The 57,671-nt window shown below is 34.4% G+C and carries 50 protein-coding genes, 1 tRNA gene and 1 pseudogene (2 of these 52 cut by a window edge); 35 read left to right on the top strand and 17 right to left on the bottom strand.

Annotated elements, in window-relative coordinates:
* The 4 genes from BKM63_RS21500 to BKM63_RS21480 all read left to right on the top strand — a co-directional run.
* Window positions 1-862, top strand: the final stretch of a protein-coding gene (locus BKM63_RS21500; protein WP_242661210.1) for a collagen-like triple helix repeat-containing protein. Its footprint begins 989 nt before the window's first position; 862 of the gene's 1,851 nt are visible here — the last part of the coding sequence; its start codon lies beyond the left edge, outside the window; the stop codon is at window positions 860-862.
* A gap of 541 nt (window positions 863-1,403) precedes the next feature.
* Window positions 1,404-2,660, top strand: coding sequence for a gliding motility-associated C-terminal domain-containing protein (locus BKM63_RS21490; protein ID WP_071638640.1), 1,257 nt, complete (start codon window positions 1,404-1,406; stop codon window positions 2,658-2,660).
* Window positions 2,661-2,780: 120 nt separating this feature from the next.
* A complete protein-coding gene (locus tag BKM63_RS21485) occupies window positions 2,781-3,698 on the top strand; it encodes a PorP/SprF family type IX secretion system membrane protein (protein ID WP_071638639.1) in 918 nt (305 codons plus the stop codon).
* A gap of 13 nt (window positions 3,699-3,711) precedes the next feature.
* Window positions 3,712-5,652, top strand: coding sequence for an OmpA family protein (locus BKM63_RS21480; protein ID WP_071638638.1), 1,941 nt, complete (start codon window positions 3,712-3,714; stop codon window positions 5,650-5,652).
* A gap of 384 nt (window positions 5,653-6,036) precedes the next feature.
* On the opposite strand, the gene BKM63_RS21475 is transcribed toward BKM63_RS21480, so the two are convergent.
* Window positions 6,037-6,816, bottom strand: coding sequence for a DUF4239 domain-containing protein (locus tag BKM63_RS21475; protein WP_071638637.1), 780 nt, complete (start codon window positions 6,814-6,816; stop codon window positions 6,037-6,039).
* Window positions 6,817-7,469: 653 nt separating this feature from the next.
* Here BKM63_RS21475 and BKM63_RS21470 point away from each other — a divergent pair.
* A complete protein-coding gene (locus BKM63_RS21470) occupies window positions 7,470-8,831 on the top strand; it encodes a DUF1214 domain-containing protein (RefSeq protein WP_071638636.1) in 1,362 nt (453 codons plus the stop codon).
* Window positions 8,832-8,956: 125 nt separating this feature from the next.
* Here the strand turns inward: BKM63_RS21470 and BKM63_RS21465 are convergent, their stop codons facing one another.
* Window positions 8,957-9,349, bottom strand: coding sequence for a hypothetical protein (locus BKM63_RS21465; RefSeq protein ID WP_071638635.1), 393 nt, complete (start codon window positions 9,347-9,349; stop codon window positions 8,957-8,959).
* 215 nt (window positions 9,350-9,564) lie between these two features.
* On the opposite strand from BKM63_RS21465, the gene BKM63_RS21460 reads away from it, so the two are divergent.
* The 5 genes from BKM63_RS21460 to BKM63_RS21440 are packed head-to-tail and all read left to right on the top strand — an operon-like array spanning window position 9,565 to window position 15,363.
* On the top strand, window positions 9,565-10,905 hold the full coding sequence (locus tag BKM63_RS21460; protein WP_071638634.1) for a TolC family protein: 1,341 nt from the start codon (window positions 9,565-9,567) through the stop codon (window positions 10,903-10,905).
* A gap of 11 nt (window positions 10,906-10,916) precedes the next feature.
* Window positions 10,917-11,978 carry an HlyD family secretion protein gene (locus BKM63_RS21455; RefSeq protein ID WP_071638633.1) on the top strand — a complete coding sequence of 354 codons (1,062 nt, stop codon included), beginning with the start codon at window positions 10,917-10,919 and terminating at the stop codon, window positions 11,976-11,978.
* Window positions 11,979-11,981: 3 nt separating this feature from the next.
* Window positions 11,982-13,550 (top strand): MFS transporter, encoded by a 1,569-nt coding sequence (locus BKM63_RS21450; RefSeq protein WP_071638632.1) that lies wholly within the window; start codon window positions 11,982-11,984, stop codon window positions 13,548-13,550.
* 14 nt (window positions 13,551-13,564) lie between these two features.
* Complete coding sequence (locus tag BKM63_RS21445; RefSeq protein ID WP_071638631.1) at window positions 13,565-14,257, top strand: potassium channel family protein; 693 nt, start codon at window positions 13,565-13,567, stop codon at window positions 14,255-14,257.
* 35 nt (window positions 14,258-14,292) lie between these two features.
* On the top strand, window positions 14,293-15,363 hold the full coding sequence (locus BKM63_RS21440; RefSeq protein WP_071638630.1) for an AI-2E family transporter: 1,071 nt from the start codon (window positions 14,293-14,295) through the stop codon (window positions 15,361-15,363).
* Between the two features lie 757 nt (window positions 15,364-16,120).
* Here BKM63_RS21440 and BKM63_RS21435 read toward each other — a convergent pair.
* A complete protein-coding gene (locus BKM63_RS21435) occupies window positions 16,121-16,597 on the bottom strand; it encodes a hypothetical protein (protein ID WP_071638629.1) in 477 nt (158 codons plus the stop codon).
* A gap of 209 nt (window positions 16,598-16,806) precedes the next feature.
* Window positions 16,807-17,400, bottom strand: a complete 594-nt coding sequence (locus BKM63_RS21430) for a hypothetical protein (RefSeq protein ID WP_071638628.1) — start codon at window positions 17,398-17,400, stop codon at window positions 16,807-16,809.
* Window positions 17,401-17,780: 380 nt separating this feature from the next.
* On the opposite strand from BKM63_RS21430, the gene BKM63_RS21425 reads away from it, so the two are divergent.
* The 6 genes from BKM63_RS21425 to BKM63_RS21400 all read left to right on the top strand — a co-directional run bounded on the left by BKM63_RS21425 (window position 17,781) and on the right by BKM63_RS21400 (window position 24,215).
* A complete protein-coding gene (locus tag BKM63_RS21425; protein WP_071638627.1) occupies window positions 17,781-19,769 on the top strand; it encodes an ATP-binding protein in 1,989 nt (662 codons plus the stop codon).
* 80 nt (window positions 19,770-19,849) lie between these two features.
* Complete coding sequence (locus tag BKM63_RS21420) at window positions 19,850-20,218, top strand: response regulator transcription factor (RefSeq protein WP_071638626.1); 369 nt, start codon at window positions 19,850-19,852, stop codon at window positions 20,216-20,218.
* Entirely contained in the window at window positions 20,215-21,429 is a 1,215-nt protein-coding gene (locus tag BKM63_RS21415; protein ID WP_071638625.1) for a YaiO family outer membrane beta-barrel protein, read from the top strand. Before BKM63_RS21420 ends, BKM63_RS21415 begins: the two co-directional genes overlap by 4 nt.
* 1 nt (window position 21,430) lies before the next feature.
* A complete protein-coding gene (locus BKM63_RS21410; protein ID WP_071638714.1) occupies window positions 21,431-22,252 on the top strand; it encodes a hypothetical protein in 822 nt (273 codons plus the stop codon).
* 4 nt (window positions 22,253-22,256) lie between these two features.
* Complete coding sequence (locus BKM63_RS21405) at window positions 22,257-23,687, top strand: glycosyltransferase family 2 protein (RefSeq protein ID WP_071638624.1); 1,431 nt, start codon at window positions 22,257-22,259, stop codon at window positions 23,685-23,687.
* A 147-nt stretch (window positions 23,688-23,834) separates the two neighbouring features.
* The gene (locus tag BKM63_RS21400) at window positions 23,835-24,215 is read left to right on the top strand and encodes a type IX secretion system membrane protein PorP/SprF (protein ID WP_083572306.1); all 381 of its coding nucleotides are present in this window, start codon (window positions 23,835-23,837) and stop codon (window positions 24,213-24,215) included.
* 1,414 nt (window positions 24,216-25,629) lie between these two features.
* On the opposite strand, the gene BKM63_RS21395 is transcribed toward BKM63_RS21400, so the two are convergent.
* From BKM63_RS21395 to BKM63_RS21380, 4 genes are all read right to left on the bottom strand, one after another.
* Complete coding sequence (locus BKM63_RS21395) at window positions 25,630-26,547, bottom strand: hypothetical protein (RefSeq protein WP_071638623.1); 918 nt, start codon at window positions 26,545-26,547, stop codon at window positions 25,630-25,632.
* Window positions 26,548-26,569: 22 nt separating this feature from the next.
* A complete protein-coding gene (locus BKM63_RS21390; protein WP_071638622.1) occupies window positions 26,570-27,442 on the bottom strand; it encodes a helix-turn-helix domain-containing protein in 873 nt (290 codons plus the stop codon).
* A gap of 104 nt (window positions 27,443-27,546) precedes the next feature.
* Window positions 27,547-28,455 carry an alpha/beta fold hydrolase gene (locus tag BKM63_RS21385; protein WP_071638621.1) on the bottom strand — a complete coding sequence of 303 codons (909 nt, stop codon included), beginning with the start codon at window positions 28,453-28,455 and terminating at the stop codon, window positions 27,547-27,549.
* Between the two features lie 335 nt (window positions 28,456-28,790).
* The gene (locus BKM63_RS21380) at window positions 28,791-29,894 is read right to left on the bottom strand and encodes a Gfo/Idh/MocA family protein (protein ID WP_071638620.1); all 1,104 of its coding nucleotides are present in this window, start codon (window positions 29,892-29,894) and stop codon (window positions 28,791-28,793) included.
* Window positions 29,895-30,070: 176 nt separating this feature from the next.
* On the opposite strand from BKM63_RS21380, the gene BKM63_RS21375 reads away from it, so the two are divergent.
* Window positions 30,071-30,367 (top strand): winged helix-turn-helix transcriptional regulator, encoded by a 297-nt coding sequence (locus tag BKM63_RS21375; protein ID WP_347512187.1) that lies wholly within the window; start codon window positions 30,071-30,073, stop codon window positions 30,365-30,367.
* Between the two features lie 180 nt (window positions 30,368-30,547).
* Here BKM63_RS21375 and BKM63_RS21370 read toward each other — a convergent pair whose 3' ends face one another.
* Both BKM63_RS21370 and BKM63_RS21365 read right to left on the bottom strand, forming a co-directional pair.
* A complete protein-coding gene (locus tag BKM63_RS21370; protein ID WP_071638618.1) occupies window positions 30,548-30,868 on the bottom strand; it encodes a hypothetical protein in 321 nt (106 codons plus the stop codon).
* A gap of 105 nt (window positions 30,869-30,973) precedes the next feature.
* Window positions 30,974-31,768 carry an SDR family oxidoreductase gene (locus BKM63_RS21365; protein ID WP_071638617.1) on the bottom strand — a complete coding sequence of 265 codons (795 nt, stop codon included), beginning with the start codon at window positions 31,766-31,768 and terminating at the stop codon, window positions 30,974-30,976.
* A 123-nt stretch (window positions 31,769-31,891) separates the two neighbouring features.
* Between BKM63_RS21365 and BKM63_RS21360 the strand changes: the two genes are divergently transcribed.
* Together BKM63_RS21360 and BKM63_RS21355 are read left to right on the top strand one after the other, a co-directional pair.
* Window positions 31,892-32,266, top strand: a complete 375-nt coding sequence (locus tag BKM63_RS21360) for a winged helix-turn-helix transcriptional regulator (RefSeq protein ID WP_071638616.1) — start codon at window positions 31,892-31,894, stop codon at window positions 32,264-32,266.
* 451 nt (window positions 32,267-32,717) lie between these two features.
* Complete coding sequence (locus BKM63_RS21355; RefSeq protein WP_071638615.1) at window positions 32,718-33,932, top strand: condensation domain-containing protein; 1,215 nt, start codon at window positions 32,718-32,720, stop codon at window positions 33,930-33,932.
* A gap of 509 nt (window positions 33,933-34,441) precedes the next feature.
* Here BKM63_RS21355 and BKM63_RS21350 read toward each other — a convergent pair.
* The gene (locus tag BKM63_RS21350) at window positions 34,442-35,416 is read right to left on the bottom strand and encodes an NAD(P)H-quinone oxidoreductase (RefSeq protein WP_071638614.1); all 975 of its coding nucleotides are present in this window, start codon (window positions 35,414-35,416) and stop codon (window positions 34,442-34,444) included.
* Between the two features lie 435 nt (window positions 35,417-35,851).
* A tRNA-Tyr gene (locus BKM63_RS21345) sits at window positions 35,852-35,932 on the bottom strand.
* A 278-nt stretch (window positions 35,933-36,210) separates the two neighbouring features.
* On the opposite strand from BKM63_RS21345, the gene BKM63_RS21340 reads away from it, so the two are divergent.
* The gene (locus tag BKM63_RS21340) at window positions 36,211-36,405 is read left to right on the top strand and encodes a hypothetical protein (RefSeq protein ID WP_071638613.1); all 195 of its coding nucleotides are present in this window, start codon (window positions 36,211-36,213) and stop codon (window positions 36,403-36,405) included.
* A 77-nt stretch (window positions 36,406-36,482) separates the two neighbouring features.
* Here the strand turns inward: BKM63_RS21340 and BKM63_RS23740 are convergent.
* The 4 genes and pseudogenes from BKM63_RS23740 to BKM63_RS21315 form a co-directional block, all read right to left on the bottom strand.
* Window positions 36,483-36,869: pseudogene (locus tag BKM63_RS23740) on the bottom strand (peroxiredoxin family protein); the annotation flags it as partial.
* A gap of 18 nt (window positions 36,870-36,887) precedes the next feature.
* Window positions 36,888-37,649 (bottom strand): DUF4369 domain-containing protein, encoded by a 762-nt coding sequence (locus tag BKM63_RS21330; protein ID WP_071638611.1) that lies wholly within the window; start codon window positions 37,647-37,649, stop codon window positions 36,888-36,890.
* A gap of 259 nt (window positions 37,650-37,908) precedes the next feature.
* Window positions 37,909-38,349 carry a KTSC domain-containing protein gene (locus BKM63_RS21320; RefSeq protein ID WP_071638609.1) on the bottom strand — a complete coding sequence of 147 codons (441 nt, stop codon included), beginning with the start codon at window positions 38,347-38,349 and terminating at the stop codon, window positions 37,909-37,911.
* Window positions 38,350-38,699: 350 nt separating this feature from the next.
* A complete protein-coding gene (locus BKM63_RS21315) occupies window positions 38,700-38,951 on the bottom strand; it encodes a hypothetical protein (RefSeq protein ID WP_071638608.1) in 252 nt (83 codons plus the stop codon).
* Window positions 38,952-39,037: 86 nt separating this feature from the next.
* On the opposite strand from BKM63_RS21315, the gene BKM63_RS21310 reads away from it, so the two are divergent.
* The 10 genes from BKM63_RS21310 to BKM63_RS21265 all read left to right on the top strand — a co-directional run bounded on the left by BKM63_RS21310 (window position 39,038) and on the right by BKM63_RS21265 (window position 48,067).
* Window positions 39,038-39,580, top strand: a complete 543-nt coding sequence (locus tag BKM63_RS21310; RefSeq protein ID WP_071638607.1) for a hypothetical protein — start codon at window positions 39,038-39,040, stop codon at window positions 39,578-39,580.
* A complete protein-coding gene (locus BKM63_RS23735) occupies window positions 39,580-39,720 on the top strand; it encodes a hypothetical protein (RefSeq protein ID WP_165608798.1) in 141 nt (46 codons plus the stop codon). The genes BKM63_RS21310 and BKM63_RS23735 overlap by 1 nt, the downstream gene beginning before the upstream one ends.
* 109 nt (window positions 39,721-39,829) lie before the next feature.
* Window positions 39,830-40,066, top strand: coding sequence for a hypothetical protein (locus BKM63_RS21305; RefSeq protein WP_071638606.1), 237 nt, complete (start codon window positions 39,830-39,832; stop codon window positions 40,064-40,066).
* Window positions 40,053-40,433: a YchJ family protein gene (locus BKM63_RS21300; RefSeq protein ID WP_071638605.1), complete on the top strand. Its 381-nt coding sequence runs from the start codon at window positions 40,053-40,055 to the stop codon at window positions 40,431-40,433. Before BKM63_RS21305 ends, BKM63_RS21300 begins: the two co-directional genes overlap by 14 nt.
* Before the next feature lie 106 nt (window positions 40,434-40,539).
* Window positions 40,540-41,658: a vWA domain-containing protein gene (locus BKM63_RS21295; protein ID WP_071638604.1), complete on the top strand. Its 1,119-nt coding sequence runs from the start codon at window positions 40,540-40,542 to the stop codon at window positions 41,656-41,658.
* A 119-nt stretch (window positions 41,659-41,777) separates the two neighbouring features.
* Window positions 41,778-43,241, top strand: a complete 1,464-nt coding sequence (locus tag BKM63_RS21290; protein WP_071638603.1) for an AAA family ATPase — start codon at window positions 41,778-41,780, stop codon at window positions 43,239-43,241.
* Window positions 43,242-43,491: 250 nt separating this feature from the next.
* On the top strand, window positions 43,492-44,085 hold the full coding sequence (locus BKM63_RS21285) for a 2OG-Fe(II) oxygenase (RefSeq protein WP_071638602.1): 594 nt from the start codon (window positions 43,492-43,494) through the stop codon (window positions 44,083-44,085).
* Between the two features lie 58 nt (window positions 44,086-44,143).
* Entirely contained in the window at window positions 44,144-44,998 is an 855-nt protein-coding gene (locus BKM63_RS21280; RefSeq protein WP_071638601.1) for a DMT family transporter, read from the top strand.
* Between the two features lie 444 nt (window positions 44,999-45,442).
* Window positions 45,443-46,729, top strand: a complete 1,287-nt coding sequence (locus BKM63_RS21270; protein ID WP_242661209.1) for a Glu/Leu/Phe/Val family dehydrogenase — start codon at window positions 45,443-45,445, stop codon at window positions 46,727-46,729.
* Between the two features lie 114 nt (window positions 46,730-46,843).
* Window positions 46,844-48,067: a sterol desaturase family protein gene (locus BKM63_RS21265; RefSeq protein WP_071638599.1), complete on the top strand. Its 1,224-nt coding sequence runs from the start codon at window positions 46,844-46,846 to the stop codon at window positions 48,065-48,067.
* A gap of 207 nt (window positions 48,068-48,274) precedes the next feature.
* On the opposite strand, the gene BKM63_RS21260 is transcribed toward BKM63_RS21265, so the two are convergent.
* Window positions 48,275-49,873, bottom strand: a complete 1,599-nt coding sequence (locus tag BKM63_RS21260) for a DUF6377 domain-containing protein (protein ID WP_071638598.1) — start codon at window positions 49,871-49,873, stop codon at window positions 48,275-48,277.
* A 474-nt stretch (window positions 49,874-50,347) separates the two neighbouring features.
* Between BKM63_RS21260 and BKM63_RS21255 the strand changes: the two genes are divergently transcribed.
* From BKM63_RS21255 to BKM63_RS21235, 5 genes are all read left to right on the top strand, one after another.
* Window positions 50,348-50,869, top strand: a complete 522-nt coding sequence (locus BKM63_RS21255) for a DUF5004 domain-containing protein (RefSeq protein ID WP_071638712.1) — start codon at window positions 50,348-50,350, stop codon at window positions 50,867-50,869.
* 8 nt (window positions 50,870-50,877) lie between these two features.
* Entirely contained in the window at window positions 50,878-51,960 is a 1,083-nt protein-coding gene (locus tag BKM63_RS21250) for a hypothetical protein (protein WP_071638597.1), read from the top strand.
* A gap of 28 nt (window positions 51,961-51,988) precedes the next feature.
* Window positions 51,989-55,006 carry a SusC/RagA family TonB-linked outer membrane protein gene (locus BKM63_RS21245; RefSeq protein WP_083572305.1) on the top strand — a complete coding sequence of 1,006 codons (3,018 nt, stop codon included), beginning with the start codon at window positions 51,989-51,991 and terminating at the stop codon, window positions 55,004-55,006.
* A gap of 24 nt (window positions 55,007-55,030) precedes the next feature.
* Window positions 55,031-56,545, top strand: coding sequence for a RagB/SusD family nutrient uptake outer membrane protein (locus BKM63_RS21240; RefSeq protein WP_071638595.1), 1,515 nt, complete (start codon window positions 55,031-55,033; stop codon window positions 56,543-56,545).
* Window positions 56,546-56,619: 74 nt separating this feature from the next.
* Window positions 56,620-57,671: the 5' portion of a glycoside hydrolase family 71/99-like protein gene (locus tag BKM63_RS21235; protein WP_071638594.1), read on the top strand. 193 nt of this gene lie beyond the right edge of the window; the window shows 1,052 of its 1,245 coding nt (coding positions 1-1,052); its start codon is at window positions 56,620-56,622; its stop codon lies beyond the right edge, outside the window.

Below are 57,671 nucleotides of genomic sequence, written 5' to 3'. Positions count from 1 at the left end.
TGGAACAACATCAGCCTGGGCTCCCAAACCTGCTCAAAATATCTACACTGCAAATGGTTCACTTAATTCAGCTCGAACCCTAACGCACAACTCATATCCGCTTACTTTTGAAGGAAGTCTTGAAAGAACTATATTTTCTTCTGGCGGAACATTATCTCATGAAGGTATAACAGGAGCCGCAAATTTTAGCTTGATTAGTGCAGATTTAGATACGAACGGCGCAAAGTCGCGATTGATAATTCAGGCCTTCTCCGAAAATGTTGTCAACGTTACAGCTTATGGTGACACAAGAGGGTTAAATTTTATTACCAATAATAACACAACGTCCGCACCTATTAAGTTTATGACCACCCCCGGAGGAAGTGCTAATAATGCAGAAGACAGGATGATTATTACAGGGGAAGGAAATATAGGAATTGGCACAGACGCCCCTTTAGAAAAATTAGATATTCATGATGGGAATGTAAGTATACGTACAATAAATTTAAATGCAGGTTCGGCAGCAGATAAGATAGTAGTTGCAGATGCAGATGGCGTTTTAAAAACAGTGAATGCAGTAATGCCGAAGTTTTTCTATATGCCATCCATTGTTTTTAACGTTTCTACTATCACAGCTGGTTTGACTAAAGATTTACATCAAGAATATGTAAACCAATTTGGAACACCGCAAGTAAGTAGCAGCGGAGCAAGCGGATCTATCCCTACTTTGGATGCAACGGCACTGGAATATTATATTACTTATTACGACACAGCATTATTTGAAAATGTAAGTATTGATGCTAATGGGGTACTAACTTATGATGTGAAAAGCACCAATACGACGGGTTATTCTTTTATGAATATTGTATTTTCCATTAAGTAAAATTAGAACTTTTAAAGGCTTTAATTTCGGAAAATTTAAGAACTAAAGATAAAATATTGGTTTTGAATTAGCCATGCCAATTCAAAACCTCTACGCTAAGTGCTATGCAAAAGATGTCAAAATTAATTATTTAAATAATGGTGAGACTTCTCCTGTTTTATTATGTTGTTTGTTACCTATGATTTTGGTCAATCTCCCGGTGATGTTATTTCAGGCTTATCACTTTGGCATAAAGGTTTTACTATCGATGCGAGCAAATTTGTAACACAATGGGTATCCTCTCCGCTAATAATACTTACGCCAAGTGGAGCAGCAATATGCCTTATAACGATCAGACAATCTGTACACGTACTTAATTTTAATTCAGTAATTACTTGTTAAGTACATAGATAGCAATGCCCTAGGTGTATTGTTGATGGGAAATCCCAGAGTTGCCAATCAGGTTTAATAGTTACTTTTTATAAAATGTTTAAATAGCAGCATAAAACATATGCAATTGAAAGGCAATAGAATTATAAGTTTTATCTAAAAATAGTAAATCATGAAATTAGAAATCAAAAATATATGTTTTATACCTGCTTTGTTATTTAGCGGTGTCTTGCCTGCACAAACAGTCAATACGGGGGATTTGTACATTGCTAATGGGACAATTATGTCTACAATAGGAGCCATGGATAATAAAAGTAGCGGTAATTTGTTTAATGACGGGGATTTTTTTCTGTACAGTCATTATAATAATGATGGTCTGGTGACTTTTTCTACCGGTGCGACAACAGGTACAACGCATATGCGAGGACTTTTTGGCTCTCAGGATATATCGGGAAAGATGCCGATGGATTGGTACGATGCAGAATTTTTCAATGTCAAGGCACAACCGGCTTTTCATCTCTCAAATGAAGTGAGTATATCGGGAACTTCAGATTTTCAGCAGGGAATTTTAGATGATGACAATTTCGGAGGATTGTTGATATTTGAGAATGGAGCCAAGCCTATCAATGTTAATGATCAGAGCCATGTAGATGGTAAGGTACAAAAAAATGGAGATGAATCCTTTATTTACCCGATAGGAGATAAGAACAAATATCGATTTTCGGGTATCTCGGCTCCAGAAGCAGTGTTAAGCAGCTTTACAGGTAAGTTTTTTTATGAAAACTCAAATTCCTTGTATCCACATACTAAGAAATCAAAAGAGATCAGTATTATCAACAATCAAGAATATTGGACCTTAGATAAAACCTCGAGCAATTCAGATGTTATGCTTACCTTGAGCTGGGATGAGTCTTCAAGCACACCTGTGTACATATTGGCAGCTCCACAAAGTGATATACACATTGTACGCTGGGATGCCAGTAAAAACCTATGGGTTGACGAAGGTGGAGTTGTTGACAGCGTAAATAAAACAGTCACTACGCCGGTAAATGTTTCAGGATATAATGTTTTTACCACAGCCAGAGTTGATGAATCCTTAATAGTATTGCCTTGTAATACCATTACTGTTTATAATGCCGTATCGCCAAACGGAGATGATAAAAACGAATATTTTAAAATTGACGGATTATCAGACTGTTCAGCAGGTAATACCGTTGAAATCTATAATCGCTGGGGAGTAAAAGTTTTTGAGACGACTAACTACGGTTCTAATGGCAATGTATTTAGAGGTTATTCAGAAGGAAGAACCACTGTTTCAAAAGGGGAATTACTTCCTGCAGGCACCTATTTCTATATTTTAAATTTCAAAAATAAAACAGCAGGTTATCCAATGATTAAAAAGTCGGGGTATTTATACCTAACAAATTAATCAATTTAAGAAACTAAGCAACAATTTAGAATCCTGATTATTGTATAAGTTTTACTAGGGGTTTAGTTGTATTTGTCTAATGAGTGGATACTTATAGTGTCATGAGTTAAATTTAATAAAATGAGAACAAAAGTAATAGTATTGGTTTTAATGTTAACTGGTTTGGTGGGATTCTCCCAGCAAGATGCTCAGTTTACACAATATATGTATAATACGATTAATATAAATCCAGCTTATGCAGGTTCAAGAGGAGCAATGAGTGTTTTTGGACTTTATCGTACCCAATGGATCGGCCTGGATGGTGCACCACAAACCAGCAGTTTTTCATTAAATACACCTCTAAATAATAGTAATCTAGGGTTGGGAATTTCATTTGTAAACGATAAAATTGGACCAACCAATGAGAGTGTCTTTTCGACTGATTTATCCTATACAATACCCACTTCTGAGACCTTTAAGCTATCGTTTGGAATCAAAGCTACAGCTGGTTTTTTCAATCTAGATATTAATAAGCTGAATGCTGAACAACAAGGGGATCCGCAATTTCAAGACCTAAAGAGCAAATTTTCACCCAATATTGGAGCAGGAGTTTATTTGCATTCTAACACAGCTTATATCGGTTTATCAGTGCCCAGTTTAATTGAAAGCAGCCATTATGGTGATAATGATGTAGCGATCTATAAAGAAAAGATCAGTTATTATTTAATAGCTGGTTACGTATTTGATTTAGATCATTCTCAATATGTAAAATTCAAACCAGCGCTGCTTACTAAAATAGTAGAGGGAGCGCCATTGCAGGTTGATGTCTCCGCCAATTTCATGTTTAATGACAAGTTTGTTGTAGGGATGGCTTATAGATGGAGCGCGGCACTGACTGCTATGGCAGGATTTCAGGTAACAGAAGGAATGTATATAGGCTATGCATATGATCATGAAACAACCCGTTTAAATAAGTATAACTCTGGATCTCATGAAATTTTTCTGCGTTATGAATTCTTTAATAATTATAGTGGTATAACCTCACCAAGATTCTTCTAAATCCTAATTAAAGATGAAAATTAAATATATAATTTCTACTATTTTTTTAGTACTTACAGCAGTAAAAGGAAACGCGCAAAAAGTAAGTGAGGCCAAAGGAGATATATATTATCTTCAGTACGCTTATGTAGATGCTATTGCAACCTATGAAAAGGTAGCCGTAAAGGGGTATAAAGACCAAAAAATGTTTCAAAGGCTTGGCAATGCTTATTATTTTAACGGCGAATTAATTAAGGCTGTAAAATGGTTTGATGCTCTTTTCGAAATGAATACCGAACAAGAATTGGAATATTATTACCGCTATTCTCAATGCTTAAAAGCAATAGGGGATTACACTAAGGCGGATAAAATTCTTGAAAGCTTCAATAAAAAAATAAGTACCGATCGAAGAGGAATGTTATTTGCAGATAATAAAAATTATCTTGAGCAAATAAAAGCTAATTCAGGGCGGTTTGAAATAGCTGATGCCGGAATCAATTCAAAGCAAGCAGACTATGGAAGTGCTTTTTTAAATAATAAACTTGTATTTGCCTCAGCAAGAGATACTGGAGGTATTGCCAGAAAAACATTCAAATGGACCAATAAGCCCTTTAGCAATTTATACGCAGCAGAATTACAAGCTGATGGAACAGTTGGAAAACCAGAAAGATTTGAAAAGAAAATCAATTCAAAATTTAATGAATCGACCCCCGTTTTTACAAAAGATGGTAAAACAATGTATTTTACTCGTAATAACTTTCTAGATGGTAAGAGAGGTAAAGATGACCAGAAAATTACTTTATTAAAACTATATAAAGCAGAACTTGTTAGAGATAAATGGATTAATGTAAGGGAGTTGCCTTTCAATAGCAATCAGTACAGTACTGCGCATCCAATGTTAAGTATAGATGAGAAAAAACTATATTTTGCTTCAGATATGCCCGGAACGCTGGGACAATCAGATTTATATAGCGTATCTATTAATAGCGATGGCAGCTATGGTAAACCACAAAACTTAGGACCATCAATCAATACAGAAGGCAGAGAGACTTTTCCATTTATATCGAAAGAGAACGAATTGTTTTTCGCCAGTGATGGACGACCAGGATTAGGAGGACTAGATATATTTGTTTGCGGAATAAATAACGATGGAACATTCACCGTAGTGCAAAACGTGGGTGAGCCAATAAACAGCAAACTGGATGATTTTGGTTTAATTATCAATAGCGAGAATAAAACTGGATTTTTCTCTTCCAATAGGGAAGGCGGTGAAGGAGATGATGATATATACCGATTTGCGAAAACAAAAAAACTCCTTTGCGGGCAAGTATTAAAAGTCACTGTTATTGATTTAGAAACCGGAAAAATACTGGACAATGCAAAAGTAACTTTGCTAGATGATGAGTTTAAAATAATAAGTGAGGCCATAACAGGAACTGATGGTGCTTATAAATTTAATGTTGATTGTGGTAAAACCTATTATGTAAAAGCAGCTAAAGAAAATTATGAAACCGAAGAAATCTCAGTTTTAATAAAAACCATAACAGGGGTGACAAGTCTTGAAATTCCACTAGAAAAACGAATCAAACAAATAACTATTGGGACAGATTTGGCTAAAACGCTTGATATTCCGATTATTTATTTTGATTTGGATAAATTCTTCATCCGCAAAGAATCTGCCATTGAGCTAGAAAAAATCTTAACGGTAATGCAGCAGTATCCAAAGATGAAAATCGATGTTCGTTCTCATACAGATAGTCGTCAAACAGCAAAATACAATATGGCACTATCAGATAGAAGAGCTAAATCTACAATACAATGGTTGATTAAAAATGGTATTGCATCCAATAGATTGAAAGGAAAAGGATATGGCGAGAGTCAGTTATTGAATCATTGTTCTGATAGTGTCTCTTGTGATGAGGCAGAACATCAACTAAACAGAAGAAGCGAATTTATTATCGTTTCGATTGAATAATTTGGTGTTCATAGTTCTTATAGTAAACATAAAATTGGAAGATTATGTTTATGGACATGCCCTCTTGACTGCAGTGACGTGATTAATCATTATGGTCGGAGGGCTTGATTTATTAAATGCAGGTATGCTTACAGTCAAGACAGCAGTACATTTTTTATTATCGTTTCGATTGAATAATTTGGCAGCCATAGTTCTTATAGTAAACATAAAATTGGAAGATTATGTTTATGGACATGCCCTCTTGACTGCAGTGACGTGATTAATCATTATGGTCGGAGGGCTTGATTTATTAAATGCAGGACTATCCCGATGATAGGGTTTATGCTTACAGTTGAGAAAGCAGTAAAAAGAATGATCAATATTTTTTGGATATTGAAATAAAAATCACTTAAAATTCTTTTTAAGATCTATTATGGTTTGATTTGGTCCATCTAAATTTACAAAACCTCTTCGAGGTCTGTCTAGGTCTAATGTAAATAGAATAACCAGGGATACCAAAAGACAGAATCCAATTTGGACCAACCAATCAATTCTGCCTTTGAGACCTTCAGAATAACCATTGTAAAATGCGCTTATCATTGCCAAAAAAAATAACATAACTAAGATGCTTTGTGGAACTTTAGCTTTCTCTCCAGAAAGACGTGAGGTGGTTACATCAATCATTGTGTTTAAAGCAGGAATCATCTGCTGGGTTGCTGCCAGATTGGAAGGGTCTTTAGACAGATCAGTTGCGCGTTTCCATAATTTCGCAGAAATTGCCTGAGATAAACTGTCAGCTTTTAAAATTCCTTTTACATCTGCACCTATTTTATAATACGATATTCTTGTTTCTACATATTTTTCGAAATCTTTACGGAATAAATTCCTTGTTGAATCAGGGTATAAATCACTTCGTAATATCGCAGTACCAATATCATTTGCTTCTTCAACAACAATTTTTCTTCTCGAATCGTAGCGATCACTACTCATGCCAAATGTAAATGCCAGTAAGAAAAAAAGCAATGCAGTGAGTGTTGAAGTTTCAGTTAATTTTTCTTCTGAATGTTTTTTAGTTCGAATATAATTTCCCAGGAGTTTTCCAGCAAAACTTGAAATAAGCATTAATGCAAAAAGCATCAGAGCAATTATCCAAGCTTCAGTCTGATTTAGTGTATTTGTTTCCATATTGTTTGGTTTTAGATTGCCTTTTTGAAAATATTATACCAATTTAGACAAAAAAGAAGAATTACGTCTTTGTAATTTAGTATCTTAATTTTTTTAAGACTCTTGATATGGAGTGTAGTGGAAGTAAATAAAATTGTTGTCAGTAAAAATAAAAAAAGAAAAATTGAAGGTTCATAATTCTTAAGGGGTTACTATTTATTTTTCCATTTTAATTTATTTGAGTTTTTGTCATTAATCAATTTCTTTTTCTGTTTTATTTAATTGCAATAAAAAGAATACGTTTCATTTTATAGTTTGAAACATGAACTAAAATTTTGCAGTATTATTTTTTGTAACTTAGTTGAGCAAGTAATTAATTAATTATGTATGCCCTGTGAGTTATATAGTTCAAAATTTGCCGATATATTGAATCGATTAAAATATTGTATTGCTTGATGATCGATTTAAAATGATGTGCGGCCGATATATTAGCAGTAAGGTAATTACTGAAATTTATTGGGAAAAGTTTGAAAAAGACTTTAGTCATAAAATGAAATATGAAAATTTATCATAGGAATTAGAAGAAATACTGTTTATACTTTAAGAGACAGGTAGTATCTATTCAGAGGATTGCATTATTATTAAATAATTTATCGTTTTTAAATCTTTACAATATGACATCTAATAATCAGGTAGATTTTCCTTATGAAATTTCCGAAAAAATAATTTACAGTAGGGCTTTACAAAGTGTGGTTTGGGGAATCCCTGCTGTGAATTATGATAGAATTTATCAGGCATTTTTAAGCGTTGGCGGATCTAATAATCAAATTGCCTATTCGACCAAACCCGGGAATTGGAAAAATCAGCTTCTAACTCCAAATGCTGATGCTGTCTTTGCTCTTGTATTTTTTGATACAATGATCTCTGGTCCCCTAGTATTGGAAATTCCACAGGCAGCAGAATTTACTATATTAGGAACAATAATGACTTGTTGGCAGCTTCCTTTGGAAGATGTCGGGACAGATGGTGCTGATCAGGGTAATGGTTCCCATTATCTAATTCTGCCTCCCAATTATAAAGATACTGTTCCTACAGGGTACACGGTTTTATCTTCACCAAATTCTCAGGGTTATGCGTTATTAAGATGTATGCCCAAATCTGATAAAGACATAGATCTTGCAAGAGCAATAATTTACATGGAGCAAATTAAGCTATACCCCTTGGCTAATTTAGAAGTTGGGAATTCAACTAGTTATATTGATATAACGGATAAAAATTTTGATGCTGTAATTAAGTATGATATTTCATTTTTTGAATCACTGCACAGAATTGTGCAAGAAGAACCGTGGCTGGAAAGGGACATGCTGATGGTGGATATTCTTAAAGAAATTGGAATTGAGAAAGATAAACCTTTTACGCCTGATGTAAAGAAGAGGAAAATATTACTTGAGGCTGTCTCTGATGCGAAAGAATATCTGGACAAGCGGTATGAAGGCTATAAAGCTTTTTATAAAAGCAGTAAATGGTTTTTCCCTGCCGATCCATCATTGTTGAATTCTTGGTTTTCGGGTTTTAAAGAAAATGATATTTATCCTATTGATGCCAGGGCAGCAGCCTATTATTGGGGTTTTGGAAGTTTAAAACGAACTAAAAGTACCATATCCCAGTTTTATCTTTTTTTGATTTGTGATCGTTACGGCAATAAATTAGATGGCAGCCAGAGATATAAATTAACTCTTCCGGCGGATGTTCCAGTAAATAAATATTGGTCCGTAACAGCTTATAACAGAAGTACGCATAGTTATATAAAAGGGGTCGCATATTCAAGCAGGTCTTCATTAAGTCAAGATTTAAGAATCAATAAGAACGACGGCACTATAACAATATTTTTTGGACCAGAACCCCCCGATGAGCTGCATTCAAATTGGATACCAGTCAGGGCAAATGAAAACTTTGAACTTGTTTTTCGTTTTTATGGAGTGGAAAAGCCGATATTAGAAAAGAAATGGATTTTGCCTGATGTAGAAAGTCTTTAATGATAAGATTTAAGTTCTTTTTTCTTTGGAAAAAAGAGCTTAAATTTCAATGAAGTAAAAAAAGCCTTTTTGCTTTAATAATATTTCAGTAAGATGCAAAATGTCTAAAACGGGTCTTTTCTGTTTTAAAATCCCGCTTCCTTTTTGGCTTTTTTCAGTGCTTTTTTTTCCGCTTGTTTCTTCTCGAATTCTTCGTGTGCAGCTATAATTGTTCTTCCTGCTTCTAGAACAAAAATTAAATAAACACCTACTCCAATAAAGATGTATATGATATTGAAAACAACCCCTATCGTTGAAAAGTTAATTTCATGATCATATGGACTATTCATGGAGAGCGTTCCCACAGAATAAGCGAGTGATTTTAGAAAAGGCAGACCTTCCACCAGCCAAAAGAACATAGTTCCCACCAAAATAAGTACAAAAAGAAGAAAGCCCAAGGTTCGAAATGTTTTATCATTTTTTAATCTTTTGGCAATATCCACAATAAATTTTCCTGTTAAAGCAAGTTCTATTAGCATAGTGTCTTTTTTTTATAATTTGCTCAATATTAGTGATTTATTTTTATAAAAAGAAATGTTTTTTAATGTTTGTTTTAGAGAAATTTAACATAATTTTATAGAGATAATTTATACTTATAAAGCCTCTATTGTTTAATGCGTTTAATATCTGAGTGGTTTGTTGATAAATATTTAATTTTAATAGTTGCTGTTTCGCTATTGTATAAAAATAAAAAATGAGAAATCAATTCTTACATAAAATATTGCAGTTTCACTATTTATTTTTGGTGTTTGCTGGTTTTAGTTATTCCGTAAGTTCTGCACAAGAAAGTATTAGTAATATAAAAAATGTAAAACTTGAAGAATTACTGTTATTAGGGACTCAAAATAATAGACAAATTAAAATAGCCGATGCCGATATTGCCATAGCCAAAGAAAATATTGCTCAGGCAAAAATCGCTAAAATTCCCCGAGTGAGCCTTGGTGGCGGATACACCTATATTGGTGACCCTAAGTTATATGAAGGTTTTTATGAAAAGAACATTACTGTAGATTACTACAATCATCAGGCATTTGCCAATATAGTATCATCAATGCCTATTTATAACGGTGGTGCGATTAATAATAAAATTGAACAGCAAAAACTTTTTGCTCAAATGCAGGAATCAGTTGTTAAAATGACAAAAGCCGAAGTTAAAAGTGCTATTACAAGTTACTATTTTACATTAGAAAAATTATATAGGCAAATTGAAGTTACCAAACAAAATATCCTCAATACAGATCTTCGAATTAGCCAATTGAAATCACGTGTTGAAAATGGGCAAAATTTAAAAAGTGATTTACTTAGAACCGAATTGCAGCAATCTAATTTTAAAGTTTCAGTTTTTAGAAATAATAATGATATTGAATTGTTCAGTAATTATCTGGATATACTCACCGGACTTCCAACAAATACGATTCTAAAACCAGAAGTTACTGCAAGTATGATTCCTGTGGAAAAATTAGATCTGCAAAAAAGTTTATTAGAAGCCTATGAAAATCGAGAAGAAATAAAACGAGCTGAAATAGGTGTTAAAGTATCGGAATCCTCTTTAAGTATTACAAAAAGCGGGTTCAGGCCCAATATAAATGCAAACTTAATTCTAAATACAGAATACCCTGCGCAATGGCCAAATTATGTCAATATTATTAATTTCTGGGCTGCCGGAGTGTCACTCAATTGGGACCTATCGAGTTTTTATACCATCAAGCATCGAATACAAGGCGATAAATTGCAAATTGATAAAAGTAACATTGCATTGGATGTCATAAAAGATCAAATTGAACGGGAAGTAAAAACTGCTTTTATCAAATATGCTGAAAGTAAAGAAAATATTACAACCTATAAGAAAGATGTTGAATTATCAATGAGCAATTACAAAATCGTGAAAAGCAGGTATGATAATGATTTTGCTTTAATTAGCGAGATGGTTGATGCCGAATTGCAGTTGAATAACTCGAAAATTTCACTTGTTAATGCCAATCTGGATTTAATTATTCAATATTATTCCCTGCAGTACGCAATGGGTAAACTCTAAATAAAAATAGTATGAGCGAAGAAAATGCACCAAAGGGAGCCAACCTGAAAGATAAAAAGAGAAATACTGTATTAACGATTCTTTCTTTTATTTTTTTAATCGCTGGAGGTTTATGGATTTTGAGTTTATTTTTTGATTTCAACACTTATGAATCTACAAATAATGCTCAGGTTGAGGCTTATATAAGTAATGTTTCGGCAAAAGCAGCCGGACATATTAAAGAAATTAGATTTGAAACCAATGAGTTAGTTCATAAAGGAGATACACTTGTGATTCTTGATGATTCGGAATATTTGATTAAAGTAAAACAAGCTGAAGCTGATCTGTCTATAGCCGAAGGAAATTTGCATTCGATGGAACAAACCATAACGACTTCAACATCTAATCAGGCTGCCGGAAAAGAAAAACTGGCAGGTGACCTTGCCGGACTTGAGAAAGCGCAAAAGGATTATGAACGTTTCAAAAGAATGTATGCAGATTCAGCTGTAACACGAAATCAATACGATCAGGTACTTTCAAAATTAAAATCTGAAGAAGCTTATTTAAAAGCAGGTCAAAAAGGGGTAGAAGCAAGTAGTTCGATAACCAGACAAAGTAATATTAATCTGGAAGCAGCCAAAGCAACCGTAGCCAGAAAAAAAGCAGATCTGGAAGCTGCAAAATTACAATTGTCTTACACTGCTATTCTTGCTCCAACGGATGGTATTGTTGGAGAACGCAATTTGTCAATTGGAGAGCTTATCAATGCCAATCAAACTATTGCTGCCATTGTACTGAATCAGAAATTATGGGTTTCGGCCAATTTTAAAGAAACTCAGATAGAAAAAATTAAAATTGGCCAGCAAGTCGCCATTACCATAGACGCTCTTGACTCAAAAGAATTTAAAGGAAAAGTAGTGGGTTTTTCTCCCGCAACGGGAGCTAAATTTTCGATGGTGGAACCTGATAATTCAACGGGGAATTTTGTAAAAGTCACACAACGAATCCCTGTTAAAATTGAATTTGAGGCTTCTGCCAAGGAATTAGAAGAGCTGAAACCAGGAATGAATGTAACGGTTGACGTAAAAAAATAAAAAATGTTCGCAGGAAAAAAAGGAAGCCTTTTCACTCTTATGGGATTATATATCCTCACCATTCCTTTTTTTAACGGACTCAATGTCACGGCTTATGATAACTCGCAGATTTTGGGACATTTTGGAGAATCTGCTACCATTTTTACCTATTCTATATATATACCCATTTTTGCTATGTTGGCATTTATGCCCTTAGGGTTGAAACTCGGCAAACAAATCCCGGTTCGTACCATGATTTTATCAGCCGGTTTTTTGTCGATCATATTTAATACCGCTTCTTTATTTGCAGACAGTATTGAATGGTTTACCTTTTGGCGTTCACTTTTGGCAATTGTTTCTGTGATAGGGATATTTGCTTCAATGGTGCCGATTTTGTTAAAATACAATCCGGCTTTTAATATGGCTTTATTGTATGGAATTCTTCAGTTTATTCAAAAAGGAAGCCAGCACGTTTATCAGTATTTTGGAGCATATTTTACCAGTTTTTATAATTGGACATTTGGAATTTATTTTCTGAATTTCAATTTTTTAGTTTGCATTATTTTGGCTTGGTATTTTTATAAAGCCGATGTTGCGCCCATGAAAACTAAATTTCAGTTTGATTGGCGAGGATGGATAATTATGATTTTATTTTTTACCATTATACTTTTTCTGAGCGCCGAAGGACAAAGTAGAAACTGGTTCGATGATCCTAAAATAGGGCTGGCAGCGGGTTCGTTATTTGTAATTCTGGCAGTTTATTTAATTCATGCCCGTTTTACTAGTGATCCTATAATTGATCCCGAAGTTTATAAATATAAAAATGTAGTTATAGGTGCTTTTATGATGTTTTACATTGGTGTTATGAACGGAACAGGAAGCGTGATTACAGGTTATATGACAAATGTTTTGGGATTTGATTCTGTGTCGGGAGCAGGAACACACTTAGCTTTGCTCATAGGTTTGTGTATTTCTATCCCATTATCTACTTATCTTTTATACAAAAGAGTGTATTTGGCTACCATTTGGATTATGGGTTTTGCCTGTTATGGATTGTATCATAGTATACTCTTTTTCAGGTTTTATCCCGGAATAGATTTTTCAGATTTTTTTCTCCCGCTGATTTTTAAAGGACTTGGAATGGGATTTCTTTTCCCGATATCACTGCTTTATATCTCAGAAGGAGTTCCTCCAAAACTAAGTGCTTCACGTATGATGAGCGGTATTATTGCACAGGCAATTTTCGCAGGTTTACTTGGAAGTGCCATTTTAGGAACTTTGGTTTCTAATTTTAATGTGCAGCATAAAACGGGACTTAGTCAGCAATTAACCGAGTCCAATCAATTGGCACAAAAACAGTTGGTAAATACTAAAAGGAATTATTTATTTATGGGACTCTCTGAAGCTGAAGCACAAAAAAAAGCAGAAAAAAGTCTTTCAGGCAAAACTTCTCAAGCATCAATATTATTGGCTTATAAAGATATTTATCTGATGATGTCAGCAATTTGTTTTTTGCCAATATTTATAATTCTGCTTTTTAAACTTTGGCGAAGACCAATTGGAAGAGTAGAGCTGGAGCCAATACCAATTTAGAAAAAAAACATAAGATGAAACCAAAAAAAGATCGATTTTTCTATCGTTTCTGGATTAAAGAAAGCGGACTTAGCAGTATGTTAATGTTATTGTTTGTCATGCATTTTATAGTGATCCCGCTTTTTGGAAACCATACATCTTTTATGATAATGCTTAATATTTTTTGGTTGCTGATGCTGCTGTCGGGCATATTTGCTTTGGCAAAAAACAGACAGCAGGCCGTGCGTTATGCCATGATCCCATTTCTGTTTATTACCTGTCAGTGGACGGCTATTTTTTATTCGGGAGTTTTCATCGTATGGAGTGATTTTTTTCTGACAATCATAACCGGGATGATTTTAATAGTATTGGTTCTGATCAAAGTCTTTGAGCCGGGACCTGTAACTAAGCATCGTATTATAGGATCCATAGTAGTGTATATGCTGTTGGCAAATCTTTGGACTGTTGTTTATTTATTTATTTTCCATCATATTGAAGGTTCTTTTCAGCTTACATCCTCTAGATTTAAAATAAGTAGTGACCAGGCTAGGTTTATGTATTTCAGTTATATCACTATTACCACCACAGGTTTCGGCGAAATTGTACCACTTCATCCTCTTGCGAGATCTCTGGTTGTTTTAGAGGCGCTTTTTGGTGTTTTATATCCTGTTATACTTATTGGAAGATTGGTATCTGATGCTGATTTCTCCCGAAAACAAAAGTTATAGTTTCAAGTTTAGTATAGATTTAAAAAATTAAATAAATGAAAAATGTCAATTTGAATAACCGCAAAGAAATTTTCGAAACCATTTTGCAATTGTTCTTTGTTTTCCTGCTTGTAGGGTTTTGTTTTAGACTGATGCTGCCTTTTTTGATGCCGCTACTCTGGGCAATTATTTTAGCCATTGCTTTTTATCCTTTATTTAATTTTGTTCAGAAGAGATTAAAAGGCAGAAAGACTCTGGCTGCAATCCTGATTACAGCGGCAATTTTGGCCTTGATGTTATTGCCTGTGGTCTTTTTCCTAAATGCGGCGGCATCCAATTTTTTGGAATTAAAAAATAATTTTGATCAGGATACACTTAAAATAACGCCCCCTGCTGAAAAAATTAAAGAATGGCCGGTGATCGGCAAATCTGTGCATGAGTTTTTGTTTTCACTGTCAACTGATTTACAGCAGGGAGTTTTAAAGTATCAGGAGCAAATAAAAGAAGTTTCGTCGAAGATTATGAGTAGTGTACTGAGTTCCGGAATGGCTTTTTTACAGTTTATTCTAGCGGTTATCATCGCAGGAATTTTAATGGTATCCACAAGTGCTAAGAATTTAATGGTGAAATTTATTAGAAAAATTGCTGCTGATGAAGCTGATGAAATTCTTGTAATATCAGTTTCTACGATTCATCAGGTGGTAAAAGGAATATTAGGAGTTGCAGTGATTCAGACTATTATTCAGGCTTTTGGACTTTATTTGGCAGACATTCCTTATGCCGGAATATTGACTCTGTTATGTCTTGTGTTTTCTATTTTGCAAATTGGCCCGATTATTATTAATATCGGGGTAATTGTGTATTTATTCTCCACGGGAGATTCCGCTTACGCTGTTTTTTGGACTGTATTTTTTATTATCAGCGGACTTTCGGATAATATTTTAAAACCACTTTTACTGGGTAAAGGAGCCTTAGTTCCCATGCTTGTTATTTTTTTGGGAGTTATCGGCGGATTTATTATGTCGGGATTTATCGGATTGTTTGTTGGACCTATAGTATTTTCAATTGGTTATAAATTATTTATTGCCTGGCTTGATGAACCTGACATTCCCGAAGCCAGTTTGTAAAAGTTAGGTTAATACATTTTTACATTACCGGTTTATTTATTATATCTTTAAAATTTAGTTTATAAAAATCGCTTATTTTATTGATGCTTAATTTTTTTGTAGCTTTATCTTCTCCTTGGCAAGATTAAGTGATCTTGATCCAAAAATTATAGGGACAATTTAAAACATCAATTATTACAGTATCGATGAGATTAATGAATCAAGATCACATACTTTTGATTGAATTTATTGGATTATCAAACAGTGCGTGCAGCTTTAGGAATTAAAAAATACAAATGATTTAGGATTATTCATTATTCATCGCTTAGTGATGAAAAGGCTGATGGACTTAAGGTAGTGCCGCGATTATGCTATAGAGATTTTGTTCGATTTTAAAAAACTTGAAAAGCAGTATAAAAGAAACAAGATGCGAATCATAGGATTTGCAGGTATTACCACGTTTTTTAGGGTTTTTTGAAAAGAATGAAAAACTTTTGTTTTGGCTGCCACGAAACTCAAACAGCCAATTTGTGACTATGACAATTTGTTGTAAATGAGTACTGTAGTTCTGTTTTGAAATCAAAAAAAAAATCTTTTTAGTAAAAACATAGAAATAAACAGTCTTAACTTTTTGTGGTAAAATAGGTATGCGCTCCAAAAACTTATTACCCGGTAATCGATCTTGTAAGCAATTCTTTCGAAGATTATTTCTTCATCAATAATTTTATCAATTCGTGCTGAAAATAAATAAAAAAGAGGCTTAAAAGCCTCTTTTGGATTAATGTTTCCCGTTTCCTTTTCCTTTACCATTTCCATTATGGTTCCCATTATCGTGGTGTCCATTGTCTTTTCCTTTATTATTTCCTTTGCCGGGCTTTTGACCAATTGTTTTTTGAGGCTGCCCTTTATAGCCTTTTCCATATTTTACTTTATGGGTTTTAAAATTATCATAAGGTCTGTCTCCTCTATAATCAGTTAAAACTACTTTGTATTCATTATAAAGATCATAATTTCTGTAAGCATATGGAAGAGATCTGGTTCTAACCCATTTTCCATTATTCAGATAAACATAATTTGAAGAACTTACATCGTAGTAAGTTTCAAGATCCGGCAGGTAATAATAACGAACATCCGGATAACCGGCCGGTCCCCATGCAGGAGGAGTTCCAATATTAACGTTTACTGATACCTGAGCCTGTGTATAACTAAAAGAAAGAAATAGTATTCCAATCAATAAATATTTAATAGTTTTCATAATGTTACTTTTTATTCATTAATATATTTGATAAAACAAGAAACGTGCCGAAAATTTAATTTTAGTATTAAGTGTTTGATTATCTTTTGTTTGTGCTAGTGCTGATAATATTCGAAGTCATATTTGTAGTTCTGGTATAATCACCATAACGTATCTCCAGATTATTCCAGTGTTTAAGACCAAAAAATCCATTAGGGGAGTGAAAAAAATTATATATTCTTTAAATTTAATAAATCTAAAACCTTTGGTGAAACTTTCAAATCAGGTCGAAATTTAAAAATACCCTTTATGAAATGCCTTTTTAATTCTTCTCCGTTGCCTATTGAAAACGGAGTGTTAAATGTGATAGCTTTATAAATTATTGTGTTTCTGGAGTTATCGAAATAATATACACAAATATCAAAAACGACATCTTCACCCTCTGATAAAATTACGTCATAATTTTTAAGATCGGGATTTGGCTGTAAAGACTCAAAAGTTAGGGAGTCAATAATTATTTCATCCTTATAATGGTGCAAACCATTTTGATCAACTATTACTTTGGTAATTTTGTTTTTTTTGATACTAATTGTATCCTTTAATACGAAATATATCAAAAAAGATAAAAGAAGTACGGATAGTATTACAGAAGAGATTTTAAATTCAGCAGATAGTTTTCCGGATTCAATAATAATTATCTCTGTATTAATTATTCCTAAAATTATACTAACAAAAATAAATGCTCCTAAAGCCTTTACTATAAAAGTTTTCTTCTCTGATTTTAATGATTCTATTTTTGAAAATTCATTATTTTGAAAATCCATTTTTTGTGAGAAGTTACAAATTAAAAATTACAGTTATTGGAACAAATTTAAGAAAGATAAATTTATTATTCAGATTTTTGAAGCTTTTGCCAAATTTGGAAAATGTCTTTTTACAATATAAACATTCCACAATGTAAATATCTAAACAATATTGTTTAGCAGGACCATCGTTTTATAAAATGAAAAATACAAAATACAGTAGGTTTCAAAGTTTTTAATCTGCAAAGAGAACTCTAAGCGGAATTGAAGTCGTGCATATGCTTAGAAAGAATATGATCACAAAAAACAAAGGCAGCTCGAGAGAGAAGAATTATAAAAAATCGTCAAGATCTTTAATCTTGTTGATACATTTTTTTATATTTATAGTATATACTTAATAAATGGGCAGTCCAAACCAACCAATACCACACAACGAAAGAGAACGCCTTGCAGCCTTAAAGCGTTATAATATATTAGACACGCTTCCCGAGGATGCTTTTGATGATGCAACAAAGCTGGTTTCATACATTTGCGGCGTACCTATAGCTCATATTTCATTTATAGATGAGAGCAGACAATGGTTTAAATCTGAAATAGGGGTAGGTGTATCTGAAGTGCCAAGAGAAATTTCTTTTTGTCGTTATACTATAATGGAATCGGAAATGCTTGAAATCGAAGATACTCACCTAAACGAAAAGTTAAAAGACGATCCGAATGTTACCGGTGGTTTTAAAGTGAGATTCTATGCAGGTGTTCCGCTTACAACACCCGATGGTTATAATATAGGAACTATATGTGCTATAGATCATGTAAGTAAAAAACTAGATGAAAATCAGAGAAATGCACTTTCGATTGTTGCAAAGCACGTTATAAACCAATTAGAAGTAAATACAAAAAATATAGAGCTCAATACTCAGAAAAAAATTGCAGATCGTGCAGTTTTGGCAAAAGATAGTTTTTTAGCCAATATGAGCCACGAAATTAGGACACCCTTAAATGCTGTAATCGGGTTTACAGATCTTCTTGCACAGACTAAGCTTGATAATGTTCAGCGTGATTATGTGGAGAGCGTACAAATTGCGGGCGAAAATCTTTTATTAATCGTGAATGACATTCTGGATCTTTCAAAAATAGAATCTGGTAGTTTGACTATTGAAGAACAGCCATTTAATTTAAAAAAAACACTTAAACATATTTATAATCTTTTAAAAGTAAAGGTTCCCGAAAATGTAGAGTTTAATCTTTTTCTGGATGCCGATATGCCTGAAGTTGTTATTGGCGATCAGGGAAGATTAAATCAGATATTAGTTAACCTCACTGGTAATGCACTTAAGTTTACTGAAGAAGGTGAAGTAACGGTTTCTGTCAAAAAAGTGGATGAAACAGAAAATCAATACGCATTAAGATTTTCGGTTAAAGACACAGGAATAGGGATATCGCCAAATAAACTTAAAACTATTTTTGAACGATTTACCCAAGCAGAAGAATGTACTACGCGAAGATTTGGCGGTACCGGTCTTGGCCTTAGTATTGTAAAACAGCTTTTAGAATTGCACGGTGCTGAGATTCAGGTAAAAAGCCAAAAGGAAAGAGGTTCAGAGTTTTTCTTTGTACTTAATTACAAAAAAGTAAAAAATGCTGAAATCGTGACCGGAGCAGCACCTGGAGAAAATTTAGGTAAACTTAAAATACTTCTTTGTGAAGATAATATCTTAAATCAGAAGCTCATAAAAAGCGTCATGGATAACTTTGGCTTTGAATTAGATATTGCTGAAAATGGTGAAATTGGGATAAATCTTTTGTCAAAAAATACTTACGACTTAGTATTAATGGATCTTCAGATGCCTGTTATGGATGGGTATCAAACTGCTGCGCATATCAGGAACGAAATGAATTTGAGCATCCCTATTATTGCCATGACAGCACATTCTCTTGTAGGCGAACAAGAACACTGTTTTTCCGCAGGAATGGATGGTTATGTTCCAAAACCTTTTAAGCAGCCAGCACTTTTAGAAGCTATAAAAGCCGCAATCGCCAAAAATAATATTCCTGTACAGAAACGTAATGTAGATTTATCCTATTTAAACGAAATATCGTGTGGAAATCTAAACTTTAAGCAGGAAATGATCGATCTTTTTATAGCAAAAATTCCAAATGAAGTAAAGCAGCTGCAAGAAGCATTTAACGATAATAATGCGGAGAGAGTGCAGAAATTAGCACATCATATGAAATCAAGTCTGGATATGTTTATGCTTGAAGACCTCTCTAGCTGCTTATCTATTATTGAAGATGAAGCAAAAAAAGGAATAGTTTCTGTTACAATTCAAAGTGAAATAAAAATGCTGGATTCCCAAATTGCCGAAGTAGTTAAAATTTTGAAGGAACTATGATAAAAGATAAATATGAGCTAGCTTTACTTTATAAACTTATTTTATAAAATTGAATTTGCCTCAAGTTAAATATGAAACCTATGAGAATAGTTTTGTCAGAAGATAATGATATCCTGCGTAAATCATTATCTTTTTTTTTAGAGTCTAAAGGATTTGCCGTTGATCAGTTTGCTGATGGTAAAGATGCATTGGATGCTATTGAAAAAAACAATTATGATCTAATCCTGACCGATATTAATATGCCCGGCATAAGCGGAATGGAAATTACGCAATATGTAAGACAAACGATGGGTTCTGATGTTCCGATAATTATTTTTACCTCCTCAGGAATAGAACAGACAGAACTGGATTCATTTGACATTGGTGCAAACGAATTTATAGCAAAACCGGTCAGTCCGGCTGTTCTTCTGGTAAGAATTAATAAACTGCTAAATATACGCCCTTTATGAAGTTTATATACTGCTCCCTTTTACTGCTGTTTATTTCCCAGACTTCTCTGGGACAGGAAATTAATGTAGATATGACAATGTCTGAGGCTAGAAAACAAGCCGAGAAAGGCAGCTACGATAAAGCATTATCACTTATCGAACCTCTGCTTGCAGGATTTCCTGAAAATGAAGACATAAAGATTTTTGCCGGCCGTATATACAGCTGGAAAAAAGACTACAAGAAATCCATAGAAATATTGTCTCCTTTGGCAGATAGAACCAGTCCAAACCCTGATGCTCTATTGGCGATTATTAACGTTTATTTTTGGTCAGAGCAGTTTGATAAATGTATTTTTTATTGTGATCGGTATTTAGTAATTGATCCCAATTCAACTGATGTTATCATAACCAAGGCAAATTGTCTTGAAAAACTGGGCCGCGATAAAGAAGCACTGGCAATTGTCGAAAAAGTATCTGTTACAGAAAACAGCACTCAGGCCATTACAGGTCTTCGAACCCTTATTGGCCGAAAGGCAAAAAATGCAATGGCATTTTCGTATTTAAATGTTTCTACTTCAAATCCCGGACAATCACCGCTTCATTATGGATATGTCGAATATTCTCATAAATTTACAAAATCGGCACTTGTAGGCAGAGCAAATCTGGGTTATGCCAATAATGATACGCAAATGCTTTTTGAAGCAGATTATTATCAGACTTTCTCAAAAAGAAATTACCTGTATGTAAATGCAGGCGTTTCAACTGGTCAGACCGTATTTCCGGTGGCAAAGGCTGGTGCTGAATATTTTTTTGCTCCGCGAAAGCGATTTGATTATTCTCTGGGTTTTAAGTATATGCATTTTGAAACAGAAGATGTAACATTGCTTACAGGTCAGCTGGGGTATCGTACAGGTTCTTATACTTTGGCCTACAGACCTTTTTATGATACCTCAAATGAGTTATTTTCTCATGTTTTAAGTGTGCAGACTGCAAATGAAGAAAAAGAGAGTCTGATAAGGCTGGAACTTCAATATGGTAATGTGCCATACCTTTATCTTTACAATAATTTTGTTACTCCTTTAAAGGCTTACAGAGCAGGAATACAGTACCAGCGTCGTTTTGGGAGGGCATTTTTTGTACGTCCTGTTTTTCTTTATGAGTATGAAGAATATCTGCCTGATGAATATAGAAACAGGTTTAGTGCACAGCTTATTATTACTAAACGTTTTTGATATGAAAGAGATCTGGGAGTTTTATAAAAGCGGTGTATGGGTGCAATCTTTCCTAATTGTATCGATAGGCGTATTTATAGCCGTGTTTTTTATACTTTACCTTTTGATTATTACAAGCCGAAACAGGAATATTAAAAAAGAAAAACGAACTATTGAATATGGGGGCATTATTGAAAAATTAATATTCGCTCTTGTTTTTCAGGAAACTTCAATAACGGTAATAAAAGAAGATGCAGATTTTAAAAGGCTCATCAATAATGCTTTATTTAGAGAGGTAATGACTAAGTCAATTATCAACTTGCATAAAAACTACGAAGGTATTTATGCAAAGAGACTTGAGCAATTCTATAAAGAATCAGGATTAATAAATGATTCTTTCAAAAAAATAAGGAGCTCGAAATGGGAGATAAAATGTAAAGGAATTACCGAGCTTGCAGAAATGAATATTACTAAAGTTTTTGACAGTATTATTACAATTTCTAAAGCACAAAATAAAACTTTAAAAATAACCGCTTTAAATGCGTGTATAAAACTTGCCGGCGTAAAAGGCATCATTCATCTTACAGAACATCCTTATCCTATTGATGACTGGACTCAGGTTAATATTATAAATGCTTTTAAAAAACACGATATAGGAGATAGTGAAGGAGTTGAGTTTTTACTGGAATCACAAAATACAACTGTAATTACTCTTGGACTAAAGCTTATTAGAGAATTGAAACTTACACAAAAAATGCCATTTGTGGCACAGTTGGCTGAGAGAACGCCAAATACAATTATAAAATATGAAGCCCAAAATGTATTGCAGACCTTAACATCTTAAGCAAATGACTTTTTTAAATAATGAATTAGCAATATTCTCCCATGTTTATATGATCCTCATACTTGGGTATGCCATCCTGATTATGTCGTCTTATTTAATATTGGCTTACCTCTCTGTTAAAGAACTTAGAGAATATCTTAAGAAAAATAGTTTTGTAGATTACGATGTGCTTCTTACAAGTCAATTTGCACCCGGACTCTCTTTAATTGCGCCTGCTTATAATGAAAGCTTTACTATTCAGGAGAACGTAAAATCTCTACTTTCTCTAAATTATAATAATTATCAGGTAATTGTTGTAAATGATGGCAGTAAAGATAATTCAATGGAAATACTCATTAAGACTTATGATCTTGTGCGTACAGAGCTGAACATTCATTATCAAATTGAAACAAAAAAAATTAAAGGTATTTATACTTCCAGAAATGCAGCATACAAAAAATTGATTGTAGTTGATAAAGAAAATGGAGGTAAAGCAGATGCGCTGAATGTGGGGCTAAACATTGCGCAGAATCCTTATGTTGTATGTATTGATGTTGATTGTATTCTTGATAAAGATGCACTGCTTAAACTGGCAAAACCTTTTCTTGAATCTCACGGCAAGCGTATTATTGCTACCGGTGGTGTTGTGAGGATTGCAAATCAGTGCATTATTAAAAATGGGCGTTTGGTAGAAGTAAATATTCCGGATCTTTTGCTGCCAAGAATACAGGTTTTAGAATATCTGCGGGCATTTTTACTTGGCAGGATGGCCTGGGGAAGACTGGATGGTCTATTGCTGATCAGCGGGGCATTTGGTGCATTCGATAAAGAAATAGCTTTATTGTCTGGCGGGTACAATACAAAAACCGTAGGCGAGGATATGGAACTGGTAGTAAGAATGCGTCGTTATATGCTTGAGAACAAGATGCCTTATTCTGTTTCTTACATACCCGATCCATTGTGCTGGACAGAAGCGCCGGAAGATTTTAAAATATTCAAAAAACAGCGCAGTCGATGGATGAGAGGAACAATTGAAACACTGAGCTTTCACAAAAGAATGTTTTTAAATCCGAAATACAAAATGTTAGGTATGCTTAGTATACCATATTGGACGCTATTTGAATTTCTTGCGCCTGCAATAGAATTTAGCGGTTTACTTATAACAGTGGTGTTTATTGTATTTGGACTGCTTAACTGGCATTTTTTCTTTTTACTGGTGCTTTTTGTTTACTTTTTTGCTGTTATGTTTTCAGTAATTGCCTTATATAGTGAAGAGCGAACGTACCACAAATACCCAAAACAAACTGATTTTTTAAAATTGCTTTTGGCGGCTTTTATAGAACCGTTTTATTTTCATCCTCTGGCAGTTTATGCTGCTTTAATCGGTTATAAAGAAAAAGTTATGGGAACTAGCGGCTGGGGTGAAATGACACGGAAAGGTTTTAGTAAGAAGTAATTTTAAAAATTGCAGACCTGAAGAATTTTCTAAACGATTTATGATGAAAAATACACAGCTGATATAAACTGTTTTTATGTGTCCTTTTTTTATACGATGTACACAAGTGATTATTCTTTATAGTATTTCATAAGTATGTAAAGTCCGCTGATATATACAGGACATGTTTTTAAAGGGGCTGATAATAATCGCATTGAGTTAGAACCGTCAGTTTTTTTTCAGTTTTTTGCAAGTGATAAACGTTCTAGTACCGATATTAACTTCAAATTCAGACAATACAATCGTTATGAAGATTATTATTGGATAGGATTTTCTTATCGTTTTTTAAATGATCAGGCCCTAGAACCTTTAGTGATTGGCCCGATGGCTGGTTTTAAAAGATATAATTTTTACTTCGGTTATTCATATCAGGCCTCTCTTAATCAAATTGGAGCATATAATTCGGGAACGCATGTATTTACAATCGGACTTGATTTCCTTCAGGGAATAAGTAATTGCTCTTGTACTCAGAGTCCTGTGCAATACTAATTTATTAAAAAGAATATTCAATAATAATAGTTTTAATTATAGAATTTCTTTTTTTGTAATAGACAGGGGGGGGTAAACAATCATTGATTGTGATTTGATAATTTTTTAAAAAAAACTTATTGTCTTGTTTTAATGTTTTTATTGGTCAATACCTCTGATGTGTGTTAGCTTAACTTTGTAATGCTAGTTTAAGATAAGGTTAGTGAATGAAGTGGATTTGAAAAAGTCTATATTTAATGATTTCGATTTAAGTGATTTGTGGGACTTGATTACTTATATTAAATAAATCGTTAGGTGCTTATAATTTGTTGTTGTTTCCTATAAATGGTCAACGCAAGATCTAAATTATGAAATAGTTTGTCAGGAATAAATTTGTTTTTGGGAATTTTAATTTTCTGTCCTTTAATATATTTGTGGTATTTGTATTAAAGGCCTTGTGAGATTTATTCACACTGAAAATTAAACGTTGTTTTTTGTGTTTTTTTGGGTTTTCTTTTACCCGAACTATTCATAAATAGACCGTATTAAAAACCAATCATTTTTATACTATATCTTAAAGAAAAACTAGAGTTTTCGATAAAGTCTTAAGGTCTTTATTGTGGGTTTAAAGGAGTAGAAATTAATTTTTCTACTCTTTTTTTTTGATAAATTGTCAAGTCAACTTTTCGAAAAAGTACTTGAAAGGCTAATGGCAGCTGTTTTTTTAAATCACATTGTGTATTACTAATTCTAATAAGCATATTATATTTTTTGGAAATATTTTGCAGAAATATTCTATTCCTTTTGTAATTACCTTGTTGCGCAGAGCTATAGTAGTTTCGAATCTAAACTTGATAGGGATTGATTTTGCTGGATTTCTTTTTTAACAAACTTCATATGCCACGATTCTGTCACAAAAATTTTGAGCGGTTTTAAAAAATCTGAAAAGCAGTAAAAAAGAAAAAAGCCTGCGAATCTTACGATTTGCAGGCTTTACCACGTTTTTTATGGGTTTTTGAAAAGATTGAAAAACTTTCGTTTTAGCTTCTTTTACCCTTTTGGTGGGGAGAGCAGGATTCGAACTTTATCGCTGAAGTCCTGTCTATACTAGGTTTTATAAAATGTCTTTGACCAAAGTGCACCGATTCTGCACCTAAATTCAATTATACTTTTTCAATTTTAAATCATGCACAAAAATTAAATGCAAACGAATTAATAGTCAGTAGTATTGTTCTTTTTTTTGTATTACAAATATATATAAAATATTGAATATTTAGGTTTAAGAGATTGAAGCATTATTCTACAGTAGTAAAAAACGTATCAACTCCAATTGTTATGTGCCATGATTCTGCCACACATTAAATTGTCATTATTTATGAGTTTAAGTAAAAAACATTTTTAAAATCTTATTTCGTTTGAATTTTAAGTCCTTAATTTATGTATAAAAAATCTGTAATTGATTTTGCCTTTTTTTCACACGTTTATTCTTGCTTGGCTCATAGAGGACTTCCTGAATTCCATTTTTTAGAACTACCACTTTATAGGGCTGCTTCATTTTCTCGGTCAGATGATAAATGGTTAATGCTTCGGCTAGATCTTCAAACCATGATGCTGTGCTGTAGAGCGAAACAAAAGGTGTTTTTTGAATTGCTTTATATACTTCTGGTGCATATGAAACTTCGATTGGTTTACCACTTCTAAAGAGTACAGTCTCCAGTAATGGATTGATTACGTTCTCCGAAGGCTCATTATATTTATCCCAAACATTTTGTGTAAAGGCTTTTGATCCTTCCCAAACATCTTTTTCATTCAGATGAGGAGTTAGATTTAGAACACCATCCAGAACATGTGTAGCTTCATGAAGTAAAACGTAGATAATGGCATCCAGATTACCAGCTTCAATTGTAACCTGATATTGACTGTCTGTTGATTTTTCATAGCAGCTGTTTTCTTTCCACGTTGTCCACTCAGAAATAGTCTGGTTAAGAATTTCAGCACGGAAAGTTATATTATACATTTTTACCGAATCAGATGTTTCGACTGGTGATGTAAGGGCAGTATTGGGCATATTATCCATAAAACTGATACTGTGCAGATGCTTTTTTAGAATTTTTTGATGTAATGGAGGCAGTATAGCAAAGGCATTGTTTAACTTCTCTCTTTCAAGATAGGTTAATTTATGTTCAACAGGATCCATGCCTGCATCACGAAATTTTTTAAAAACACTCTCCGGCGCAGGCCCAGTACGTTCAGCCAATGCGCTAATATTCGGATTTTTAACTTGCTGCGCATTAATAAACATTGCAGTTAAGAAGAAGCATAGAAAAGTATACACAAAATTTTTACTTGTCATTATTTTATTTTTTTCTGATTTTTTAAAGAGTTTCTTCTGAAGCGTGAATGCTGAGGTATTTATTCTTAAAGCCAAATGGGGTTTCATTTGTTTTTATAAAAAAAAGACGGCTAAAATAAGCTGGGTCTTCATACCCAAGATCATATGCAATTTCTTTCGCACTTTTAGCAGTATGAACTAAAAGTCTTTTTGCTTCTAATATAATTCGGTTTTTGATAATTTCATTGGGTTGCGGCAGGTTCATCCGCTTAAATTTATGGGTCAGAGTCTTGGGTGCTATAGCAAGTATATCGGCATAGTCTGCTACACTATGTTTTTGTTTATAGTTTGCTTCAACCAATTGGGTGAAACGCCTGAAACATTCGAGATCATTGTGGTATTGCCCCAATACACCGTCTAGGTGCTGCAGTTTCCAGAGTCGGGTTGACTTAATGAAGATTTGTTTCAGATAAGTACGGATCATTTCTTCTTGAGAGGAATCTTTCAAAATAAATTCATCCTGCATCTGAACAAATAAATAATCGATAAATGCGGACTCTGTCTGAGGTACAGTCGTCATAGGCATATTATGAATATTATTGAACAGCAGTCCATCGCAGGCAACTTCTTCGTCATGAATTTGAATGCAGTAAAAATCACTGTGGTAAAATATAAAGAAGCCTTCTTGCTTACCGGTCTCTTCGATGCTCAGAACCTGATTGGGACTTATAAAAAAAAGAGAACTGCCTGAAGTATTGTATACTTTAAAATCTACCTTGATCTTAAAGTCTGCAGAAAGGTACAGTACTTTAATATATTCTTTGTAAGCTTCAGAATTGATCATTTCGAGGCTGTCATTATCTACTTTAAGCATACCTATTTTTTTCAGGCTTACATCAAAAACGTGTTCTTTCATTATCAATTCTCTTAAAAGCCGGTCTTTAAAAGACCGGCGATGATACTTATATTAGCTTCTAATCTTTATTTTTTACAAAGCATTTAATGAACTGCGACTATAAATTATTTTTTTGCTAACTTTTCAAGTTCTGTATTGAATTTTTCCATTTCCTCAATAAATAGTGCGTGTCCGCTGTTTTCAAACTTTACAATGTAGGAGTTTTTCAGCCCTTTGTGCAATTGTTCTGCGAATACAAAATCACATAGCTTATCTTTAGTTCCATGAAATATTGCTACAGGCACATTAATTTTTGATAAGACTGGACGTAAATCAAGATCACGTAATGCTATTATAGACTGCGTTGTTGCGTAAGGAGATGCATCAGAATTGATACTCGCGAGCCATTGAGACATAGTTGGTGTGATTGCATTTTCAGACGCCCCAAAGGCTTTACCAAAATCTTCAATCAACTGCTGTCTGTTTGTTCTTGTTGTATGTATTAATCCTGCAGCAGCTTCGTCAGTAGCACCATATGGAAAACCTTCACGTTGTTTCCACGAAGGCGCGGCAGCGGCAAAAAGTGCCAGTTTGCCTACATGTGCTCCATTGTATTTTGCCATATAATGTATGACAACTGCGCCGCCCATAGAAAAACCACCCAGAATGGCATTGTTTATTTTAAGCTTATCTAATACGACTTTGATGTCATCTGAGAAAACATCAAAATCATATTTACCATAGGGTCTGTCAGATTTACCAAATCCTCTCATTGATATTCCGATCACCCTGAAACCTTTTTGAACAAAATATTGATATTGATATTCATACATTGCATCATTTAACGGCCATCCGTGTATTAATACAATAGGCTGTCCTTCCCCAAGGTCGGTTACATGAAGTTTTACATTTGGTTCAACTTCAATAAATTCTAATCTTCCGGCTGATGCAGGAACTCGTTTTGATTGAGCCGATAACGGCTGGCTTAAAGTAAAGATACATAAAAGGCTTAATGTTGAAATAAGTGTTTTCATTTTGTTTATTTTTAATTAGTTACTATTATTAATTATTTACAGTACAAAGATGCGTAAAACCCTAAGGCTTGAAAATGGATATTTGGAAGAGTGCATTGTACATTTTTCCCTATATCAAAAAAAGTCTCATTATTACAAAAACAACTCCTATTAAATTTGTAACTTTTAATAAATCAATGAAGTAAAATTTTAATATATAACCGCTTTATAAGCAAGTACGGAATTACGATCCGTATAAGGAAATAAAAGTACTTATCGGATTAAAATCCCAGACATTCAAAAAAAACTCTTACAGCTTAAGAGTTAGATTGTTAACAAATATTTTTTGTAGTAACTTAAGATTTAACCTTATTACCATAACTTTTTGAGGACTGCTCGATATCATTGAGTAGATGTGCTAGTACAACTGCGTCGTCAAAAGTTGGTGCTGTTTTCGTTTTATTTTTTATATCAGCAGCAACTCTTTTGTAAAGCAGCACCACATTTCTAATTACCGGATTATCAGGCAAACCCTCATACATTTCATTTGGAATTGGCAGGTTTTGTAATTTCGTATCTTTCCCTTGGGCTCCTTGAATTTCTAAAGGGACAAGTTGACCATGTCCAAGAGGCCCTGTTACCTGTATATCTCCTTGTGTTCCATTAATCTCCCACAAAAGATTAGTGCCTCTTGAAACGCCGCCGCGGTAATGAATAGAAATTGCGGCTCCATTTTTCAATTGGCCTATTACCATAATCTGGTCTTCAGAGGTCTTAGGTTTTATTTCACCAATATCAGTAAGTTTTACTGTTGTGTAATTGTTTGTCATTTTTGCTGTCAAAGTATCAAAACCGCCCAAAGCTTTTGTTAAACCTGCCAATGTATGCCCCAAGGGGATGGTCAGCATTGTAGCGCCGTTTGTTTTATCGTATAGATAATAGTTAGCCGAAATTGCTTCATCTGACCAAGGACCTCCCGAGCCTAGCAGTGTAGTGGATAAAACCTTCCCTACATAGCCGTCTTTAATGAGGTGCTCCAGATAAGTCAATTCCGGTGATACAACCATTTGCGTCCCTACTGCTGCAACTACATTTTTCCGTGCCGCAATAGCTGCTAATTGCTCCGTTTCAGTAAGTCCGTTACCCAAGGGGTGTTCGCAGTACACATGTTTGCCTGCTTCAAGCGCAGCCTTTACAAGATCATAATGGTAAGGGACTTTTACAGTAATAACAACCAGTTCTATTTCGGCTGATGCTATTAAGGCATCTGGGTTTTCATAAGCGATTGGTATTTCTAGTTTATCCGCAGCTTTTAAAGCGCTTTCATGAGTAGAATTGGCTACTCCGATAATCTCAAAGGTATCAGATAGATACCTTAATGCAGGAAGGTGTGACTTTGATGCCCACTGGCTGTCGGGATTAAGCCCAATTATACCAACTTTTATTTTTTCTGTTTTCATTTATTTCTATTATATTGATTGTAAAATTAACAAGAACACTATAATTTTGTAGTGTACACAACCCATTGTATGTACATACAATTTTGTAAGTAATGACAAATAGAAAAGAAAATACCACAAATAACATCAATCGAAATTTTCTTTCAGATTGTAATCTCACCTACGCCGTACAACTAATGGGCGGAAGGTGGAAACTGCCAATTTTAATACGGTTAAGTAACGGTAAAAAACGTTTTGGGGAGCTTAAAAGGATCATCCCGAACATTACCGAAAGGATGCTGACATTACAGCTTCGCGAGCTGGAACGTGATGGATTGGTAATACGCACCGTGCATCATGAAGTGCCTCCGCGGGTTGAATATGAACTTACTCCTGTAAGCAGTGCTCTCATTCCTATCTGCCTGCAATTGGATGAGTGGGGGGCAAAGCACAAAGATGTTCATTTAGGAATTTCGTCAACATTAATTCCTTAACCATAAACATGTTGCAAATAGAGAAAGATAAGGTGAATGTAAAATCCACCAAGATCTAGACTGACAAGATTTAGATTCGAAACTTTATAAAATAATTAGGAGAATTAAATAGGTCAATTATTCAATTGTATGTAATTCTCCTAATAGAATAATCATAATTTAAGGTCTGATTCCGCAACTTTAATTAATTTTCAACGATTCTATATACTGTCCTTTAAAGGTTAAATTGTAGGTAAGAATCACGGGACTCCCTGGAAAAGTTCCGGATACTTCTGCTTTTAAATTTCCCTTTTCAGCATCTCCTTCAAATTCAAGAGGTTTCATTGCCGTATTGTATTCCTTTGAGCTTTTTTCTATCCAGTTTTTTATTTCTGTTTTGCTGGTATAATTTTTTCCCTCGTCAAATACGATTGCAGTTTCTGAAAAGCAATCGGCAAAAGCCGAACTGTCAAAATTGTTTTGCGCTTTTACTAAGTCTTGTATTACTTCTGGTAAGTTCATAATGTATCTATTTTATGGTTACTAATGCTTATTTATTTTATTTACTATTATTTTATTGGACATATAGATCTCTTCTTTCAAGGTAACTATTACCTATATTAAAAATCAAATCGTTGGAATTGTTCCACCATCGATTACATATTCTGTACCTGTCAGATAACCTGCTCTGGGTGATACCAAGAATCCAACGAGTTCTGCGACTTCTTCCGGTTTGGCTGGTCTTCCATAAGGTATACCTCCCAAAGCTGTCATCACGCTTTTTTCAGCCTCTTTTATGGGTACATTACTGCTTTCAGAAATACGCTCCATCATTCGTATTGATGCTTCGGTCATAATCCATCCTGGAGAAACGGTCAATACACGTACACCTTTTGGAGATACTTCTTTCGATAATCCTTTACTGTAATTAATAAGTCCGGCTTTTGCGGCAGCATACGGAAGTGTGGAATCATACAAAGGAAGTTTTCCCTGAATAGATGCTATGTGGATGATTACGCCGCTTTTACCTTCAAGCATTTGCGGAAGAACTGCCTTATCCAGACGAACTGGTGCCAGTAAATTGGCTTGTATTGTTTCTTCCCAATCTGTATTGGTTAATGCAGCAAACCCTCCGCCAGGAGTTTCAGAACCTCCCAGATTGTTTACAAGGATATCTAACTTACCGAATCTCTCCAATACTTCACAAGCAACTTTGGCAGCAGCTTCTGGTTTGCTTAAATCTGCAGAAATGAAATGCAGCTCTTTATCCGGTGTTTCAGGTTGGTTTCTTGCGCTGATAACTACCGTAGCACCGGCATTTTTTAAACGTTCGGCTATCGCTCTGCCAGCTCCTTTTGTACCTCCTGTCACCAATGCAATTTTGCCTGATAACTCGTTTTGATAATCTACTATTTGTTTCATGATGATTTCTTTTGTACAAATTTCAGAAGTATGCAACTTTCTCACAAGTACGGAATTACGATTCATATAGGGATAAATTTTTCCCCTATTGCACAAATCGTAACATACTAGTACTTTTACAATATGTATGAAAGAAAAACAATACCGAACTTAAACTGCGGACTTGACCTGATAGGGGAAGTATTATATGGTAAATGGAAAATACGCCTGCTTTGGTTCATTAATGAAGGCCATAAAAGACCAAGTGAATTGCAGCGTAAAATACCCGATGCATCACGCAGGGTCCTGAACATCCAGTTGAACGAACTGGAAGAACATGAGCTCGTTGTTAGGAAAATATATCCTGTAGTGCCGCCAAAAGTAGAATACAGTCTCACTAAATTTGGCGAGAGCTTAATTCCTGTTATTGGGGCTTTAGGCCAATGGGGTGATCAGAATCAGGAGAGACTGAAGTCTTTAGTTATTAAAAAATTTCCCGGAGCAAATGATACGGAATAAAATTAAGAATGTCTGAGTTAATTTTGCTCAGCTAAATCTATACTCTTTTATTAGATTTTTCTGTTTCCAATTCCTCTACAAATTTCCGTTTCTCTTTTCCTATACTTCTATTAATACATAAATTTTCTGTGCTGTCTATTTGTACAATTATTACATACCACAGCATTTGCAATTCCTCTATCATTAAAAATAATTACAAATATCCCGAGCTGGTAGTTTGACAATTCCTAATGCTCTGCACTTTACTTATGATGCCTGATTTTGTCTTCTGTCACACCAAATCTAATTAAGGGAAAAATCTACAATAATAACTGCACTATATCCATTTTTAGAGAATCGGTCTTTACTGAATTTTGCTGCGGAGAATGAAAACGGTCATGTTGATTATTATTAATCACACGAGATATAGAATCATTCTCAAAGAATCAGTAAAAATTTAAAACTATTAGAAATGACAAAACATGAAAACCGCACATTGGGTGCATTTGAAAAAACATTCTGGCTGTTGGATCAGATTGATTCTAAGGACTTTGCTTTGGCAGCAGAAGTAGAAGGAAGAGAATCGGCTGATGCATGGAGACTGGCCGTTAATCAGGTTCAGAAGAGACATCCCAATCTTTCAGCAAGAATTAGGATCGATGAATTTAAAAGACCTTTTATCGAACATGTTGACTCCTTAGTCATTCCACTGAAGGTCATAGAAATCGATAACGGTTTTAAATGGGAGCAAGCAGTCGAAAAGGAATTAGAATTACGATTCAATACTGAAGAAGGACCACTTTTTAGAGTGATTGTATTACAAAAACCTGAAGATACTGTATTGATTTTAGCAGCCAATCATACATTGGCCGATGGATCTTCACTTATGTATTTATTCAGGGACTTACTGGAGGCAGTTACAGGCCAGATTCCGCAGGTATTAGCACCGCAAAAATCTAACGATGAAACACTTGGACTTCCTAAGGATATTGCTGTTGAAGATAACGAAACTTCAGAATATGTATTTAAAAAACCTGCCGCTGTTTCTCCTAAAGTTGAAAGTATTAAGTTTTCAAGCGAGCATACATCACAGCTTATAGAAAGATCAAGACTGGAGCAAACAACGGTGCATGGTGCAATTTGCGCTGCTGTGGTTATTGCAGGAAGAAAACTTCGCCAAGAGTGGGATGACAAAAAAATTGAATTAATTTCTCCTATCTGCACACGAAAAGCACTTCAACTAGATGACAACTGCGGGTTGAATATTACGACTCATCCCGTTTATTTTGAGCCAGAAGAAAAGCAATCTTTCTGGGATATTGCCAGATTGGCAAAATCAGGTCTAAATGGAACAGAAACAAAAGAACATGTAGAGAATTATCTTGGTTTTTTCAGAACTCTGACTTTCAACAGTGCAGATATCCAAAAAATGGTAGATATATTAAAAGAAGCATTCAATCACCAAATAATGGTTACTAATCTGGTAAAGGTGAAATATAAAACTGATTTTGGAAAGCTCAAACTTAAATCTGTATATGGTCCAATGGTTCGTTCAGGAAAGGGTTTGGAGCAGACTATTGGAGCGATTAGTACCAACGGTAATCTTTGTCTCACAAATACCAGCGACACACTTATTGCAGGTTTATTAGAAGAAATGCAGATGCTTATAGCAGAAGCCTGCAAATAGTATTTCAGGTAATCTAAGATGATTTAATTTTTAAGAAGCACCATACGATGCATAGATGTATCGTATGGTGTTATTTATATATATTTTTTGAACATACCAGACAACCAATTTTGATTTGTTTTAAAGGAACCGGACATCGGTAAAAATAATTACGAATTTCATTTATTAAAATTAACAAAAATATAATAGAAGTTTAATCTTTTTGGAGTTTCTTTTAATAAACTGCTGTGTTAGTTTTTTAATTGATTCTTCAGAAGCAGAGCTGCAAATTCGAGCCATATTTAGGGATTGATAGATTTTGCTGTATTTGTAATTTTGGAAATACTAGTGTGCCACGATTCTGCCACAATAATAAAATTGCTTCATTTAAAGCTTTTATAAAAATAAAATTAACGCCCTTACATTCATTTATTCTGCAGGGCGTGACTCAATTAAAAAAATAATCTCTCGAATTTTAATTTGAGAAAGAAGCGTTTTTAAGTAATTTACTTCAGGGCTTGCAATAATTTTTAGGAATCCCAGTCCAGTATTATTTTACCAATATGGCTGCCTTCTTCCATGCATTGATGGGCGCTCACGACATCTCGATACGAAAATGTTTTGTAAATAACGGGCTTGAATTTTCCATTTTCAATTAACGGCCACACATTTTTGCATACTTCTTCTGCTAATCTTTTTTTGTATTTGTAATCTCTAGCGCGCAACGTAGTACCCGTGATAGTGATACGTTTTACCATTAACTGCCAGATATCAAGTTCTACATCTTTACCATTTTCTGCATTAATGTGAATAAGTCTTCCATCTTCGTTTAAAATATTCAGATTCTTTTGAAAATAGGTTCCCGCTATCATATCAAGAATAACATCTACACCTTTGCCTTTTAAAATTTCTTCAAAGTCTTCTGTTTTATAATTAATACAAAGAGTAGCGCCTAATTCATAGCAGTATTTTACTTTTTCTTCTGAGCCAGCAGTAGTTATAACTTTTGAACCAAAAGCATGGGCGATTTGTATGGCTGTAATTCCGATACCGCTGCTGCCTCCGTGAACCAGCAAAGTTTCGTCTGGTTTTAATTTTCCGCGTTCAAAAATATTAGACCAGACTGTAAAAACCGTTTCAGGCAGACTGGCGGCTTCTATAAAATTTAATCCTTTGGGAATGGGTAAACACTGTCCTTCTTCTACAGTAACATATTCGGCATAACCTCCTCCGGGAAGCAGGGCGCAAACGGCATCGCCTTTTTTCCATCGGGTAACTTCGGGACCGCATTCTACAATAATACCCGATACTTCAAGACCTGGGATTTCATTAGAAGTACTGTCTGGAGCAGCATATTTTCCTTCACGCTGTAAAATATCACTTCTGTTAAGGCCAGAAGCTTTTACCTGAATCAATACTTCATTTTTGGAAGGAATTAAATCAGGAACTTCGGTTACCAGCAAAACTTCAGGTCCTCCAAATTTTGAGATTGTAATAGCTTTCATAATCTAATTTTTTAAAAAGGTAGATTATATTTTCCAAATAACGCTTTGTTCTCGATACTTTTTGCGAACAGCGGTGTTTGGTGGCGGCCAGAATCTTGAAGCCTAAAGTAAAGGTTCTCTTAGTATTTTTCATGCCTGTGAAAATTAGCACTTATAAAGTTAGCTGCCAGTCAGAAATTTTAGGCAATATACCCTTCATTTTTTACTGCTTCCGATAGATACTGCCTAAGCTTTTAGTCGCAAGAAAGGTATCAACTCCAAACTGGAAAGTGCACCGATTCTGCACCTTTAATTTTGTGCAGTTTTGAAAAGAATGCAAAACGCTCTAAAAGCAAAAAAGCCAGTAAATCATCGGATTTACTGGCTTTAAGACATTTTTTAAGGCTTTTTGAAAAGATTGAAAACTTTGAGTTTTCCGGCTTTTCAGCCTTTCCGTGGGGAGAGCAGGATTCGAACCTGCGAAGTTCACACAGCAGATTTACAGTCTGCCCTCGTTGGCCACTTGAGTATCTCCCCTCAGCTTTGTATTGTTGCGCTTTGTTGTTCTAAGCGGTTGCAAATATAGGAACGTTTTTCATGTTTACAAATAAAAAATGAACTTAATTTTAAGTTATTTTAAAGTTATTTTTTAATTCATTGGAATTGAATAAAATAAAAAAAGCCCAATTGGAACTTTTTTTAAATTTATTTTATAATATAAGATTATTCTTAGTGCTTAATTGTCTTTTTTTTGCTTTTCAAATTCAAGATTTAAGTTCATAGCAACTGATTTTCCTCATAAAGCAAGAATAAAAATGGATGAAATAAATCTGTTTTCCATTGTTGGTAAATCGATAAAAAAAGCAGAAACCCTTATTAGCTGTAAATCCTTTTCTAACGCATTTTTTATGGGTTCTCGTGAAAACAATAATAAAATAGAATTTCTTTCTTTACAGAGGAGTGTAAAAGGCTTTAACCCTGAAATTAAAACGGCATTTACATTTAAATGATTTTCTAATTATTGGTATAGAACAAAACAAAAAAAATCTCCACTAGGGAGATTTTTTTATTTATTCTGTAAATGGCATTATTTAGCTAAAAGCTCTAATATTTTTGCTCTCAATTCCGGACCTCTTAAGTCTTGAGCAACTACTTTTCCTGATGCATCAAGAATAAAAGTTGCAGGAATAGATTCTACATTATATTGTTTTGCAATTGGTTCATCCCAAAATTTTAGATTTGAAACGTGTGTCCAGGTCAAACCATCTTTTGCGATAGCTTCAGTCCACTTGCTTTTTTCTTTATCTAAAGAAACACCAATTATATTTAGTCCTTTTGAATGCAACTCTTTATATATAGCTACAACGTTTGGATTTTCTTTTCGGCATGGTCCGCACCATGAAGCCCAAAAATCAACGATAGTTACTTTACCTAAACTTTCTTTAAGCGAAACTACTTTTCCTTCCGGATTTGGAGCCGAAAAATCTGCTCTTCATTTAGCGTCACCAACAGGAGGAGCTGATGCACCAACTGCAGGCATTTTTGCTTGACCTAGTTTAGATTTGATTTCTTTACCAGGAGTTGTATTTTTTACAGATTCGTCTAAAGCGTTGTATAAACTTTCTGCTTTTTTCATATCAGTACTTGGATCATTGATCATTCCTTGTAAGATCAATACAGAGATATAAGATTTTGGGTGACCTTCAGCATAAGCTAAATATTTCTTTTTGCTGTTAGCTTGTACTTCTGTTTGAATTTCCATGTATTGTTTCATCAAGCCATTGATAGTTGCTGTATCTTGAGCTTGTTGAGCCTGCTGCATTTTTTGAGTATTTTTTTTCTGAAAATCAATTAAGCTTTTTTGAGTTTTTGTAAGATCTTCATTGAATTTTGTGTACTCCTCATTATTGTAAGTTCCAGAAACTTTAGATTTGTGGATACTGTCTTTGTCAATTTCAACTTTTATTTCTCCTGTTTCTAAGATAAAAGGAAATGGTTGGTTTGCACCTTGAATAATTAATGTATGGAAAGCAGGTTCTGTAACTTTACCTTTTATTTCAAATTTTCCGTTTTCAACTTTTACTGTATCAAGCGCGATTGTCATTCTCGTAGTTGGGTCCTGACCTTGAAGAATGATTGTTTTTCCGTTTTCAATTCCTTTTGCAGTACCTGTAATTAAGTATTCGCCGTCTTTAACTTTGCTGCATGAAATGATAGCCACAGAAGCTGTAAGTAAAAAAAGTATTTTTTTCATTATAAAAAATTAATTAGTTAATTGATTTGTGCAACAAAAGTATCTAAAATTATAAAACATAAAGAATTTTGTAACCTAAAATTTTGTTATAGTTTTTTTTGATCTAAATGTCCTGTAATCAAGGGTTTTGAGGCGTTAATTTGATTTAAAACTCTTATTCTGATTTTGTTTTGAGCGCTAATATAGAGTTTTTTTAATAGTAAGACATAAAAAAAGCACTCTGTAAGAAGAGTGCTTTTTAAATATTTTTTGAATAAATCTATTCCTGATTTGTTTTTTTTCTCCAAACAAAAGAGTTTAAAATGTGTCTTTTTGCAAATCTTCCAGGAGAATCTGCGTTTACCATTTTCACGTAAGTTGCTTTTGGAACACTAATGTATTCGTAAACACTTCCGTTAGAAAAATCGATAATTAAACGACCTTCAACAAATTTATAATCAGTAATTGTTGATGAAGCAATTGTTTCGTTGTATTCTGGTGTATTAGCCTTAATTGTTTCAGGATTAATACTTACCAAGAAATGATATGCTTCAATAATAGCTTTACTTTTTTCTTCTGCTGCTTTTAAACCAGCGTCATCTCCTTGAAATTTATCAGGATGAGCTTCTTTCATCGCGTTACGATAAATGGTTTTCAAATCTTTTAACTCAGCAGTTTTGTCTACATTTAGTAACTTGCGGTATTCAACTATTTTTTTCATAAATAAAAGGTAACTTCTTGTCTATTAGTTCGAAATGAGTGTTTTTACTTCAAAACGACAAATTTTTTGCAAAGGTACACTTTTTTTTAACTTTTCAGTTTTCATGTAAAAAATATTCAACAATGATAAACGTTAAATGTTATAAGTTAGATTTTCACTGACTAAATAACCATGAAAGCTTTTTTTGTTTCCCATTCATTATAAACACAAAGTTCGCAAAGTTATCTTGATAAAAGCTTTGCGAACTTTGCGTTTATAAGCACATTCTATGAAATAAAACCTTGCGTGCTTTGCGGTTGATTTTTTCATTTCAACCTGAAACTTGAAACTTGAAACCTGAAACAAAAAAACTACTTATCCTCCGGCTTATGATTAGCCTTGTCAAAGTTTTTAGATTTCTTAGGATATTTATCGTAGCTGATATCGCTTGGATTTTCGATTACTGATTTAATAGTAACCCAGTCTCCAATAGTAAAGTTAGTATGTGCAATTTTATAATCTAAAAGATACTCACCACAGAAATAATTGTTGTTCTCATCTTTTTCGATAATGCCGGTATAAACTCCCTTTTGAGGCATTTTTTCTTGTGAATCCTTAGACATGTTTTCTTTATTTTAAATTGATGAGGCAAAGTTAATCAATTTATGTTTGTTTTAGGGAGTTCGCGGCAATCTGAGTATATTTGCACATGCAGAAAAATTTTAAGCCACATCCTAATTCTTTCAAGAATACATTTTGTATTTTTAATGAAGTGCTTCCAAATGAAATTGAAGGTTTGAAAAAGCAGTTTGAAAGCAAAGCAGGAAGTACCTATTATTATACTGAAGCCGGAATGTACCGGGTTTCGAATCACTGGGGAAGATTAGCAAACAGCAAATGGCGCCTGATTGCCCGCGAACCTGAAACCGAATCGAAAACAAAAATTGGTTTTGCAGCCTGGAACGAGTTTTATCCTGATAATGCCGAAGAAAAACTCTATTATATAGAGGCCGATTTTGAAAAGAACCTTGCCAATTATCAGCATAAAAAGAATCCGCAGTACGATGGAAAAGCGGTTTTAAGAACCAGTTTTGAAACTGCAAAAAGATTAAAACAAATTAGAAATCTGCAGCAGTTAACTTCCTGGGCAAAATATTTTGATTATGATGATATTGCCGATTTAAGAAAGCAGATTATCAACGAATTGATTTTTACAGAAAAAAGTTTAGAAGAAATTAAAAGAGAAATATAATGGGACGCAATAACGAAAAGAACATCAAAATACACAATGACAAATTGCACAAAGCCCAGGCTAAGAAAAAACAAGCCGAAGTTTCGCGCAAAGAGAAGCTGAAAGAAATTGTGAAAAAATTCAACGAAAATAAAGAGTAGAAAATAGTTTCAGGTTTCAAGTTTCAGGTTTCACGTTCTGTTGTAACTTGAAACTTGAAACTTGAAACTTGAAACCTGAAACCTGAAACAAAAAAATAAAAAATAGATTATGAGTAATAAATTCGAAACCTTAAAAGCGAGCGTTCAGGAAATCATTGATTTAATCGCAGCAGGAGATTCCAGAGAAGCAAATAACAAACTATTAGATGTAAGTGAAGTATTAGACGAAATGATTGATTTTGCTGAAGAAGATGAAGAAGTTAGAGAAATAAGCAGATACCAGGTTTTATTGAATCAGCTGCACGTAAAACTTAATGGAGAAGAAGAAGTAGATGGCGACGCATAAATGTTATTGCGATACCGGACTGCTGTTTGATAACTGCTGTGGATTATATCTCGAAAATAATCAAAAAGCACCAACAGCTCTGGCTTTAATGCGTTCGAGATATTCGGCTTATGCAATACACAATGCGGATTATCTTTTAGAAACTACTTATATTTCGGAAAGAAAATATTATTCAAAAACAGAAATTTTAAAATGGGCGACTGCTAATAAATGGCAGAAATTGGAAATTTTAAGTTTCACAGAAAATACAGTGGAGTTTAAGGCTTATTTTTTAGATTCAAATAATAAACCTCAAACACATTACGAATTTTCAACCTTTAAATTAGAAAATAACGAATGGTTTTATGTTGATGGAAAGTTTGAATAATTATTATATCTAACACTGTTAGTAGTCAATTTTGGTTAAATATTTTAACTAAAAATTAATAAACGTTTCGTTTTTCATAATTCTAAAAAACCGTAATTTTAAAATTATGAAAAACGAATTTAAAAAAGGTTTTTATTTTAAGTCGTACGAAGCCCCTTTTCAGTCTCCGTTTGAAAAACTTTTTGGCATTTTCAAAGAGCTAATCACCCATACTTCGGGCGATTTTGATGAAGCAATCAGCTGGCTTCGGGAGTTAGATATAGAATATAAACTGACCGATGAGAACTACACAATCGATGATTTTATCGAAGATTTAAAAAAGAAAGGTTACATAAAAGACGAAGTTAAAGAAGACGGAAGCGGTGGTTTTGGAATAACTGCTAAAACAGAACGTGCCATTCGTCAGCAGGCTTTAGATCAGATTTTCGGAAATCTGAAACGTTCCGGAAACGGAAATCACAAAACAAAACATGCCGGAAATGGCGATGAACATACAGGAGAATTTCGCGAATTTAATTTTGGCGATGGCTTAGAACGTATTTCATTGACGGAAAGTTTACGAAATGCTCAAATCAATAACGGAGTTGAAAGCTTTATGCTCACCGAAAATGATCTGGTTGTCGAAGAAACGCAGTACAAAGCGCAAATGAGCACCGTTTTGATGATCGACATCAGCCATAGTATGATTTTATATGGCGAAGACAGAATCACGCCTGCAAAAAAAGTAGCAATGGCTTTGGCCGAATTAATCACAACTCGTTATCCAAAAGACACGCTTGATATTTTGGTTTTTGGAAATGATGCCTGGACAATCCCGATTAAAGATTTACCGTATTTACAAGTTGGACCGTATCATACCAATACAGTAGCCGGACTTCAGCTGGCGATGGATATTTTACGCCGAAAACGAAATACCAACAAACAAATCTTTATGATTACCGACGGAAAGCCGAGTTGCGTACGCGAACGTGATGGTTCGTATTATATGAACAGTAACGGTCTTGACGAATATATTGTAGATAAATGCTACACTCAGGCGCAGCAGGCCAGAAAATTACACATTCCGATTACAACTTTTATGATAGCAAACGATCCGTATTTACAGCGTTTCGTAAATCATTTTACAGAAGCAAATCAGGGAAAAGCATTTTACACAGGTTTAAAAGGTTTGGGTGAAATGATTTTTGAAGATTATGAAACAAATAGGAAGAAGAGGGTTAGGTGAGTTTTTAGTATTCAGTCTCAGTATTCAGTCTCAGTTTTTTTGCTGAGCGAAGTCGAAGCGCTGTTTCTATTGGTTCGTAATCACTTTATAACAATAACACAATCGATATTTCAATCAAAATGGAAATAAAAAATATAAAAACATTAGGGCAGTTAAAAGCTGCAGGATATAAAAGCACAAGTATTAAAGACGAATTGCGAAATAATCTTCGTGAGAAAATAAAATCAGGCAAACCCGTTTTTGAAGGTGTTCACGGATTTGAAAATACGGTGATTCCAGAACTGGAACGTGCAATTCTTTCCCGTCATAATATTAATTTATTGGGGCTTCGCGGACAGGCAAAAACACGTTTGGCGCGAAAAATGGTGGAATTATTAGACGAATATATTCCGTTTGTGACAGGCTCAGAAATTAATGACGATCCGCTGAATCCAATTTCGCGTTTTGCTAAGGATTTAATCGAAGAAAAAGGCGACGAAACTCCAATTTCATGGCTGCACAGAAACGAACGTTTCTTCGAAAAATTAGCAACACCAGACGTTACCGTTGCTGATTTAATAGGTGATGTTGACCCAATAAAAGCAGCCAATTTAAAATTATCGTATGCTGATGATCGCGTGATTCATTTCGGAATGATTCCGAGAGCCAACCGCAGTATTTTTGTGATTAACGAATTACCGGATTTGCAGGCCAGAATTCAGGTTACATTATTTAATATTCTGCAGGAAGGCGATATTCAAATCCGCGGTTTTAAATTGAGAATGCCTCTTGATATGCAGTTTATTTTTACCGCAAATCCGGAAGATTATACCAACAGAGGAAGTATTGTAACCCCTCTTAAAGACAGAATTGGTTCGCAGATTTTAACGCATTATCCGGAAACTGTTGCAATCGCAAGAACGATTACAGAACAGGAAGCAAAACTGGATGAAAACCAAAGCGACGTAGTTTATGTGCCAAATTTAGCCAAAGATATTTTAGAACAAATAAGTTTTGAAGCGCGTGAAAGCGAATACATCGACAACAAAAGCGGTGTAAGTGCGAGAATGAGCATTACAGCTTTTGAAAATTTAATCAGTACTGCTGAACGCCGAGCTTTAAAATCAGGGGCAGATAAAACAGTTTTACGTTTGTCTGATTTTATCGGAATTATTCCGGCAATTACCGGAAAAGTAGAATTAGTTTACGAAGGAGAGCAGGAGGGAGCTGCTTTTGTAGCACAGCATTTAATTGGTATGGCAATTCGAACTTTGTTCCCAACGCTGTTTCCTAAAATCGAAAAATTAGAAAAACCGGGAGAAAAAACGCCTTATTCTGATTTAATCGAATGGTTTTTTGCCGAAAGTGGTTTCGAATTATTAGATGATGCTACAGATGCAGAATATCAGGCTGTTTTAGATGAAGTTGCTCCATTGGATATTCTGTTAAAAAAATACCAGCCTGAATTAGATAAAAAAGATCAGTACTTCATGAAAGAGTTTATTTTATGGGCTTTAGTAGAATATAAAAAACTAAGCAAAGATCGATTTGCACAAGGGCATCAGTTTAAAGATATGTACGGAAGTTATATTAGTAAATTATAAGTTGTTAGATTATAAATTGTTAATAATTATTGCAATAAACCCGACAGTTTCAAAAAACTGTCGGGTTTATTATTTTAAGTAAGGGCAAGCAATCATTGTCATCGCGGGGAACGAGGTATCTCAGTAAGTAACTCAGCAAAATCTCCTCAGTCGCATTGACAAGATTTATTATTTCTAAAAAACAGTGCTGCAAGTTTTTAATAGCCTACCTTGCTCCGTTAGCTGTATTTTCAGTTTTCCTATAAAAGCAATGAATGACAGTTTTGAAGATTTGATCGCGAGTTACATAGAGAATAAAATTGGAATATCAGAACGTTTTATGAGTGATGCCCTGGCAGATAATCTCAAACAAAACTTAATCGATTTAAATGGTGCAAGTTTACTGCTGACAGCTGGAATTGGCAATTCAGAAAAAATTTCTTTTAATGAAAAAGTTAGAAATGATGCGATTTACTGGCTGGATAAAAAGCACAATAATGTTTTTGAAAATGAGTTTTTCGATATCATCGATGCTTTTGTACTCTATTTAAACGAAAATTGTTTTGCCGGGATTACGGGTTACGAGTTTCATTATTCCTTATATGAAAAAGGCGATTTTTATTCCAAACATTTAGATCAGTTCAAAAACAATTCAAGCCGTAAGTATTCGATGATCAGTTATCTTAACAGCAATTGGAAAGAAAGCGACGGAGGAGAATTACTGATTCATCAGAACAACTCGCAGCAGAAAATTTCTCCTGTTCAGGGTAAAACTGTTTTCTTTAAAAGTAATGAACTGGTTCACGAAGTATTGGTTACCCACAGCACCAGAATGAGTATTACCGGCTGGTTTAAGAATGATTAATATTTTTTGAAAGTATAAAAGAGATAAACACTATTTTTGTTTTCAAAAATTTAATTCTATGTTATTTCTAATTTTAAGCATTTTGTGCAGTGTAACGGTTGGTGTAATTTTCAAACTAACCCGTAAATATAATGCCACTCCAATTCAAATAATAGCTTTTAATTATATAACGGCACTGGCGCTCTGCTATTTTACTTTCAGCCCTGATTTAACCGTTGTTCATGCTGAGGCTCCATGGAATATTTATGCCGCAGTTGGTGTTTTACTGCCAATTGTTTTTCTGTTTTTGTTTACTTCTATTAAATATATGGGAATCGTAAAAACAGATGCCGCGCAGCGATTGTCATTATTTATCCCAATAATTGCCGCCTGGTTAATTTTTAAAGAAGAATTTAATTCCTATAAAGTTATAGGGCTTATAATTGGTTTTATCGCGCTTTTATTCATCTTAAGAAAACAATCAATAAACGATCAAAACAAATGGATTTATCCGGCTGCAGTATTTCTGGGTTTTGGAATTGTAGACATTTTATTCAAGCAGATTGCACTTTATACTGCTTTACCTTATACAACTTCACTATTTATAGTTTTTGATATTGCTCTTGCTGTTTCTTTATTAGTTGTGGTCTATGATGTAGTTTTAAAAAAGGCAAAATTAAATTCGAAAAATATCCTTTTTGGGGCTTTAGTCGGTATTTTTAATTTTGGAAATATTCTATTTTATTTAAAAGCACACAAAGCATTTGCCGAAAATCCATCGACAGTTTTTGCAGGAATGAACATGGGAGTTATTGTTTTAGGAAGTCTCGTTGGTCTGCTTTTCTTTAAAGAAAAACTATCAAAAATCAATTTTATTGGTATTGCTTTAGCCTTAATTGCTATTGTTTTTATTGTTTTTTCTCAGTTTTCTTAATTTTTTTTCTCTCTTTAAATCGTTAATTTACAGCTTCTTTAAGGCTTAATTGGAAATTTTTTAAAATAAACTCTACTAATTCGATAGAATTTATGAAATATATTTATAAATTTGTCATAACAATGAAAAACTATAGTCTAAATATCATCCCGTTTATGTGCAGCTTGACGATGTGCTGCATGTCAAACTATGCGATGAAATGGCGTTAATAGAGAAAGTACTTGTTAGTTATTTTTTTTTTAGCCTTTCATGCACCATGAAAGGCTTTTTTTTAGAAACAGTAAAAAGATATAAAATGAGATCAAATAGAAACATAAACAGTATGATGCATTGCTGCCAGACAAAAATTCCGTGTTGTATGTGCATCACTTGCCAATTTTTATTGAGCCCCAGCATTTTCTTAAATCCAAATCCTGATAAACCCAAATTTTAAAAATAAATACTATGAGTACAGAAATTATAAAACAGAATCCCTTTCAATCCATGATTGATCGTTTTAATATAGCGGCCGATATTCTTAATTTAGATGAATCGATAAGACAAAAGCTGCAGCGTCCGGAAAAACAAATTGTGGTAAACTTTTCCATAACACTAGATAATGGCACAGAGCAAAATTTTGAAGGTTATCGCGTCATTCACAATACAGCATTGGGTCCGTCAAAGGGAGGAATTCGCTATGATACTGCCGTAAATCTTGATGAAGTTAAAGCACTTGCCGCCTGGATGACCTGGAAATCTGCTGTTACGGGAATTCCTTTTGGAGGAGCAAAAGGCGGTATTATCTGCGACCCGAGAACACTTTCTAAAACCGAACTGGAAAGAATTACAAGAGCCTACACAAAAGCACTGGCAGATATTTTCGGCCCTGAAAAAGATGTTCCTGCACCGGATATGGGAACAGGTCCTGACGAAATGGGCTGGCTGATGGATGAATTTTCACTGGTTCACGGAAAAACAATTCATGCGGTTGTAACCGGAAAGCATCTGCATTCAGGAGGTTCTCTGGGAAGAGTGGAAGCAACCGGAAGAGGCGTAAGCATAATTAGTTTGCTGGCATTGGAAAAATTAAAAATCAGACCGGCAAGATCAACTGCGGCAATTCAGGGATTCGGTAATGTCGGCCTGCACTCAGCTTTGTTTTTATATGAAAAAGGAGTGAAAATTGTAGCGGTAAGCGATGTCTCGGAAGCGTTTTACAATCCGGACGGAATTAATATTCCGGAATTGATTTTGTATTACAACCTTAATAATAAAACCATAAAAGGATATCCAAATTCAGTTGCGATTAAACACGAAGATTTATTGCTTTTAGATGTTGATGTTTTGATTCCTGCGGCTAAAGAAGATGTGATTACACAAAAGAATGCCAAGGATATTCGCGCTAGAATAATTATCGAAGCAGCAAATGGTCCGGTTTCTTCAGATGCTGATAAAATCCTGCATGAAAATAATGTTTTAGTAGTTCCTGATATTTTGGCAAATGCCGGAGGAGTTACAGTTTCTTATTTTGAATGGCTTCAGAACTCATTATTAGAATCGTGGAGAATTCAGCAGATTAACAAGCGTTTGGAAGATATTCTGGAAAAAGGTTTTGAAACCGTATTTAGAGTGGCGGCAAAACATAGTGTAACGCCAAGAATTGCAGCTTATATAATTGCTTTAAAGAAAGTTGCAGAAACGCAATCTGTAAAAGAAGTTGCTTTAGAAGCGCCAAAATTCAAACAGAATTAATTTTTTTAATACAACCAGGATTATTTTCATCAACTATTAAAATGAGCAGAAGTTTGTTTTTTTAGCTGATGAAATGTCTTTTTAGTTCTATTCATAATAAAGTAATTTTTAAAAATGAAAAATATCAACTTTCTTGCTTTTGCAATGCCTGCTTTCTTTCTTTTTTTATTTCTGGAATACAAGCTGGCACAACGGAAAAAAAGACCTGAAATTTTTAATTATGAAAGTTCTGTTTCTAATATAAGTATTGGTATTGCAGAGCGCTTGATTAATTTATTTGTTGCCGCAAGTTTTTATCAATTGTATTATTTGATTTACGACGATTATCGGATTTTCGAGATTCCAAGCAGTTTTTTAGTCTGGATCGCCTTGATTCTGGCAACAGATTTTGTTTGGTATTGGTACCACAGACTGGGGCACGAAGTCAATTTTTTCTGGGCAGCACATATTGTGCATCATCATAGTGAAGAATTTAATTTTACCGCCGCCGCCAGAATTACTACTTTTCAGGCTATAGTACGAACGGGTTTTTGGTGTATTCTGCCATTAATTGGTTTTCATCCTGCAATGGTTATTACGATGCTTATTGTGCATGGAGCGTATTCTTTCTTTACGCACACACAGCTTATCGGCAGAATCAAATGGCTGGAATACGTTTTTGTAACACCTTCTGTGCATGGTGTGCATCATGCTTCTGACGAAAAATATCTCGATAAAAATTACGGTGATATGTTTACCTTCTGGGATCGTCTTTTTGGAACTTTTCAGGAAGAAGAAGAAAAACCAAAATATGGATTAACGCATCCGTTAAAAAGCTACAGCTTCCTTTGGCAGCATTTTCATTATTATTTTGAGATCTACGAATTATGGAAACGCTCAAAAGGTTTTAAAGCAAGATGGAAAGCCGTTTTTGGAAGTCCGGCCAACATGGATCAGGATATTCGTCCAATTTTAGAAAAACGTTTTCTGCAGGATAAAAGTAATCCGCATCAAAGGCTGCGTTTTCGAAATTACTTATATATTCAATTGGCTGTCTGCACCTTGCTTCTGACTGTTTTTACATATTATTTTGATCATTTAGAAATTTATGACAAGATTTTTGTTTTATCTATCATCATCATCACTTTAATCAACTGCGGTGCGATATTAGAACAGCGAAAATGGATTTATTATCTGGAATATACGCGCATTTTTATGATAACGACATATTTTTTATACGCAGAAAATCTGACTATGTTTTTCTTTGTTCCGCTGGCCGTTATGATTTTTGCCGAACAGTTATTCTCGCTTAGTAAATATTATCAGAATATGATTTTACAATTAGAATCGTCAGAATAAATATTTTTATACCTGTAAGGTTTTTAAATCCTCACAGGTATAAAATTTTAAAAGTAAAATGGTAAAAAGACCTGCAAGTTTAGAAACCTTGCAGCATCAAGAATCCTGAAACGTCGCAATTCGTGAATTCGCGGCGTTTTTTATTCATAACTTTAGAGTAAAAGAACTCACTCTCTTATTAAGTTAGCATCTTAGCATCTCAAAATCCTAAATCGTTTTTATCGCCATAATTTTTTCCTCAAAAGTATCCTTAAAATCAGATTTACTTTTGATTCTGGTTTTGTACGTATAAATTGTAGCCACAGAAAGTTCCAGAAATTCAGCCATTTGACTGCTGTCCTGAATTCCTAATCGGTATAAGGCAAAAATGCGGAGTTCTGTATTCAAAAGTTCACCTTTCTTAACGATGCATTTATGATCATTTGGAAATAAATGATTAAAATCGGTTACGAAAGTGGGGAACAATTTCAGGAAAATTTCATCAAATTGGTGGAACAGATTTTCTCTTTCTTCCTTTACATTATAACGTTTTAAACTCGCAATCACTTCATCGGTTTTCTTTGTAATGATTTTATGAAGCGTACTTTTTTGAATATGATCAATCTTATTAATAAACGCCGATGTGGCTTTAATAAAATACGTAATATATTCCTCTTTAATAGCATTTGCCTCGCTCAGGCTGATATTCATTTCCTGGAGCTGTGCGTATGACGAAGCCATTATCTTTCGGGCTTTATTTTTCTCTTTTAATTGTTTAAAGATAATAATAGAGAACAGGATAATAATAAGGGTAAGGATCGTCAATAAAATGATGATCTTCTCCAATTTATCGTTCTTGTCCTTTACATTATTCAGCTGTGCTTTTTCGATAATAGGCAATATCGACGAAATTTCAATTTTGCGATGTCTGGCGTTATAAAAAGTAGCATCATCCATGGCAATATTAATATATTCATTGGCTTTTTCTAAATAACCCATTTTAAAGAGTTCATTTGCCAAATTCCGCAGGGCTACAGTTTCTTTGGTTGCATTTTTAACATCGGCAATAGCGGCTAGTGCGAGGTAATGAATCGCTTTTTTAGTATATCCTCTTTCTGAATAAATATATCCCAGGCTGGAAGTTGCAATTCCATAATAATCCGGCGGCAGTTTATAATTGTTGATCCAATAGCTGAAAGCAAATTCCGCACCGCGCCAATCCTGCTGTTTTAAGCGCTTTAAACTTTCGGCAGCCCAATATTCGTTGGTATTGGTTCCAATTAATTCGAGTGCCTTTTTTAGAAAATGATTTCCCTGCTGTACATAATGGATATTAAAGCGCTGATCGCGGTTGTAATCGGCGAGATCATAATAAGCACGGGCTTTGATGTTATAGTATTCAAATTTGTTTTTCAGGTCGAGCTTTTTATCATCAATCACATTGAGCGTATCGATGGCTTCTTTAAAAAGTCCTGATGAAAGCAGTACGAAACCTTCCTTAATCCGGCTTTTTGATAAAAATTTGGGATCTTTTAAAACTTTGGCCTTGATTTTTGCTTCTTCTAAATAATAATACGCCGAATCATATTTAAACGATTTATACTCATCAAATAATGACATATAAGTATTATAGAGCTGTTCGTTATTTTGGCTAAGGGTAAATTTTGAAACGTTCTTTTTTAAGATTTCAATTTTTCGATATTTCTGTTTAAGGTAAACTTCTTTTTTGAGAAGTACTTTATCTAATTCTTCAAGAATTGGATTTGTCTCTTTCGCAGTTAGAGAAAAACCCATGATGAAAAAATATAAAATGAATATTTTTTGCATGGTTTGATTGTGGTTTTTAGGGTAAGATAATTTATGGTCTGGGCTAATTCGTTTAAAGTCAAAATTAATGAAAAACTGATGATTTTCAGTTTTTAGAATAAAGAGCAGCTTGTTGAGATTTTCTAAAGAAATGCTTCTTAGAGGCCTAGAAAAGGCTTTGAATTGTTAAAAGTACTCTAATTATTTGCAATTATACAATAAAATGTGATTATATATGTATATAGTGAAAAAATATTCATATAAAATTTTCATATTGTCATATTTACCATTAATTAATGGTGCTTTTTGGTCTATACACGACCTTGATTTTTATAAAATGCTAAATTGTTTAAAGTATTGATTGTTAGTGTTCTATGGTTAAAAATGGCTGAATAACGTCTTGATTTTTTAAAGATATTTTTTTTTAGATTTATTTAACATCTAGTTTCGTACTGTCCTTTTAAGAGGATGAAAACTAACAAAAACCAAAAATTTATGAGAAGTAAAAGTTATTATTGGTTAGCACTATTTATGTGTTTTTTCGCCATGAGCTGCGATAATACAGAAGACGGCAGCTACGTTAATCCTATTACCCTTTATGAGAAAGTAAATGGAACCTGGGGATTAACAAATTTGAAGATGGTAGATGAGGTTGCCAAGGCAGCCAAAATTGAGCCAAATGAAGAAAACTTGAGTACTTTTTTTAACTACGAAGATTTTAAAATCAATTTCAGCGTAGACGAAAAAAACAATCCTACAAGTTATGAAGTAACGGGTAATGTTCCTCCCTTATTTGCCCCAAAAGGATACTGGGAATTAAGCTCAGATTTTCAACCAACAAATGCAAGTGCTGTTAAAATCTACTTGTATAGTGACGCACAGAAAACTCAAAAAACAGACGAACTTAGAATATCTTCAGTTCCCGGAAAGAATGGTGAAATGGAACTTCAATTAGTACATTCTTCAGCAGGAATTTCGATTGTGTCTTATGTATTCAAATTAAATGCTATTAATTAAAAAGTAATATGAAAAAATTTCTATATACAATTTTACTTGCCCTGTTGATGGCTCCAACTTTTACTAAAGCACAAGAAAATGCTGGGGCTGTAGGAGCTATGTCATCATTTCCTGTAGTTTACAAATATGATGAACAAGTTACGTGGTATTTTGATCTTTCGGGAACTACATTTGCCGAAAATGAGGATTTATATATGTGGATCTGGTCTCCGTCTGAACCGGACGCAAACAATTGGGAAAACTCATCTGACTTTGCAAAACTAAAATATGAAGGAAACAAAGTTTGGAGTTTTACATTAACACCAACATTATATTTCTCTAAAACCCCGGCCGAAATTGCAGCAAGTGCAGGATTTTGGTTTCGTTTAAAAAACAAAAACGGATCTAAACAAAGCGATGTGGGTAATATGGTGTACACGGATTTTACAACATTTTATACAGCAAATGAGCTGATTAGAGCTTATCCGACAAAACCAACTTTGGATAAAGGCGTAAGTATTTTGTTTAATGCCAATCTGGCTCCGGGATTTGCAGGCGCAACAAGCGTTCATATGCACAGCGGACTAAACGATTGGGATATTAAACAAGAATACCAATCATGGCTGCCGGAAATAGCGGCAAAAACAAAATTAAAAGATTTAGGAAACGGGTTTTACAAAATGGATTTAGTTCCAAAAGATTACTATAATGCTCCAGATGGTTATGTAATGGAAAATTTAGTTTTCCTGATGGTAAAAGACGACTGGGCAGGAACTATTCCGGATCAGGTTTTATATGCAGGTGCTTATGTACCGCCGCCAGCACCGGTTTTTGGATATTTTCCTTTACAAATCAGCCAAAAAGATTTCTTAGGAATTTATAGAAAAAATAATGAGCCGGGAGTAAATAAATTAATTTACACCATTACTGCCGGAACAAAAACAATTTCTGGTGAGTTTACAGGAGGAGTTGCAGAGATAAAAGGATTTGTCAATTTAGTTTCAGAACTAAAAGATTCTCCGGTTTTAAGTGAAATTCATGTTTTGGTAAAAGACAACAAAGACAAAACAATTTCAAACACGACGATTCCTCTTAAAACTTTAGACAAATAATTCACTATCAAATTAAAACATCATTCTAATGAATAGTAAAAATAAAAGAATAGTCCTGCATCAAATGTGGACTAGTAAATCGCTGGTATTCATGATTTTCATGCTTTTTCTTTCGGCAGGAATGTTTGCTCAGGGGAAAAAGCTGATTACAGGTACCGTTTATGACAATACGGGTACAGTATTACCGGGGGCTTCGGTAATAGAAACAGGAACAAGAAATGCGACAACAACTGATTTTGACGGAAAATTTACACTGGAGGTAGCCGTAGGAGGTTCGATAGAAGTTTCATTCATCGGGTCAACAACACAAAAGGTTCAAATTACGGCGTCGACTTCAAAATTAGATATTCGTCTGCAAAACGACGGTTATCAATTGGCAGAAGTTCAGGTGGTTGCTGTAGGATACGGAACACAAAAGAAATCTGATTTAACAGGAGCTATTTCAACTGTTTCTGCAGATAATTTAGTAAAAGGAACAATTTCATCAACAGAGCAGGTTTTGCAGGGAAAAGTTGCAGGACTAAACATTATCCGTCCTTCGGGAGATCCTGCCGCTGGTGCTACTATTCGTTTACGTGGAGGAACTTCGTTAACGGCAAGCAACAGCCCGCTTATTGTGGTTGACGGTATTGCTGGTGTTGATATCAATGTGGTGCAGCCTTCGGATATTAAATCGGTAGACGTTCTTAAAGATGCTTCGGCAACAGCTATTTATGGTTCAAGAGGAGCAAACGGTGTAATCATTATTACAACAAAATCCGGTACAAAAGGCGTTTCTGTAGTTTACAGCGGATTATCCAGTATTGGTTATGTTACAGATAATTTAGATCTTCTTTCGGCAAACCAATGGAGAAGCTACATGCGTGAAACCGGAAACAAGGATGCAATTGATTTTGGAGGAAATACAAATTGGCAGAAAGCAATTGAGCAGACTGCAATTTCTCAGTCTCACACTTTAAGCATTAATTCCGGAAAAACCGACAGCGGTTTTAGAGCTTCACTTTCGTACTTAAACAATGAAGGGGTTATTAAAAAATCCGGTTTGGAAAGAATCAGCGGAAACATAAGTGCTTATCAGTATCTTGGTGATAATAAAGATGTAAAATTTGATATGGGATTATTTGCCAATATCGATAAATGGCATCCAATTGACTATACTATTTTTGAGCGTGCTTACAACTTAAACCCAACTATTCCGGTTTATGATTCTAATGGAAACTTTACTTCTGTTAACTACACGCTTTACGAAAATCCGGTAGAAATTTTAACCAACAGAACAGTTGATAATGAAAGACACAGACTTTTAGGATATTTTAAAACTGAGGTTAAATTCCTAAATGATTTTCAGGCCGTTGCTAATATTTCGTTAGAACACAATGCCGTGGCAGGCGGTACTTACATTCCAACGTATGCCATTATCGAAGGCCGTGCTGAATCTGGACGCGCGCAGAGAACTTACGCAGAATTCACAAATGCACAAGGAGAGCTTTACGTAAATTACAATAAAGTAATCGATAAACACAATATTAGTGCTCTTGCCGGATATTCTTATCTGGAAAATATTTATGAAGGTTTTGGGGCACAGCGTTCCGGCTTTGTCACAGATGCTTTTAGTTATAATAATTTAGGCGGAGGTTCAAACTACCGTTTAGGAGATGTCTATTCATACAAAGGAAAATCAAATTTAGTTTCTTTCTATGCTCGTGCTAATTATGGATACGACGGAAGATACCTGCTTACTGCAACAGTAAGAAGAGATGGTTCAAGCCGTTTTGGAGAAAATAATAAATGGGGAACTTTCCCATCTGCATCTGCAGCGTGGAGAATTTCTAACGAAGAGTTTATGAGCGGTACAAAAAACTGGCTGAATTCTTTAAAATTAAGAGTAGGTTACGGAGTTACAGGTAATCAGGACGGAATTGGCGAATACAAATCGTTATCTATTTTAGGTGTTGGAAACGACAGTTACTACGATCCTGCTACAGGAAGATGGAGTTTAGCATATTCTCCAACACAAAATCCAAATCCTGATTTGAAATGGGAATCAACCAGACAATTAAATATTGGGGTAGATTTTACTTTATTCGACAGAATTACAGGTTCATTTGAATGGTACCAAAAAAATACAGACGATTTATTGTACACCTACGAAGTTCCTCAGCCTCCATATTTAGTAGGAACAATGCTGGCAAACGTTGGTGAAATGTCTAATAAAGGAGTTGAACTTACATTAAATGCTGACATCGTAAGAGGTGATAAATTTACCTGGAATGCTAATTTAACACTTGGACATAACGTTCAAAAAATTGAAAAACTGTCAAATCCAACTTATAAAACAGATGTAATTTACAGTGGTTCATTACATGGTTTATCTGGTATGTCTGGACAATATTCTCAAATTATTGCCGAAGGATATCCGGTTGGAACTTTCTGGGGATTCAGAAATGCAGGACTTGACGCGGCCGGTAAAATACAATACTATAATGCGGCGGGAGATATAGTGGCAGGAGATGCTTTAGTAGATGCTGATAAAACAGATTTAGGAAATATTCAGCCTGATTTAACTTTAGGTTTCGGAATGAATTTTACATACAAAAACTTTGATCTTGGAGTTTCCGGCTACGGAATGTTTGGTCAAAAAGCTTTGAATGCAACTAATATGATGCTGAATGATCCAAACAGATTACCAACTTATAACGTGCCGGATGATTTCTTATCAAGCGGGATTACTTCTGCTCCAAAGTATTCTGATTACTGGATAGAAGATGCATCGTTCTTTAGATTACAGACACTTTCAGTTGGTTATACAATGCCTTTAAAATATAAAAGCTCAAAGCTGAGAGTTTACCTGATGGGAGAAAACCTTGCTGTGTTTACCAAATATAAAGGGGTAGATCCTGAGATTGGATTAAATGCGCAAAACGGAGTAGGTCAGACAGGAGTAGTAGACCAGACTGGATTAGCGGGACCGGGTATAGAGAAATTCAATAATTATCCTAGACCAACTACAATTTCTGTTGGATTAAATTTCACGCTGAATAATTAAGCGATTAACTCAAAAATATAAAAAATGAAAATCAAAATAACAGCAGCATTATTAGTAAGCATGCTTTTTACGATATCATGTACCAATTTAAATGAAGATTTATATGATAAAGTAGAAGATGGAAATTTTGGAAATACTCCAAAAGAAGTTGATGCATTGGTTGGAGGGGCATATTCTTCGTTAAGAGGATTTGCCGATAATATTTCGAATAACTATCCAACTTGTGAATTTGTATTCTTTTTAAATGAAACCGTTTCAGATGAGGCTACAATTCCAACCAGAGGTACAAACTGGTACGATGGCGGGCAGTATCAGGATGCGCAAAAACATACCTGGAAAGCAGACAACCGTTTGATTCTTGCAGCCTGGCGTTACAACTATACCGGAATTGCAAAAATCAACGCTATTATTTATCAAGTTGATAAGTCGACATTGGCTGATAAAGCAAAAGCACCAATTTATGCAGAGTTAAAAGCGTTAAGAGCTTATTACTATTATAACCTTCTGGATGCATTTGGAAATGTGCCGATTGTGACAAATTTTGAAGATACATCGCTGCCGTCAAATTCTACCAGAAAACAAGTTTACGATTTTGTTGAAAAGGAGTTCTTAGATGCAATTCCATATTTAGCATCTAACGTAGTGTACTCTAAAATGACAAAAAATGTAGCCTATTCTATTTTGGCAAGGTTATATCTTAATTCAGAGGCTTTTATAGGAACACCACGCTGGCAGGATTGTATTAATATGTGCCAAAAAGTGGCAGGTTATACTTTGACTCCTGATTTCTTTACCAATTTTGCAACAGAAAACGAGAAGTCGCCAGAAATCATTTTCGCAATTCCTTACGATTCAAAAGCAGGAACTGTTGGAAACTATATGAATTCAATGTCATGCCATTACCTGCACAGGTTAACAATGTCTGTTTCAGGAACTGATTACCCTTGGAGTGCAAACGGAATGTGTGCACAGCCGGGTGTTTTCTCTGCCTTTGCCGATACAGATAAAAGAAAGAAATGTATGGTGGCAGGCGAGCAGATCAATATGGCTACAGGAAACGTAATCATTATGGATAACGGAGAGCCTCTTATCTATACAGAAGAAGTTACAAGTGTAGCCAATGCTAAAGATAATCAGGGAGTTCGTTTAGGAAAATACGAAATGAAAGCCGGAGAAACCTGGGAACGCGATCACGATTTAGTATTAATTCGTTATGCCGAAATTTTAATGATGCAGGCAGAATGTTACGTACGTTTAGGTTCTCCTGATTTGGCAAAACCTTTTGTACAGCAGATAACATCTCGCGCAGGTGCCGAAATGCCGGCGGTAATTGATCTTAATTTCATCGATAAAGAATTACTTAGAGAATTCACTTTTGAAGGAAGAAGAAGAACAGATAATATTCGTTTTGGAACATTCTTCCTGCCATGGTGGGAAAAAGGACCAACAGAAAAATACAGAGCAATTTTCCCTATCCCAAGCACAGTATTATCTACAAATAAAAACCTGGTACAAAATCCTGGATACCCGGTAAATTAGGTTTCTTAATGTCAGTCTTCCATGTTGGTTAGTCGTGGAAGGCTGACATATTTTTAAACATCAATACATAAAACATGAAAAGATATATCACATTATTGTTTTTTGGAATAATGAACATTTTAGTCACTTCCGGATGCAGCAGTGACGACAAAGGTTCAGAAGAACCTGTAAAACCAGAAATACTTGCACCGGCTGCAATAGAAAAAACAAACAATACTAAAATTTACGTTCATTATATGCCATGGTTTGAAACCAATGAAAGCAGCACCGATAAAAAGTGGGGTTATCATTGGACAATGGCAAACAAAAATCCGAATACAATAGGAGCCAATAACCGCAGAGAGATTGCGTCGTATTATTATCCTCTTATCGGGCCATATCATTCGGGCGATAAAAATGTGATTGAAAATCATTTATTATTGATGAAATATTCAGGAATTGATGGTGTATTGATCGATTGGTATGGCACTTATGATGTTAACGATTACAGAATGGTAAAAGAAAATACAGAACAGCTTATTGCCATGCTGGATAAAGTTGGTTTGGAATATGCCATTGTTTACGAGGACAGGGTGACAACAAATGTCGTAAATGCCGGAAAAGCAATTTCGGTAACCAGTGCTGCAAAAACAGATTTGGCCTATATGGAGAAAAACTATTTTGATGATAAAAATTACATCAAAGTAAACGGAAAACCTTTATTGTTGAATTTTGGCCCAATCGTATTGCAGACTCCTGCCGAGTGGACAAACGTTTTCAATACCTTAACCACAAAGCCCGCTTTTTTAACCCTTTGGGATCAATCCGTAGAAGCCGGAGCAAATGCATCTGGAGAATATGCCTGGGTTTACAAAGACAATAGTTTTCTAACAAATTTTTATACCAATACAAAACCAAAGCTTTCTGTTGCAATGGGGAGCGCTTATCCTGGTTTTAAAGATTTTTATGCCGAAGGCGGAGGCGGAGCCGCTATTGGATGGACGATAGATCATAACAATGGCGCAACACTCGATGAAACACTTTCTTTAGCTAAAAATGCCAATCTAAATTATCTGCAGCTGATTACCTGGAATGACTTTGGAGAAGGGACAATGTTTGAGCCAACAGTTGAATTTGGATACACGTT

Origin of the sequence: Flavobacterium johnsoniae, assembly GCF_001879205.1 — a bacterium.
GTDB classification, from domain to species: domain Bacteria; phylum Bacteroidota; class Bacteroidia; order Flavobacteriales; family Flavobacteriaceae; genus Flavobacterium; species Flavobacterium johnsoniae_A.
The sequence above is the reverse complement of the archived record's forward strand: the minus strand, read 5'-3'. Positions and strand labels throughout refer to the sequence as shown.

Bases quoted from the DNA above. Each gene is read 5' to 3' on its own strand.
- BKM63_RS21485 (WP_071638639.1), top strand. From the start codon at position 2,781: ATGAGAACAAAAGTAATAGTATTGGTTTTAATGTTAACTGGTTTGGTG.
- BKM63_RS21280 (WP_071638601.1), top strand. From the start codon at position 44,144: ATGTTATTTCTAATTTTAAGCATTTTGTGCAGTGTAACGGTTGGTGTA.
- BKM63_RS21465 (WP_071638635.1), bottom strand. From the start codon at position 9,349: ATGCTAATAGAACTTGCTTTAACAGGAAAATTTATTGTGGATATTGCC.
- BKM63_RS21260 (WP_071638598.1), bottom strand. From the start codon at position 49,873: ATGCAAAAAATATTCATTTTATATTTTTTCATCATGGGTTTTTCTCTA.
- BKM63_RS21395 (WP_071638623.1), bottom strand. From the start codon at position 26,547: ATGACAAGTAAAAATTTTGTGTATACTTTTCTATGCTTCTTCTTAACT.
- BKM63_RS21240 (WP_071638595.1), top strand. From the start codon at position 55,031: ATGAAAATCAAAATAACAGCAGCATTATTAGTAAGCATGCTTTTTACG.
- BKM63_RS21355 (WP_071638615.1), top strand. From the start codon at position 32,718: ATGACAAAACATGAAAACCGCACATTGGGTGCATTTGAAAAAACATTC.
- BKM63_RS21385 (WP_071638621.1), bottom strand. From the start codon at position 28,455: ATGAAAACACTTATTTCAACATTAAGCCTTTTATGTATCTTTACTTTA.
- BKM63_RS21480 (WP_071638638.1), top strand. From the start codon at position 3,712: ATGAAAATTAAATATATAATTTCTACTATTTTTTTAGTACTTACAGCA.
- BKM63_RS21370 (WP_071638618.1), bottom strand. From the start codon at position 30,868: ATGAACTTACCAGAAGTAATACAAGACTTAGTAAAAGCGCAAAACAAT.
- BKM63_RS21315 (WP_071638608.1), bottom strand. From the start codon at position 38,951: ATGTCTAAGGATTCACAAGAAAAAATGCCTCAAAAGGGAGTTTATACC.
- BKM63_RS21245 (WP_083572305.1), top strand. From the start codon at position 51,989: ATGAATAGTAAAAATAAAAGAATAGTCCTGCATCAAATGTGGACTAGT.
- BKM63_RS21295 (WP_071638604.1), top strand. From the start codon at position 40,540: ATGAAAAACGAATTTAAAAAAGGTTTTTATTTTAAGTCGTACGAAGCC.
- BKM63_RS21405 (WP_071638624.1), top strand. From the start codon at position 22,257: ATGACTTTTTTAAATAATGAATTAGCAATATTCTCCCATGTTTATATG.
- BKM63_RS21330 (WP_071638611.1), bottom strand. From the start codon at position 37,649: ATGAAAAAAATACTTTTTTTACTTACAGCTTCTGTGGCTATCATTTCA.
- BKM63_RS21410 (WP_071638714.1), top strand. From the start codon at position 21,431: ATGAAAGAGATCTGGGAGTTTTATAAAAGCGGTGTATGGGTGCAATCT.
- BKM63_RS21270 (WP_242661209.1), top strand. From the start codon at position 45,443: ATGAGTACAGAAATTATAAAACAGAATCCCTTTCAATCCATGATTGAT.
- BKM63_RS21360 (WP_071638616.1), top strand. From the start codon at position 31,892: ATGTATGAAAGAAAAACAATACCGAACTTAAACTGCGGACTTGACCTG.
- BKM63_RS21380 (WP_071638620.1), bottom strand. From the start codon at position 29,894: ATGAAAACAGAAAAAATAAAAGTTGGTATAATTGGGCTTAATCCCGAC.
- BKM63_RS21445 (WP_071638631.1), top strand. From the start codon at position 13,565: ATGAAACCAAAAAAAGATCGATTTTTCTATCGTTTCTGGATTAAAGAA.
- BKM63_RS21290 (WP_071638603.1), top strand. From the start codon at position 41,778: ATGGAAATAAAAAATATAAAAACATTAGGGCAGTTAAAAGCTGCAGGA.
- BKM63_RS21490 (WP_071638640.1), top strand. From the start codon at position 1,404: ATGAAATTAGAAATCAAAAATATATGTTTTATACCTGCTTTGTTATTT.
- BKM63_RS21375 (WP_347512187.1), top strand. From the start codon at position 30,071: ATGGGCGGAAGGTGGAAACTGCCAATTTTAATACGGTTAAGTAACGGT.
- BKM63_RS21350 (WP_071638614.1), bottom strand. From the start codon at position 35,416: ATGAAAGCTATTACAATCTCAAAATTTGGAGGACCTGAAGTTTTGCTG.
- BKM63_RS21455 (WP_071638633.1), top strand. From the start codon at position 10,917: ATGAGCGAAGAAAATGCACCAAAGGGAGCCAACCTGAAAGATAAAAAG.
- BKM63_RS23735 (WP_165608798.1), top strand. From the start codon at position 39,580: ATGGGACGCAATAACGAAAAGAACATCAAAATACACAATGACAAATTG.
- BKM63_RS21265 (WP_071638599.1), top strand. From the start codon at position 46,844: ATGAAAAATATCAACTTTCTTGCTTTTGCAATGCCTGCTTTCTTTCTT.
- BKM63_RS21300 (WP_071638605.1), top strand. From the start codon at position 40,053: ATGGCGACGCATAAATGTTATTGCGATACCGGACTGCTGTTTGATAAC.
- BKM63_RS21450 (WP_071638632.1), top strand. From the start codon at position 11,982: ATGTTCGCAGGAAAAAAAGGAAGCCTTTTCACTCTTATGGGATTATAT.
- BKM63_RS21425 (WP_071638627.1), top strand. From the start codon at position 17,781: ATGGGCAGTCCAAACCAACCAATACCACACAACGAAAGAGAACGCCTT.
- BKM63_RS21320 (WP_071638609.1), bottom strand. From the start codon at position 38,349: ATGAAAAAAATAGTTGAATACCGCAAGTTACTAAATGTAGACAAAACT.
- BKM63_RS21475 (WP_071638637.1), bottom strand. From the start codon at position 6,816: ATGGAAACAAATACACTAAATCAGACTGAAGCTTGGATAATTGCTCTG.
- BKM63_RS21340 (WP_071638613.1), top strand. From the start codon at position 36,211: ATGGATGAAATAAATCTGTTTTCCATTGTTGGTAAATCGATAAAAAAA.
- BKM63_RS21255 (WP_071638712.1), top strand. From the start codon at position 50,348: ATGAGAAGTAAAAGTTATTATTGGTTAGCACTATTTATGTGTTTTTTC.
- BKM63_RS21435 (WP_071638629.1), bottom strand. From the start codon at position 16,597: ATGAAAACTATTAAATATTTATTGATTGGAATACTATTTCTTTCTTTT.
- BKM63_RS21470 (WP_071638636.1), top strand. From the start codon at position 7,470: ATGACATCTAATAATCAGGTAGATTTTCCTTATGAAATTTCCGAAAAA.
- BKM63_RS21365 (WP_071638617.1), bottom strand. From the start codon at position 31,768: ATGAAACAAATAGTAGATTATCAAAACGAGTTATCAGGCAAAATTGCA.
- BKM63_RS21420 (WP_071638626.1), top strand. From the start codon at position 19,850: ATGAGAATAGTTTTGTCAGAAGATAATGATATCCTGCGTAAATCATTA.
- BKM63_RS21460 (WP_071638634.1), top strand. From the start codon at position 9,565: ATGAGAAATCAATTCTTACATAAAATATTGCAGTTTCACTATTTATTT.
- BKM63_RS21285 (WP_071638602.1), top strand. From the start codon at position 43,492: ATGAATGACAGTTTTGAAGATTTGATCGCGAGTTACATAGAGAATAAA.
- BKM63_RS21305 (WP_071638606.1), top strand. From the start codon at position 39,830: ATGAGTAATAAATTCGAAACCTTAAAAGCGAGCGTTCAGGAAATCATT.
- BKM63_RS21250 (WP_071638597.1), top strand. From the start codon at position 50,878: ATGAAAAAATTTCTATATACAATTTTACTTGCCCTGTTGATGGCTCCA.
- BKM63_RS21440 (WP_071638630.1), top strand. From the start codon at position 14,293: ATGAAAAATGTCAATTTGAATAACCGCAAAGAAATTTTCGAAACCATT.
- BKM63_RS21310 (WP_071638607.1), top strand. From the start codon at position 39,038: ATGCAGAAAAATTTTAAGCCACATCCTAATTCTTTCAAGAATACATTT.
- BKM63_RS21390 (WP_071638622.1), bottom strand. From the start codon at position 27,442: ATGAAAGAACACGTTTTTGATGTAAGCCTGAAAAAAATAGGTATGCTT.
- BKM63_RS21430 (WP_071638628.1), bottom strand. From the start codon at position 17,400: ATGGATTTTCAAAATAATGAATTTTCAAAAATAGAATCATTAAAATCA.
- BKM63_RS21415 (WP_071638625.1), top strand. From the start codon at position 20,215: ATGAAGTTTATATACTGCTCCCTTTTACTGCTGTTTATTTCCCAGACT.